General features: G+C 67.7%; 55 protein-coding genes and 1 tRNA gene (2 of these 56 cut by a window edge). 23 read left to right on the top strand and 33 right to left on the bottom strand.

All coding sequences use genetic code 11. The features are described 5' to 3' along the window. The 8 genes from VPA02S_RS23305 to VPA02S_RS23270 all read right to left on the bottom strand — a co-directional run. Window positions 1-152 carry the start of a VTT domain-containing protein gene (locus tag VPA02S_RS23305; protein WP_015866771.1) on the bottom strand. 787 nt of this gene lie to the left of the window's left edge, so only the first 152 of its 939 coding nucleotides appear in the window; the start codon lies at window positions 150-152; its stop codon lies beyond the left edge, outside the window. A 39-nt stretch (window positions 153-191) separates the two neighbouring features. Further along, complete coding sequence (locus VPA02S_RS23300) at window positions 192-1,202, bottom strand: aldo/keto reductase (protein ID WP_062365807.1); 1,011 nt, start codon at window positions 1,200-1,202, stop codon at window positions 192-194. A gap of 68 nt (window positions 1,203-1,270) precedes the next feature. After that, window positions 1,271-2,812, bottom strand: coding sequence for an alkaline phosphatase D family protein (locus VPA02S_RS23295; protein WP_062365806.1), 1,542 nt, complete (start codon window positions 2,810-2,812; stop codon window positions 1,271-1,273). Beyond that, window positions 2,809-3,579, bottom strand: coding sequence for a glycerophosphodiester phosphodiesterase family protein (locus VPA02S_RS23290; protein WP_062365805.1), 771 nt, complete (start codon window positions 3,577-3,579; stop codon window positions 2,809-2,811). The genes VPA02S_RS23295 and VPA02S_RS23290 overlap by 4 nt, the downstream gene beginning before the upstream one ends. A gap of 13 nt (window positions 3,580-3,592) precedes the next feature. Then, window positions 3,593-4,513 carry an ABC transporter permease subunit gene (locus VPA02S_RS23285; RefSeq protein WP_015866775.1) on the bottom strand — a complete coding sequence of 307 codons (921 nt, stop codon included), beginning with the start codon at window positions 4,511-4,513 and terminating at the stop codon, window positions 3,593-3,595. 24 nt (window positions 4,514-4,537) lie between these two features. Continuing rightward, window positions 4,538-5,446, bottom strand: coding sequence for an ABC transporter permease subunit (locus VPA02S_RS23280; RefSeq protein ID WP_015866776.1), 909 nt, complete (start codon window positions 5,444-5,446; stop codon window positions 4,538-4,540). 13 nt (window positions 5,447-5,459) lie between these two features. Continuing rightward, the gene (locus tag VPA02S_RS23275) at window positions 5,460-6,788 is read right to left on the bottom strand and encodes an extracellular solute-binding protein (protein ID WP_062365804.1); all 1,329 of its coding nucleotides are present in this window, start codon (window positions 6,786-6,788) and stop codon (window positions 5,460-5,462) included. A 45-nt stretch (window positions 6,789-6,833) separates the two neighbouring features. Continuing rightward, window positions 6,834-8,186, bottom strand: coding sequence for an iron-containing alcohol dehydrogenase (locus tag VPA02S_RS23270; protein WP_062365803.1), 1,353 nt, complete (start codon window positions 8,184-8,186; stop codon window positions 6,834-6,836). Window positions 8,187-8,360: 174 nt separating this feature from the next. Between VPA02S_RS23270 and VPA02S_RS23265 the strand changes: the two genes are divergently transcribed. Beyond that, window positions 8,361-9,320, top strand: a complete 960-nt coding sequence (locus VPA02S_RS23265; RefSeq protein WP_062365802.1) for a sugar-binding transcriptional regulator — start codon at window positions 8,361-8,363, stop codon at window positions 9,318-9,320. A gap of 8 nt (window positions 9,321-9,328) precedes the next feature. Here VPA02S_RS23265 and VPA02S_RS23260 read toward each other — a convergent pair whose 3' ends face one another. Further along, a complete protein-coding gene (locus VPA02S_RS23260) occupies window positions 9,329-10,585 on the bottom strand; it encodes a YVTN family beta-propeller repeat protein (RefSeq protein WP_062366031.1) in 1,257 nt (418 codons plus the stop codon). A gap of 136 nt (window positions 10,586-10,721) precedes the next feature. Here VPA02S_RS23260 and VPA02S_RS23255 point away from each other — a divergent pair, with 136 nt between their 5' ends. Beyond that, on the top strand, window positions 10,722-11,285 hold the full coding sequence (locus VPA02S_RS23255; RefSeq protein WP_062365801.1) for a sigma-70 family RNA polymerase sigma factor: 564 nt from the start codon (window positions 10,722-10,724) through the stop codon (window positions 11,283-11,285). Continuing rightward, complete coding sequence (locus VPA02S_RS23250) at window positions 11,272-11,946, top strand: anti-sigma factor family protein (RefSeq protein ID WP_062365800.1); 675 nt, start codon at window positions 11,272-11,274, stop codon at window positions 11,944-11,946. The genes VPA02S_RS23255 and VPA02S_RS23250 overlap by 14 nt, the downstream gene beginning before the upstream one ends. On the opposite strand, the gene VPA02S_RS23245 is transcribed toward VPA02S_RS23250, so the two are convergent. From VPA02S_RS23245 to VPA02S_RS23200, 10 genes are all read right to left on the bottom strand, one after another. After that, the gene (locus tag VPA02S_RS23245; RefSeq protein ID WP_081247621.1) at window positions 11,943-13,202 is read right to left on the bottom strand and encodes an MFS transporter; all 1,260 of its coding nucleotides are present in this window, start codon (window positions 13,200-13,202) and stop codon (window positions 11,943-11,945) included. The genes VPA02S_RS23250 and VPA02S_RS23245 overlap by 4 nt on opposite strands. A gap of 126 nt (window positions 13,203-13,328) precedes the next feature. Next, complete coding sequence (gene urtE, locus VPA02S_RS23240; RefSeq protein WP_015866784.1) at window positions 13,329-14,021, bottom strand: urea ABC transporter ATP-binding subunit UrtE; 693 nt, start codon at window positions 14,019-14,021, stop codon at window positions 13,329-13,331. A gap of 522 nt (window positions 14,022-14,543) precedes the next feature. Further along, window positions 14,544-15,422, bottom strand: coding sequence for an urea ABC transporter ATP-binding protein UrtD (urtD, locus tag VPA02S_RS23235; protein WP_015866785.1), 879 nt, complete (start codon window positions 15,420-15,422; stop codon window positions 14,544-14,546). Window positions 15,423-15,537: 115 nt separating this feature from the next. Then, window positions 15,538-16,758 (bottom strand): urea ABC transporter permease subunit UrtC, encoded by a 1,221-nt coding sequence (urtC, locus tag VPA02S_RS23230; RefSeq protein WP_062365798.1) that lies wholly within the window; start codon window positions 16,756-16,758, stop codon window positions 15,538-15,540. Then, entirely contained in the window at window positions 16,755-18,302 is a 1,548-nt protein-coding gene (gene urtB / locus VPA02S_RS23225) for an urea ABC transporter permease subunit UrtB (protein WP_062365797.1), read from the bottom strand. Before urtB ends, urtC begins: the two co-directional genes overlap by 4 nt. Before the next feature lie 183 nt (window positions 18,303-18,485). Further along, complete coding sequence (gene urtA / locus VPA02S_RS23220) at window positions 18,486-19,754, bottom strand: urea ABC transporter substrate-binding protein (protein WP_015866788.1); 1,269 nt, start codon at window positions 19,752-19,754, stop codon at window positions 18,486-18,488. A 118-nt stretch (window positions 19,755-19,872) separates the two neighbouring features. Next, the gene (locus VPA02S_RS23215; RefSeq protein ID WP_062365795.1) at window positions 19,873-20,565 is read right to left on the bottom strand and encodes a tetratricopeptide repeat protein; all 693 of its coding nucleotides are present in this window, start codon (window positions 20,563-20,565) and stop codon (window positions 19,873-19,875) included. A gap of 126 nt (window positions 20,566-20,691) precedes the next feature. Beyond that, window positions 20,692-21,021: a nucleotide pyrophosphohydrolase gene (locus VPA02S_RS23210; protein ID WP_015866790.1), complete on the bottom strand. Its 330-nt coding sequence runs from the start codon at window positions 21,019-21,021 to the stop codon at window positions 20,692-20,694. Window positions 21,022-21,067: 46 nt separating this feature from the next. Next, the gene (locus tag VPA02S_RS23205) at window positions 21,068-22,549 is read right to left on the bottom strand and encodes an MFS transporter (protein WP_062365793.1); all 1,482 of its coding nucleotides are present in this window, start codon (window positions 22,547-22,549) and stop codon (window positions 21,068-21,070) included. A gap of 76 nt (window positions 22,550-22,625) precedes the next feature. Continuing rightward, the gene (locus VPA02S_RS23200) at window positions 22,626-23,012 is read right to left on the bottom strand and encodes a hypothetical protein (RefSeq protein ID WP_062365792.1); all 387 of its coding nucleotides are present in this window, start codon (window positions 23,010-23,012) and stop codon (window positions 22,626-22,628) included. Window positions 23,013-23,127: 115 nt separating this feature from the next. Here VPA02S_RS23200 and VPA02S_RS23195 point away from each other — a divergent pair, with 115 nt between their 5' ends. Continuing rightward, window positions 23,128-24,054 (top strand): AraC family transcriptional regulator, encoded by a 927-nt coding sequence (locus VPA02S_RS23195; RefSeq protein ID WP_062365790.1) that lies wholly within the window; start codon window positions 23,128-23,130, stop codon window positions 24,052-24,054. On the opposite strand, the gene VPA02S_RS23190 is transcribed toward VPA02S_RS23195, so the two are convergent. Both VPA02S_RS23190 and ppk2 read right to left on the bottom strand, forming a co-directional pair. Beyond that, window positions 24,051-25,118 (bottom strand): extracellular catalytic domain type 1 short-chain-length polyhydroxyalkanoate depolymerase, encoded by a 1,068-nt coding sequence (locus VPA02S_RS23190; protein ID WP_015866794.1) that lies wholly within the window; start codon window positions 25,116-25,118, stop codon window positions 24,051-24,053. The genes VPA02S_RS23195 and VPA02S_RS23190 overlap by 4 nt on opposite strands. Before the next feature lie 48 nt (window positions 25,119-25,166). Further along, window positions 25,167-26,084, bottom strand: a complete 918-nt coding sequence (gene ppk2 / locus VPA02S_RS23185) for a polyphosphate kinase 2 (protein ID WP_026284087.1) — start codon at window positions 26,082-26,084, stop codon at window positions 25,167-25,169. Between the two features lie 152 nt (window positions 26,085-26,236). Here ppk2 and VPA02S_RS23180 point away from each other — a divergent pair, with 152 nt between their 5' ends. The 7 genes from VPA02S_RS23180 to VPA02S_RS23150 all read left to right on the top strand — a co-directional run bounded on the left by VPA02S_RS23180 (window position 26,237) and on the right by VPA02S_RS23150 (window position 32,589). Further along, complete coding sequence (locus VPA02S_RS23180; protein ID WP_015866796.1) at window positions 26,237-27,271, top strand: transporter; 1,035 nt, start codon at window positions 26,237-26,239, stop codon at window positions 27,269-27,271. A 97-nt stretch (window positions 27,272-27,368) separates the two neighbouring features. After that, the gene (locus tag VPA02S_RS23175) at window positions 27,369-28,226 is read left to right on the top strand and encodes a 3',5'-nucleoside bisphosphate phosphatase (protein ID WP_062365789.1); all 858 of its coding nucleotides are present in this window, start codon (window positions 27,369-27,371) and stop codon (window positions 28,224-28,226) included. Next, window positions 28,223-29,200 carry a DMT family transporter gene (locus VPA02S_RS23170; RefSeq protein WP_062365788.1) on the top strand — a complete coding sequence of 326 codons (978 nt, stop codon included), beginning with the start codon at window positions 28,223-28,225 and terminating at the stop codon, window positions 29,198-29,200. The genes VPA02S_RS23175 and VPA02S_RS23170 overlap by 4 nt, the downstream gene beginning before the upstream one ends. A 15-nt stretch (window positions 29,201-29,215) precedes the next feature. Continuing rightward, on the top strand, window positions 29,216-29,851 hold the full coding sequence (locus VPA02S_RS23165) for an L-threonylcarbamoyladenylate synthase (RefSeq protein WP_015866799.1): 636 nt from the start codon (window positions 29,216-29,218) through the stop codon (window positions 29,849-29,851). A gap of 43 nt (window positions 29,852-29,894) precedes the next feature. Then, window positions 29,895-30,566, top strand: a complete 672-nt coding sequence (locus VPA02S_RS23160; protein WP_015866800.1) for a site-2 protease family protein — start codon at window positions 29,895-29,897, stop codon at window positions 30,564-30,566. Between the two features lie 16 nt (window positions 30,567-30,582). Further along, window positions 30,583-31,914: a tryptophan--tRNA ligase gene (locus tag VPA02S_RS23155; protein ID WP_062365786.1), complete on the top strand. Its 1,332-nt coding sequence runs from the start codon at window positions 30,583-30,585 to the stop codon at window positions 31,912-31,914. A 72-nt stretch (window positions 31,915-31,986) separates the two neighbouring features. Beyond that, window positions 31,987-32,589 (top strand): response regulator transcription factor, encoded by a 603-nt coding sequence (locus VPA02S_RS23150; RefSeq protein ID WP_062365784.1) that lies wholly within the window; start codon window positions 31,987-31,989, stop codon window positions 32,587-32,589. A gap of 237 nt (window positions 32,590-32,826) precedes the next feature. Here VPA02S_RS23150 and shkS read toward each other — a convergent pair whose 3' ends face one another. The 3 genes from shkS to serS all read right to left on the bottom strand — a co-directional run bounded on the left by shkS (window position 32,827) and on the right by serS (window position 35,956). Next, window positions 32,827-34,242, bottom strand: coding sequence for a surface-behavior sensor histidine kinase ShkS (gene shkS, locus VPA02S_RS23145; protein WP_015866803.1), 1,416 nt, complete (start codon window positions 34,240-34,242; stop codon window positions 32,827-32,829). A 234-nt stretch (window positions 34,243-34,476) separates the two neighbouring features. Then, window positions 34,477-34,566, bottom strand: a tRNA-Ser gene (locus VPA02S_RS23140). 58 nt (window positions 34,567-34,624) lie between these two features. Then, window positions 34,625-35,956 (bottom strand): serine--tRNA ligase, encoded by a 1,332-nt coding sequence (serS, locus tag VPA02S_RS23135; protein ID WP_062365783.1) that lies wholly within the window; start codon window positions 35,954-35,956, stop codon window positions 34,625-34,627. Between the two features lie 61 nt (window positions 35,957-36,017). Between serS and VPA02S_RS23130 the strand changes: the two genes are divergently transcribed. Further along, window positions 36,018-36,419 carry a VOC family protein gene (locus tag VPA02S_RS23130; RefSeq protein ID WP_015866805.1) on the top strand — a complete coding sequence of 134 codons (402 nt, stop codon included), beginning with the start codon at window positions 36,018-36,020 and terminating at the stop codon, window positions 36,417-36,419. 112 nt (window positions 36,420-36,531) lie between these two features. Here the strand turns inward: VPA02S_RS23130 and VPA02S_RS23125 are convergent, their stop codons facing one another. Genes VPA02S_RS23125 through VPA02S_RS23115 form a run of 3 tightly spaced genes read right to left on the bottom strand, consistent with a single transcriptional unit; the run spans window position 36,532 to window position 38,937 of the window. Further along, complete coding sequence (locus VPA02S_RS23125; RefSeq protein WP_062365782.1) at window positions 36,532-37,494, bottom strand: threonine/serine dehydratase; 963 nt, start codon at window positions 37,492-37,494, stop codon at window positions 36,532-36,534. Further along, on the bottom strand, window positions 37,491-38,459 hold the full coding sequence (ispH, locus tag VPA02S_RS23120) for a 4-hydroxy-3-methylbut-2-enyl diphosphate reductase (protein WP_015866807.1): 969 nt from the start codon (window positions 38,457-38,459) through the stop codon (window positions 37,491-37,493). Before ispH ends, VPA02S_RS23125 begins: the two co-directional genes overlap by 4 nt. Before the next feature lie 34 nt (window positions 38,460-38,493). Beyond that, window positions 38,494-38,937 carry an FKBP-type peptidyl-prolyl cis-trans isomerase gene (locus VPA02S_RS23115; RefSeq protein WP_015866808.1) on the bottom strand — a complete coding sequence of 148 codons (444 nt, stop codon included), beginning with the start codon at window positions 38,935-38,937 and terminating at the stop codon, window positions 38,494-38,496. A 109-nt stretch (window positions 38,938-39,046) separates the two neighbouring features. Between VPA02S_RS23115 and radC the strand changes: the two genes are divergently transcribed. Together radC and VPA02S_RS23105 are read left to right on the top strand one after the other, a co-directional pair. Next, the gene (gene radC, locus VPA02S_RS23110) at window positions 39,047-39,724 is read left to right on the top strand and encodes a RadC family protein (protein WP_015866809.1); all 678 of its coding nucleotides are present in this window, start codon (window positions 39,047-39,049) and stop codon (window positions 39,722-39,724) included. Further along, complete coding sequence (locus VPA02S_RS23105) at window positions 39,724-40,380, top strand: Smr/MutS family protein (protein WP_062365780.1); 657 nt, start codon at window positions 39,724-39,726, stop codon at window positions 40,378-40,380. Before radC ends, VPA02S_RS23105 begins: the two co-directional genes overlap by 1 nt. 14 nt (window positions 40,381-40,394) lie before the next feature. Here VPA02S_RS23105 and VPA02S_RS23100 read toward each other — a convergent pair whose 3' ends face one another. From VPA02S_RS23100 to fabV, 3 genes are read right to left on the bottom strand one after another with little or no spacing between them, the layout of a single operon-like run. Further along, window positions 40,395-41,618: an NAD(P)/FAD-dependent oxidoreductase gene (locus VPA02S_RS23100; protein WP_062365779.1), complete on the bottom strand. Its 1,224-nt coding sequence runs from the start codon at window positions 41,616-41,618 to the stop codon at window positions 40,395-40,397. A 29-nt stretch (window positions 41,619-41,647) separates the two neighbouring features. After that, window positions 41,648-42,067, bottom strand: a complete 420-nt coding sequence (locus VPA02S_RS23095) for a group II truncated hemoglobin (protein WP_015866812.1) — start codon at window positions 42,065-42,067, stop codon at window positions 41,648-41,650. 26 nt (window positions 42,068-42,093) lie between these two features. Continuing rightward, window positions 42,094-43,281, bottom strand: a complete 1,188-nt coding sequence (gene fabV, locus VPA02S_RS23090; RefSeq protein ID WP_062365777.1) for an enoyl-ACP reductase FabV — start codon at window positions 43,279-43,281, stop codon at window positions 42,094-42,096. A gap of 191 nt (window positions 43,282-43,472) precedes the next feature. Here fabV and VPA02S_RS23085 point away from each other — a divergent pair, with 191 nt between their 5' ends. From VPA02S_RS23085 to VPA02S_RS23065, 5 genes are all read left to right on the top strand, one after another. Then, window positions 43,473-44,300, top strand: coding sequence for an ABC transporter substrate-binding protein (locus VPA02S_RS23085; RefSeq protein ID WP_015866814.1), 828 nt, complete (start codon window positions 43,473-43,475; stop codon window positions 44,298-44,300). Window positions 44,301-44,390: 90 nt separating this feature from the next. Further along, window positions 44,391-45,086 carry an amino acid ABC transporter permease gene (locus VPA02S_RS23080; RefSeq protein ID WP_062365775.1) on the top strand — a complete coding sequence of 232 codons (696 nt, stop codon included), beginning with the start codon at window positions 44,391-44,393 and terminating at the stop codon, window positions 45,084-45,086. A 13-nt stretch (window positions 45,087-45,099) separates the two neighbouring features. Continuing rightward, window positions 45,100-45,822 carry an amino acid ABC transporter permease gene (locus tag VPA02S_RS23075; RefSeq protein WP_062365773.1) on the top strand — a complete coding sequence of 241 codons (723 nt, stop codon included), beginning with the start codon at window positions 45,100-45,102 and terminating at the stop codon, window positions 45,820-45,822. Beyond that, a complete protein-coding gene (locus VPA02S_RS23070; protein ID WP_062365771.1) occupies window positions 45,819-46,562 on the top strand; it encodes an amino acid ABC transporter ATP-binding protein in 744 nt (247 codons plus the stop codon). The genes VPA02S_RS23075 and VPA02S_RS23070 overlap by 4 nt, the downstream gene beginning before the upstream one ends. Window position 46,563: 1 nt before the next feature. Beyond that, entirely contained in the window at window positions 46,564-47,583 is a 1,020-nt protein-coding gene (locus VPA02S_RS23065) for an isopenicillin N synthase family dioxygenase (protein WP_062365769.1), read from the top strand. Here VPA02S_RS23065 and VPA02S_RS23060 read toward each other — a convergent pair. The 3 genes from VPA02S_RS23060 to VPA02S_RS23050 all read right to left on the bottom strand — a co-directional run bounded on the left by VPA02S_RS23060 (window position 47,526) and on the right by VPA02S_RS23050 (window position 49,967). Beyond that, a complete protein-coding gene (locus tag VPA02S_RS23060; protein WP_062365767.1) occupies window positions 47,526-47,861 on the bottom strand; it encodes a hypothetical protein in 336 nt (111 codons plus the stop codon). The genes VPA02S_RS23065 and VPA02S_RS23060 overlap by 58 nt on opposite strands. Beyond that, window positions 47,858-48,544 carry an HAD family hydrolase gene (locus tag VPA02S_RS23055; protein WP_062365765.1) on the bottom strand — a complete coding sequence of 229 codons (687 nt, stop codon included), beginning with the start codon at window positions 48,542-48,544 and terminating at the stop codon, window positions 47,858-47,860. Before VPA02S_RS23055 ends, VPA02S_RS23060 begins: the two co-directional genes overlap by 4 nt. Before the next feature lie 82 nt (window positions 48,545-48,626). Continuing rightward, complete coding sequence (locus VPA02S_RS23050; protein ID WP_015866821.1) at window positions 48,627-49,967, bottom strand: MFS transporter; 1,341 nt, start codon at window positions 49,965-49,967, stop codon at window positions 48,627-48,629. 175 nt (window positions 49,968-50,142) lie between these two features. Between VPA02S_RS23050 and cyoA the strand changes: the two genes are divergently transcribed. The 4 genes in view from cyoA to cyoD are tightly spaced (at most 2 nt apart) and all read left to right on the top strand, a layout consistent with a single transcriptional unit that may run on beyond the window. After that, window positions 50,143-51,171 carry a ubiquinol oxidase subunit II gene (gene cyoA, locus VPA02S_RS23045; RefSeq protein WP_062365763.1) on the top strand — a complete coding sequence of 343 codons (1,029 nt, stop codon included), beginning with the start codon at window positions 50,143-50,145 and terminating at the stop codon, window positions 51,169-51,171. Window positions 51,172-51,173: 2 nt separating this feature from the next. Further along, complete coding sequence (cyoB, locus tag VPA02S_RS23040; RefSeq protein WP_062365761.1) at window positions 51,174-53,180, top strand: cytochrome o ubiquinol oxidase subunit I; 2,007 nt, start codon at window positions 51,174-51,176, stop codon at window positions 53,178-53,180. Then, complete coding sequence (gene cyoC / locus VPA02S_RS23035; protein ID WP_015866824.1) at window positions 53,173-53,838, top strand: cytochrome o ubiquinol oxidase subunit III; 666 nt, start codon at window positions 53,173-53,175, stop codon at window positions 53,836-53,838. The genes cyoB and cyoC overlap by 8 nt, the downstream gene beginning before the upstream one ends. Beyond that, window positions 53,835-54,177: the 5' portion of a cytochrome o ubiquinol oxidase subunit IV gene (cyoD, locus tag VPA02S_RS23030; protein WP_015866825.1), read on the top strand. Its footprint extends 47 nt past the window's final position; 343 of the gene's 390 nt are visible here — the first part of the coding sequence; it begins with the start codon at window positions 53,835-53,837; the stop codon falls past the right edge of the window. Before cyoC ends, cyoD begins: the two co-directional genes overlap by 4 nt.

Raw genomic sequence — 54,177 nt, 5'->3', positions numbered from 1 at the left:
CCCGCCACCGAGACATTGCCGGCCGCCAGCAGCGCACCCGACACCACCAGCACCGCGGCCGCGGGCACCGGCAGTCCGAGGCGCGCGGCAAAGCTCGCCGCGAAGACGATTGCGATCGCGTTCTGCACCAGCAGCGACATCAGCTGTGCCATGGCAGCAGCGCGAGTTGGGGGATGTTCACTCCTTGCGGCCTAACGGGGCGCGTCGCCCTTGCGGTATTCGGCCGTGAGCTCGTCGAGCTTCTGCTTGAGCGCGGGGTCCAGCCTGTAGCTGGCCGCGGCCAGCGTGGCGTCGAGCTGCTCGGGACGGCTCGCGCCAAGCAGCGGCGCGGTGATGAGCGGGTTGGCCATGACCCAGGCCACCGCCAGCGTGGCCAGCGGCACGCCGGCTTCGTCGGCCAGCTTGTGCAGCTGGGTCACGGTGTTGAAGCTGCGCTCGTTCCAGTAGCGGTCCTGGTACATGCCGCCGGCCGTGCCGAGCGTGAAGCGGGTGTTTTGCTCGGGCGCGGCGCCGGGCTTGTACTTGCCGGTGAGCAGGCCGCCGGCCAGCGGGTTGTAGGGAATCACGCCCAGGCCCTCTTCGCCCGCGAGCGGCAGCAGCTCGCGTTCGATCTCGCGGAACAGCAGGCTGTAGCGCGGCTGCACCGACACATAGCGCGTGAGCTTGTGCAGCTCGGCCTTGCCGAGTGCGCGGGCCAGCCGGTAGGCCAGGAAGTTGGAGACACCGATGTAGCGCGCGCGGCCCGACTTGACGATGACGTCGAGCGCCTCCAGGCTCTCTTCGAGCGGCGTCTCGCGGTCGTCGCTGTGCAGCTGGTAGAGGTCGACGTGGTCGGTCTGCAGCCGCTTGAGCGAGGCATCGATGGCGTCGAGCAGGTGCTTGCGCGAGGCGCCCTGGTCCCAGCTGCTGGGGCCGACCTTGCCGACGGCCTTGGTGGCCACCACGAAGCGGCGGCGGCCCGCGGCGCCCTGCTTCTGCAGCCAGCGGCCGATGATCTCTTCGGTGCGGCCCGTGGTTTCGACGGTGCCGCCGAGCGGATACACGTCGGCGGTGTCGAGAAAGTTGATGCCGCCCTCGGCGGCCTTGTCGAGAATCTGGTGCGACACGGCCTCGTCGGTCTGCAGGCCGAAGGTCATGGTGCCGAGCGCAAGGCGCGAGACGGTGAGGCCGGTGCGGCCGAGTCGGGTGGTCGGAATGCTCATGGGGGTGTCGCTCCGGGCGATGGAAGTGCGACGGCCATCATAGTCACGACAGCGCAAGGCTGCAGCGATCAGGTGCTTTCAAGATGCACGCCGGGCGCGCCGCGCTCCACCGCAAAGCGTGCCATCGGCGCGACGGCGGCGTCCTCGGCCTTTTCGTCGTCCACGGCGCGGAACTCGACCGTGCAGCCGCGCGCATCGAGCGCCATCTGCGCATAGCCGCGCTTGTCGCCGCGGCCGTAGCGCAGGTGCTCGTTCTTGGCGAGCATGTTGGCCACGCCGGCGGCGCTGGGGCCTTCGGAGGTGATGGCGCCGCCGACGAATTCGGTGGCCACCGCCGGCCCCTGCGGCTCGCGGCGCAGGTCGGCGGCCCAGAAGGCATGCACGTCGCCGCTGATGACCAGCGCGTCGCCGCCGCGCGCCTTGTTCGCGGCCAGGCCATCGAGCAGGCGCGTGCGCGAGGCAGCGTAGCCGTCCCAGCCGTCCATCCAGTAGCCGTGCTCGGGGCCGCGCTTGCGGTCGGCCTCGGCCAGCAGCGTGGGCTGGGCGATCACGGTCCAGCGGGCCGGCGGTGCGGCCAGTTCGTTCGCGAGCCAGGCCTCCTGCTTCGCGCCGAGGAAGCTGCGCTCCGGCGCCAGCCGGTCGGCGCAGTCGGCCAGCGGCGAGGCGCTGCGGCCGGCCAGGCAGGCGTGGTGCGAACGGTACTGCCGCCCATCGAGCAGGAACACGTCGAGCATGCGGCCGAAGCGGTGGCGGCCGTAGATGGTGGCCGCGGCGCCGGTCGGCCGCATGCTGGCGGGCACGGGCATGTGCTCGTACCACGCCTGGTAGGCCGCGGCGCGGATCGCAAGGAACTGCGCGGGATCGATGCTGCGCGGCGAAACATCGTCGGTGTAGTCGTTCGCCACCTCGTGGTCGTCCCAGGTCACGAGCCAGGGGAAGGCGGCGTGCGCGGCCTGCAGGTGCGGATCGGTCTTGTAGAGCGCATAGCGGTCGCGGAACTCGCCGAGCTGCGTGGGAATGCCGCCCTGGTGGTGGCGCACGTGGCGCGAGCCCCAGGAGCTTTCGTAGATGTAGTCGCCCAGGTGCACGACGAAGTCCAAAGGCTGCATCGCCATGTCGCGGTAGGCCGCGTAGTAGCCCTGCTCGTACTGCTGGCATGACGCGAAGGCAAAGCGCAGCGGTTGCGGTGCGGCATCGGTTTCGGCCGGCGCGGTGCGGGTGCGGCCCACGGGGCTTCGCGCGCCAAGGGCCGTGAAGCGGTACCAGTAGGGGCGGCCGGGCGCGAGGCCCTGCACTTCGACATGTACCGAATGCGCGAGCGCCGCGGTGGCCGTCGCCCTGCCCCTTGCCGCGATGCGTGCAAAGCCCTCGTCGTGTGCCACTTCCCACTGCACGTCGACCGGGGCCTCGCCCATGCCGCCGCCCTGCAGCGGATCGGGCGCCAGCCGGGTCCACAGCACCATGCCGTCGGGCCTGGGGGTGCCGGACGCCACGCCCAGCGTGAACGGAAACCCGCGCGCGGCCTGCTGCGCGTGGAGCCGGAGGAACGGGTGGCCGAGCGAGGCGGCGGCCATTCCGCCGAGCAGCAGGCGGCGGCGCGAGACCCTCATGTCCTTGCGCGCGCGGCCAGCGCCAGGTCGGGTCGGTCGGTGGTGATCTGGCGCAGGGGCATGGCGAGCCATTGTGCAATTTCATCGGGCTCGTTGACCACCCAGGCACCCAGCCGCTCGCTGCCGAGCGCGGCCAGGCACTGCGGCCAGGTGGCGGCCAAGAGCTTTTTCTCGACCGCGACGATGCAGCCCGGCAGCGCCGCGTAGCGCGCCAGCGCACGCGTGATGCCGCCCAGCATTTCGGCCGAGCGGTGGTCGAGCGAAGCCAGCACGCGTCCGCGCGGCCAGTGGGCGAGCACCTGCGCCAGCACCTCGGGCACGAAGCAGGTCAGGATGCTGCGCTCGGCCACGCCCGCATCGTGCAGCGCCTGCACCGTGCGCGCGATGGCGCCGGGCGGCAGCTCGCCGGCGGCGTCGGTCTTGATCTCGACGTGCAGCTCCATGCGCGTGGGCGCGAAGAGCTTGAGCACCTCGGCCAGCGAGGGCACGCATTCGCCGGCTTCATCGCCCCGCTGTTCCCCCTGCGCGCCCTGCCCCTTGCGCAGGCGCGTGGCCAGCACCTCGGCCGCATCGTGCTCGCGCACCGCGCCCGTGCCTTGGGTGGTTCGGTCGAGCAGCGGATCGTGGATGACCACGGCCTTGCCGTCGCGCGTTTCCTGCACGTCGAATTCGACCGCATCCGCGCCCAGCGCGATCAGGCGGCGGAAGCCGCTCATGCTGTTCTCGGGCCAGAGGTTCCGCGCGCCGCGGTGTCCGACGATGATCATTTCTGCAATGTCCTTATTTGCTGCTGTCCACCAGCCCCTTGACGAACGAGCGCTGCAGCGCCACCACCACAATGATGGGCGGCAGCATCGTGAGGAGCGCGGCGCTCATCGCCACGTTCCAGGCCGGCTGCGAATCGGCGCGCGGGATCAGGTGCTTGAGGCCGATCACCGCGGTGGCCATGTCCTTGTCGGTGGTGAAGAGCAGCGGCCAGAGATACTGGTTCCAGCCATACAGGAAAAGAATGATCGCCAGCGCCGCGATGTTGGAGCGCGACAGCGGCAGCAGGATGGTCCAGAAGAAATGCATCGGCGAAGCGCCGTCGATCCGCGCCGCCTCGCACAGCTCGTCGGGCACCGTGAGGAAGAACTGGCGGAACAGGAAGGTGGCCGAGGCCGAGGCGATCAGCGGCAAGATCAGGCCCGGGTAGGTGTCGACCATGTTCCACTGCAGCTGGATGTCGATGGTGTGGCCCGTGATGGCATTCCACGCCGACGAAAGGTGCAGCGCCTCCACCAGCCACTGCAGCGGCAGCGCCGCGTTCGCCACCGATTCGTAGGTGGGCGAGATGCGCACCTCGATCGGCAGCATCAGCGACACGAAGATGAGCCAGAACGCCGTCATGCGAAAGCGGAAGCGGAAGTAGGTGATGGCAAAGGCCGACAGCAGCGACACCGCGATCTTGCCCACCGTGATGCCCGCCGCCACGATGAACGAATTGAAGAACAGCCGGCCGAAGTTGGCCTGCATCCATGCGGTGCGCAGGTTCTGCACGAACTGGTCGCCGGGCAGCCAGGGCAGCGGCACCTGCTGCACCTCGGCAATGCTGAGCGAGCCTGCGACGAAGGCCAGGTAGAGCGGTACGCAGACAAAGGCCACGCCCACCAGCAGGATGGCGTGGCAGATGCCGTCGAGAACGGGAGCGCGTTCAACCATGCGATGAATCCTTTGCGCCGCGCGTCATACGTCGTAGCTCACGCGCCGCTCCACGTAGCGGAACTGCAGCAATGTCATCAGCAGCGCGAAGATCATCAGGATGACCGACTGCGCCGCCGACGAGCCGAGGTCCAGGTTGATGAAGCCGTCGACATACACCTTGAACACCAGCACGTTGGTTGCACCCGCCGGCCCGCCCTGCGTGACCGCATCGACGATGGCAAAGATCTCGAAGAAGCCGTAGACGAAGTTCATCACGGCCAGGAAGAACATCGTGGGCATCAAGAGCGGCAGCCCGATGGTGAAGAAGCGCCGAAGCGGCCCCGCGCCATCGACCGCCGCCGCCTCCATCAAGGAAGAAGGCACCGCCAGCAGGCCGGCCAGCAGAAAGATGTAGTCGTAGCACACGTGCTTCCACGAGGCCGCCAGGATGACCAGGACCATCGCGTCCGAGCCCACGCGGTTCGGGTCCCACGCGAGGCCGATCGCATGCAGCAGCTGCGCGAGCGGACCGACTGCGGGGTTGAAAAGAAAGGCCCACAGGATGCCTGCGATGACCGGTGCAATGGCATAGGGCAGCAGGATGATCGCCTTGTAGACGCCGCGGCCGCGGATCACCCGGTCGCTCGCAAAGGCCAGCACCAGCGCCACCGCGATGGTCAGCAGGTTCTGCAAAATGGTGAACACCACCGTGACCTGCACCGACTCGTGGTACGTGGCGCTTTGCAGCAGCTGCGCAAAGTTGTCGAAGCCGACGAAGTGCACCGTGTTGCCGAACGGATCGGACAGGAAGAAGGCCTGCCCGAGCGCGCGGAACGACGGAATGAAAAAGAAGAACAGCAGGATCGCGAGCTGCGGCAGCAAAAGCAGCACCGGCAGGCGCACGTCCTTGAAGTGCGCGCGCTTCAGGCCCGCTTCGATCGCTGCCGCCATGGGTACCGCCCGCTCAGTAGCGGCCCTTGTTGAGCTTCTCGTACTGCCGCAGGATCTCGTTGCCGCGCTTGACGGCATCGTCCATGGCCACCTGCGGCGTCTTCTTGCCCGCCACCACGTTCTGGAACTCGTCGCGCTGCGCCATCATGGTCTGCGTGAAGTTGCCGAAGTGAAAGCCCGTGGAGTTGGCCGTGGGCGTGCCGCGCGTGAGCTGCAGGATCGCAATCTCGCGCGTCGGATGCTCCTTGTAGTAGCCCTGCGACTTGGCCAACTCGTAGGCCTTGTTGGTCAGCGGCACGTAGCCCGTGGCCTTGACCCACCAGAACTGCGTCTCGGGCTTGGCGATGTAGTCGAGGAAGGCGGCCACGGCCTCGTACTCGGCCGGCTTCTGGCCCTTCATCACCCAGAGCGACGCGCCGCCGATGGTGCTGTTCTTCGGCTGCTTGCCCTCTTCCCACGGCAGGTAGGTGGCGCTCCAGTCGATCTTGGATTCGCGCTCGATGCCGCTGTGTGCAGCGGTCGAGGCAAAGTAGGTGGAGCACTTGCCCGAGGTGAAGAGCTGCTCGGGGCTCAGGCCCTGGCCGGCGATCTGCATCACGTCGTCGTCGATCCATTTCTTGATGCGTGCCACCTGCGAAACCACCGAGGTCTTGTTGTAGACGAACTCGGTGTCCAGCCCCTGGTAGCCGTTGGCCTTGGTGGCATAGGGCAGGTCGTTGATGGCGCTGTAGTTCTCGAGCAGGCTCCAGTGGTAGTCGCCCGCGAGCACCGAGCCGCAGGCCGAGATGCCCTTCTGCTTGATGGCGTAGAGCTGCTTCTCCAGCTCCTGCCAGGTCTGCGCGGGCCCGGCGAAGCCGGCCTTCTCGAAGTGCGCCTTGTTGTACCAGAGGATCGGCGAGGACGAATTGAAGGGCATCGTCATCAGCTTGCCCTTGTAGCTGTAGAAGCCGGCCACCGGCTTCACGAAATCGGCCCAGTCGACCTTGTAGCCGCGCTGGTCGAGCAGGTCCTGCACCGGCATGGTTGCATCGGACAGCAGCATGGTCATGAAGCCGCGCTCGTAGATCTGCACGAGCGCCGGCGCGCGCTTGGCGCGGTAGGCAGCAATGGTGCCGTTGATGACCTCGTCGTAGTTGCCCTTGTAGACAGCGGTGACGGCGTACTTGTTCTGCGAGCTGTTGAAATTCTTCACCAGTTCTTCCACGCGCTCGCCGAGCGCGCCGCCCATCGCGTGCCACCACTGCACCTGCACCGGCTGCGCAGCGGCGGGTGCGCCGCTCGCGAGCCAGAGCGTGGATGAAAGGGCCAGCATGGCCAGCGTGCTGCGTCGTTGGATCTTCATCGCGTTCTCCTGTGGGGTGTGTCGATGCCGGGGGTGTTCTTGCGTTCAGGCGGTCCAGAAACCGCCGGGCGCGAACTGCCCGGCGATTGCGCGGTCGAGCCAGCCCAGGTCGTCGAGCAGGTCGAGCAGCGTGTAGCGGCGCCGGATGAGGCGTGCGCGGCGGTGGTCGGCGGCGAACCTGGCGGCGCCGATGCCGAGTTCTTCGGGATGGCTCGCGCCGCCGACGGTGGCCAGCCGCTGCTGCATGTCGCGCGCGCCGATCAGCTGGCGCTTCAGCTGTGCGCGCAGCGCGGGCCAGGCGCGCACCAGCTGGTCGAGGCGGGCGCGGCGGCTGCCGAGTGCGGCCTTCGCATTCATCTCGCCGCGCGCAGCGGCCCTGAATTCCTCATTGCCGAAGGCGGCCTCGATCTCGCGCGACAGCGCGGCCTCGTCCTGGCCGTCATGCGCCTGCGCTGCGGCGGCCGCGATTGCGGCCGCGGGCTGCGCAATGAGCCATTCGTACATCGCCAGCATGGCCACGCAGCCGACACCCACGCAGGCGCCATGCGCCGCAGGCTCGCCACCGACCTGCAGGTTTTCCATTTCCCACAGGTGCGAGAACTGGTGGTCGCTGCCGCTCGCGGGGCGCGAGTTGCCATGCGCCTGCATGGCGAAGCCGCTGACCAGCAGGCCGGCCAGCAAGCCGGCCAGCGCCTGCGGCTCATGCACGGCCAGGCGCTGCGGCGCGCCGAGCCAGTCGCCGAGATGGTCCTGCACCAGCGCGTAGGGACGCGGATTGATGGGCTCCACGCCGAGCGCGTCGGCCAGCAGCCAGTCGGCGCCGGCCACGGACTTGCCGGCCAGGTCGCCGTAGCCCCAGGCCGTCATGCGCGCGGGCGCGGCGCGCAGCACGTCGAGGTCGGCCAGCACCGCCACCGGCGGCGGGCATGCGAGCGTGCGCTTGAAGCCGTCTTCATCGAGCAGTGCGGCGCCGGAGGCCGCGTAGCCATCCATGGAGGCGGCGGTTGCAAGGCACACATAGGGTTGGCCGGCGAGCGAGGCCGCATGCTTGGCGAGGTCGCTGACGACGCCCGAGCCCACCGCGATCGGGGTGGCCGCCTGCGCGGAAAGCTGCTGTGCGATGGCCGCCGAGCGCGCCACGCGCGGCTTCAGGCGAGGCTTCGCAGGAAAGACCAGCGGCGGCGCGCAGGACACCCCCTGCGATTCGAGCAGGGCCTGCGCCGAGGCGCCCACCGCATCCCAGGTGTTCTCGTCGGCCACCAGCATCCAGCGCCGGCCCGGCGCGCAGCGCTGCAGCACGCCGGGCAGCGAGCGCACCGCGGCGTGCTCGATGACGACTTCCTTGGTGACCGCCGCATCGCGCAGCGCGGCCTTCAGGGGGGATGACGAATCGCTCATGTCTCCTGCAATCTGGACGCCGTTTTCCGGTCGATGAACAAGTGTATAGTTTGAAAGACATTTGTTTCAACCACGTGACTACCCGTAGACCGGCGGGCCCGCGGCGCGGAATCCGCCACACCCGTGCCACCATCGCGGCCGCAGAATCGACGACGACAACCACGGAGAATTCGGATGGCTGAGGAAGATCAGGTGGCGGTGCGCGTGGCCTGGCTCTACTACATGGAGGGCCTGACGCAGGACGGCATCGCCACGAAGCTCGGCCTCACGCGGCTGCGCGTGAACCGCCTGCTGGGCGAGGCGCGCGAGAGCGGGCTGGTCAGCATCAAGATCAACTCGCGCCACGAGAGCTGCCTGCGGCTGGAAGAAGAGCTGCGCAGCGTCTGCGGCCTGCGCGAGGCAACGATCATTCCCACGCCCGAGAGCCCCGAACTCATTCCCGTGCTGCTGGGGCGCACGGCCGGCGAATACCTGTCGAAGCACATCGAGACGAACCGCGTGCGCGGCGTGGGCGTGGGCTGGGGCGCCACCTTGCGCGAGGCCATCCGCCACGTGGCACCCGGCCAATGGCCCGAGGTGCACGTCAACTCGATGATGGGCGGCCTGACGCGCGGCCTGGAGATCAACACCTTCGAGACGGCCAGCGCACTGGCCGCGCGGCTGGGCGCGCAGTGCAGCTACCTGGCGGCGCCCCTGTATGCGGGCAGCGCCAGGTCGCGCGACACCATCGTCTCGCAGGATGTCTTCAAGGAAGCCTTCGGCCAGATCGCGGCCAACGACGTCGCGCTGCTGAGCGTGGGCGACCTGAGCACGCGCTCGCTGCTGGTGCGCTACGGCCTGCCGAAGGACGTGCCGGTGGCCGAGCTGCGCCAGGCCAAGGCGGTGGGCGACATCATCGGCCAGTTCCTCGACCGCCACGGCAACCCGGTGAAGCATGCGCTGAACCAGCGCGTGGTCGCGCCCTCACTCGAGGAGCTGGCGCGCATCCCGACGGTGATCGTCGCCTCGGGCGGCGAGAACAAGGCGCCGATCATTGCGGCGGTGCTGCGGGCCAGGCTGCTGTCGGTGCTGATCTGCGACGAGCAGACGGCGCGCACGGCGCTGAAGCTCTACCAGGCGCTGCAGGAGCGCTGAGCCTTCCCTCAGGGCGCGAGCACCGTCACGCGCGCCGTCATGTAGGAATGCACCGAGCAGGCGTAGTCGTGCACGCCCGGCTTGTCGAAGGTCCGGGTGAAGGTCTTGCCGGGCAGCATGAGGTCCATGCCCGCGGTGCCGTCCTTGAAGGCCACGCCGTGCGGCGCGCCGTCGTCGTTCTTCCAGGTCACGCCCTGGCCCGCCTTGACGGTGATCTGCGCCGGCTCGAAGGCGAAGTTGCGGATCGCCACCACCTGCGCGGGACCGCCGGCGTTTGCCGCATGCGCGGTGCCTGCGGACGCGGCGCGCTGCACCGCCACCTTGCGCGGCGCATTGCCGACCGGCACGGTGTGCATCGGGCCGCCGGCAAGGTCGACCACGCTGACGTCGTTGGAGCCTTCGTTGCTCACCCACAGCTTCTTGCCGTCGGCCGACAGGTCGAGCCAGTGCGGCTGCTTGCCCACGCCGATGCTGCGGCCCGGCGCCCGCGTGGCCGGGTCGAAGAGCAAGACCTCGCCCGGCCCCTGCACGACCACCACGCCGCTCGCCATGCCGGCGAAGTGCTGGGCGATGTGGGGCGATACGCCGGTCGGTATCGGCGCCAGCCACTGGTTCGTCGCCGGGTCCAGCACCTGCACGGCGGGCACGCCCGCCAGGGTCAGGTACAGCGCCTTGCCGTCGTGGCCGAACTCCAGGTCGCGCGGCGCCTTCTCGAGCGGGATCTCCGCGACCACCGTGCGCGCCGCCAGGTCGACCACCACCAGTGCGAAGTGCCCCGGCTCCTGCGAGGCGACGTAGGCCTGCCGGCCGTCGGGCCGCACGGCGATGGTGTGCGGCTTGGGCACGGGCACGGTGGCGCTGACGGCGTGCGTCGCGGTGTCGATGAAGGCCACGCGGTCGTCGCCGTTGACGGCCACCAGCAGCCAGCGTCCGTCGGCCGTGGCGGCGAGGCCCTGCGGGCCCTTGCCGACCTCGATGGTGCGCGCCACGCCGTCGCTGGCTGCGTCGATCTCGCTCACCGCCGAGGCGCCGGAGCCGCTGACGAACACGCTGCGCCCGTCCGGCGAGATGACGATGCCGTCCGGCCCCGTGGCCACCGGCACGGTGGCGAGCACGCGCTCGGTGCCGGTGTCGATCACGCTGACCGTGCTGTCCTTGAAATTGCCGACGTAGGCCTTGGGGCCGGCTGCGAACGCGCAGAAGGCCGAAGCGCCCAGCGCCGCGACAACGACGAGGATGCGCACAAACCCGGGAATGGCGATCATGATGAAGAACTCCTGAAAGAGTAGGAAGAGAATCGGCACAGGGCATGACGCATGGCGTGCCCTGCTTATTCCCCGGTCCAAAAAAAAGATGGAATAGAACGCGCAGCTGCCACGTCATGCAGGAAGAAGAAGCCCGTTGACCGACCGCACACGCCAGTTCGAAGCCGCCGCGCTGCCGCATCTCGATGCGGCATGGAACCTTGCGCGCTGGCTGCTGCGCGACGACCAGCTGGCCGACGATGCGGTGCAGGAGGCGTACCTGCGTGCCTTCCGCTTTTTCGACGGGCTGCGCGGCGAGAGCGCACGGCCGTGGCTGCTCGGCATCGTGCGCAACGCCTGCTACGACTGGATGCGGCAGAACCGGCAACTGGCCGACCAGCTCGAGTTCGACGAGTTGCGCGACAGCGGGGCCATGCCACCCGCTTCCGCGGAATGCGCCGACCCGGCCCGGCAGTGGGAGCAGCGCGCGCAGGGCGAGCGCATCAACGCCGCCATCGACGCCCTGCCCGCGGCCTATCGCGAAGTCATCGTGCTGCGCGAGCTCGAAGAGATGCGCTATGAGGACATCGCACGCATCGCGGGTGTCCCCCTGGGCACGGTGATGTCGCGGTTGTCGCGTGCGCGGGCATTGCTGCGCGAAAGCCTGCGCGATGAACGCCCCGGCGACGGGACCGAAAGGACACAGCATGCAAATTCCTGACGACGAGCTGGGGCCGCTGATCCGGCGCCACGCCGTGCGGCACGCGCCGCCCGCGGGGCTGGCCGAGCGCATCGCGCAGTCGGTGCGGTCCGAGGCCGGAGCGGCTGCCGCGCCTGCCGCTGCAGTGCCCGGCCGGCACGGCGTGTGGCGGGGGCTCGCCTGGTTCGGTACGGGGGCGGCAACGGCCTGGGGTCTCGCGCTCGTTCTGCTGGCAACGCCGGTGCCGCCGCAGGACGCGCTCGGCGAGGCGGTCACGGCCAACCACGTGCGCTCGCTGATGGCGGCGCACCTGGCGGACGTGGCCTCGTCCGACCAGCACACGGTGAAGCCCTGGTTTGCCGGCAAGCTCGACTTCTCGCCGCCGGTGGTGGACCTGGCGTCCGACGGTTTTCCGTTGGCGGGCGGGCGGCTCGACTACCTCGACGGGCGGACGGTGGCGGCGCTGGTCTATCGCTCAGGGCCGCACGTCATCAACCTGTTTGTCTGGCCCGCGGCCGATGCGAAGGTGCAGCCGCCCGCGTTCTCCACGCGGCAGGGCTACCAGCTCGCGCACTGGGCCGAGGGCGGCATGCAGGCGTGGGCGGTGTCGGACCTGAATGCGGCCGAGCTGCGGGAGTTTGCCTCGCTGATGCGCGAGCGCACCGGGCCGCAGCGGCCCTAGCCCGCCGAACCTTCGCAGGCGATCTTGCCCGGCCGCGCCTCGGCACGCGCGCTCGCGATCGCCCAGCCGAACACCCCCATGCCCGCGAGCGCGAGCAGCGCACCCACCCACCCGGTCGAGGTCCAGCCCAGCCCGGCCGCAATGGCCACGCCGCCGAGCCAGGCGCCCAGCGCATTGGCCATGTTGAAGGCCGAGTGGTTGAGCGCCGCGGCGAGCGTCTGCGCGTCGCCGGCCACGTCCATCAGGCGGATCTGCAGCGCCGGGCCGATGGCCACGGTGGTGCCGATGAGAAACACGTTGACCGCCGCGGCGACCACGTGGTGCGCCGCGAACGAGAACATCGCGAGCACCAGCGCCGCATAGACGAGCAGGCCGCCGATCGTGCGCATCAGCGACTTGTCGGCCAGCCGCGAGCCGACGAGGTTGCCGGTGACCATGCCCAGGCCGAACAGCGCAAGCACGAACGGCACGCCGCCCAGCGGCAGGCCCGCCACTTCGATCAGCGTGGGCTTGATGTAGCTGAACACCGAGAACATGCCGCCGAAGCCGATGGCACCGATGCCGAGCGTGAACCACACCTGCTTGCGCTTGAGTGCGCCGAGCTCGCGCCAGGGACTGGCGCCTGCGGGCGCCGCAAGGTCGGGGATGTCGCGGCGCAGCAGCGCCACGGCCACCAGTGCGATGAGGCCGACGAACACGAAGGCCGCGCGCCAGCCGAACAGCTGGCCGAGCCAGGCCGCGATCGGCACGCCGACCAGCGTGGCGCCGGTGAGCCCCAGCATCACGAGGCCCACGGCGCGCGCGCGGCGCCCCGGCGGCGCGAGCGTGGCGGCCACCAGCGCGGCCACGCCGAAGTAGGTGCCGTGCGGCAGCCCGGTGGCAAAGCGCAGCAGGTTGAGCGACAGGTAGCCGGGCGCCATCGCGCTCGCGAAGTTGCCGGCGGCAAACACGGCCATGAGCGCGATCAGCAGCGCGCGGCGGCGCCAGCCGGCGGCCAGCACCGCGAGCACCGGGGCGCCGATGACCACGCCGAGCGCATAGGCGCTGATGACGTGGCCGGCCTGGGGAATGCTGACGTCGATGTCCTTGGCCACTTCAGGCAAGAGGCCCATGATCACGAACTCGCCGGTGCCGATGGCGAAGCCGCCGACGCCGAGCGCAAGCACGGCGCGCAGGAAATTCACGGGCCGTGCGGCGGGGGAAACAACGGAAATGTCGGTGTCCGCGCCGTCCAGCGCGGGTGGGGAGGCGTTCAAGGCCAGGCTCCTGGGGGGGTGCCCGGCGGCAGCGGGCAGAGGCCTGATTTTAGGGTAAACCCTGAATTTCTGCCGATACGGCGATGCTGCGGGGCTGATACCGGGATGCCGGCCCGTGGCCCGTTGTCAGATCGCGACGAGCTGGCGCACGCCCTGCGCTTCCATGTCCTTGCCGAGGCCGCGCGCAATGACCTCGCCGCGCTCCATCACGAGGTAGTCGTCGGCCAACTCCTGCGCAAAGTCGTAGTACTGCTCGCACAGCACGATGGCCATGTCGCCGCGGTCGGCCAGCATGCGGATGACGCGGCCGATGTCCTTGATGATGCTGGGCTGGATGCCTTCGGTGGGCTCGTCGAGGATCAAGAGCTTGGGCTTGGGCGCCAGCGCGCGGGCGATCGCAAGCTGCTGCTGCTGGCCGCCCGAGAGGTCGCCGCCCCTCCGGTTGATCATCTGCTTGAGCACGGGGAACAGGTCGAACAGCTCCGACGGAATGGGCGTGCTGCCGCTCTTGTAGGCCAGGCCCATGCGCAGGTTTTCCTCGACCGTGAGCCTGGCAAAGATCTCTCTGCCCTGGGGGACGAAGCCGATGCCTGCTCTTGCCCTGTCGTAAGGCGTGGCCTTGTGGATTGGCTTGCCTTCGAGTTCGATGCTGCCGCTCTTGATGGGCACCAAGCCCATGAGCGACTTGAGCAGCGTGGTCTTGCCTACGCCGTTGCGGCCCAGCAATACGGTGACCTTGCCCAGCGTGGCCTCGAAGCTCACGTCTCTGAGGATGTGGGAGCCGCCGTAGTACTGGTGGATGTTTTTGACTGTCAGCATTTTGTTGGCGCCTTCCTTTGTTCTTGTTGGAGGCGCCCGGTATGCGGCACGGCGCGGCCGGCCCCACTATGCCGGCCCTTCGGGCTCCCCTGCGGTGCTCGCGTTTCGCGGGGTCTCGCAGAACTCGCTTCGCTCAAACAGCTGCGAGCCCTGATCCGCGAAACGCTGCGCTCCTCGGCGGCACAGAGGGGCCGCCCACGCCGCGCCGCATACCGGGCGCTGGTCGTCGTGCTGAGGCCGTCGGCCCTCACCCCTGCCCTCTCCCGGAGGGAGAGGGAGGAAGGCAGGGGGTGCACCGCGGCTCTGACCGCGGCGACGGGGGCTGTGCCCTTGGGCGGCCGTTGAGGCACCGCCGAGCAGCGCAGCGACGGGCGGATCAGGGCTCGCAGCTGTTTGAGCGAAGCGAGCTCTGCGAGACCCCGCCCGTCGCGAGCAGCGCAGGGAAGCCCGAAGGGCCGGTGACGTCGGCCGCTCAAGGGCACAGCCCCCGTCGCCGAGCCCCGGACACCAACAGTGACCCATTCACCGCCCAAGATAAACCTCGATCACGCGTTCATCCGCCTGCACTTCGTCCAGCGTACCCTGCGCCAGCACGGACCCGTCGCACAGCACGGTGACGATCTCGGAAATGGTGCGGATGAAGCTCATGTCGTGCTCCACCACCATCAGCGAATGCTTGCCCTTGAGCGTGAGGAACAGCTCGGCGGTGCGCGCCGTTTCCTCGTCGGTCATGCCGGCCACGGGCTCGTCGAGCAGCAGCAGTTTCGGGTCCTGCATCAGCAGCATGCCGATCTCGAGCCACTGCTTCTGGCCATGGCTCAGGTTGCCGGCCAGGCGCGACACGCTGTCGGCCAGGTGAATGGTCTGCAGCACCTCGGCGAGCCGATCGCTCTGCGCCGAGTCGAGCCTGAACAGCATCGACGCGCGCACGCCCTTGTTGGTCTTGAGCGCGAGCTCGAGGTTCTCGAACACCGTGAGATGCTCGAACACCGTCGGCTTCTGGAACTTGCGGCCGATGCCCAGCTGCGCGATGTCGGCCTCGCGATGGCGCAGCAGGTCGATGGTGCTGCCGAAGAACACCGTGCCCTCGTCGGGCCGCGTCTTGCCGGTGATGATGTCCATCATCGTGGTCTTGCCCGCACCGTTCGGGCCGATGATGCAGCGCAGCTCGCCCGGCGCAATGTCGAGCGACAGCTTGTTGATGGCCTTGAAGCCGTCGAAGCTCACGCTCACGTCCTCCAGGTAGAGGATGCGGCCGTGCGTCACGTCCACTTCGCCCGGCGTTGCGATGCGGCCGAAGTCCGCGGAACGGCCGCCCGATTCGGTGCTGCCGCCCGCGTGGTGCATGCCCTTGGCGCGGGCGGCGCGCTCGGCGCCGGCTTCCATCAGGTCGGGTGTCATTCAGAAACCTCCGCGCTTCGCGCTGCGGTATTCGCCTTGGGAGCGGCCCGGCGGCTCATTTCAGAAACCTCCGCGCTTCGCGCTGCGGTATTCGCCTTGGGAGCGGCCCGGCGGCTCATGCACGCGCTCCCTTCACTTCGGGCACGACCAGCGGCGCGTGCAGCGCCTCCGGCTCCACGCCTTGCGCGGCAGCCATGGCGCGCTGTGCTTCCTCTCGGCCGGCGCTCGGCGCCGCCTTTTCACGCGACAGCCATTTCTTCACCAGGCCCACGATGCCGTTCGGCAGGAACAGGGTGACGGCAATGAACAAGGCACCCAGGAAGTACAGCCAGTACTCGGGGTAGGCCACCGTGAGCCAGCTCTTCGCGCCGTTGACGATGAAGGCGCCGATGATCGGCCCGATCAGCGTCGCGCGCCCGCCCACCGCGGCCCAGATCGCGATCTCGATGGAGTTGGCCGCGCTCATCTCGCCGGGGTTGATGATGCCGACCTGCGGCACGTACAGCGCACCCGCCACGCCGCACATCACGGCCGAGATGACCCAGATCGTGAGCTTGTAGGGCAGCGGGTTGTAGCCCGAGAACATCACGCGCGTTTCAGCATCACGGATGGCCTGCAGCACGCGGCCGAACTTGCTTGCGATGAGCCACTTCGCAAACAGGAAGAAGCCCAGCAGCGTGAGGCCTGTGAGCGCGAAGAGCGTCATGCGCATTTCCTGCGTGGCGATCGGAATGCCCAGGATGCGCTTGAAGTCGGTGAAGCCGTTGTTGCCGCCAAAGCCCGTCTCGTTGCGGAAGAACAGCAGCATCGCGGCAAAGGTCATGGCCTGCGTGATGATCGAGAAATACACGCCCTTGATGCGCGAGCGGAAGGCGAAGAAGCCGAACACGAAGGCAATGAGGCCCGGCACCGCGACGATCAGCACCAGCGTGGCAATGAAGCTGTCGCTGAAGGTCCAGTGCCAGGGCAGCGTCTTCCAGTCGAGGAACACCATGAAGTCCGGCAGGTCGCTCTTGTAGTTGCCGTCGCGGCCGATCTGGCGCATCAGGTACATGCCCATCATGTAGCCGCCGAGCGCGAAGAAGAGGCCGTGGCCCAGCGAAAGGATGCCGGTGTAGCCCCAGATCAGGTCCATGGCCAGCGCGCAGATCGCGTAGCACATGATCTTGCCGACCAGTGCCACCGCGTAGTCGCTCATGTGCAGCGGGCTGCCGGCCGGCACCACCATGTTGAGCACCGGTGCCACCGCGCACACCACGATCAGCGCGACGAAGAAGGCCGTCCAGCCCTTGCCGCTCAACAGCGGACCTTTGGTTGGCAACACAACCTTGCTCATGCTTCTGCGCTCCGGCCCTTCATGGCGAAGATGCCTTGAGGTCTCTTTTGAATGAAGATGATGATGAAAACAAGCACCGCGATCTTCGCGAGCACCGCGCCCGCCCAGCCTTCGATGAACTTGTTGAGAATGCCCAGGCCCATGGCCGCATACACCGTGCCCGCGAGCTGGCCCACACCGCCCATCACGACCACCATGAAGCTGTCCACGATGTAGCTTTGGCCGAGGTCCGGCCCGACGTTGCCGATCTGGCTCAGCGCGCAGCCCGCGAGGCCCGCAATGCCGGAGCCGAGCGCGAAGGCGTAGGTGTCGATGCGCGCGGTGTTCACGCCCATGCACGATGCGATCGGCCGGTTCTGCGTGACGCCGCGCACGAACAGGCCCAGCCGCGTGCGGCCGATGAGCCAGCCCATCGCAAGCAGCACCAGCACCGCAAAGACGATGATGCAGATGCGGTTCCACGGCAGCGTGACGTTGCTCAGCATGGTGAAGCCGCCGCTCATCCAGCCGGGATTTTCCACGCCCACGTTCTGCGCGCCGAACAGCGAGCGCACGAGCTGCTGCAGCATCAGGCTGATGCCCCAGGTGGCCAGCAGCGTCTCGAGCGGCCGGCCGTAGAGGAAGCGGATCACGCCGCGCTCGAGCACCGCGCCCACCAGCGCGGAACTCAGGAAGGCCACCGGAATGGCCGCCACCAGGTACCAGCCGAAAGCCGCCTCGGGCATGTAGCGCTGGAAGATGCCCTGCATCACGTAGGTGGCGTAGGCGCCGATCATCATCAGCTCGCCGTGCGCCATGTTGATGACGCCCATCAGGCCGTAGGTGATGGCCAGGCCCAGCGCGGCCAGCAGCAGCACCGAGCCCAGGCTGATGCCGCTGAACACCGCGTTGATGCGGTCGCCCCAGACCAGCGAGCCGTCGATGCTCGCGATGGAGGCGACGATGGCGGCCTTGACGTCGGCCTCGGTCTCGTCGGCCAGGCGCTGGTTGAGCAGCAGCTTGGTGTCGGGGCTGGTGTTGGCGCCGAGCTCCTTGGCCGCGGCAAGGCGCCTGGCCTTGTCGGCGCTGGTGAGCATGCTGGCGGCGCGCACCAGCTGCAGCTGCGCCTTGATGCCGGGGTTGGTCTCGGCGGCCAGCGCCTTCTCGACCATCGGCACGCGCGATTCGTCGGGCTCCTTGAAGAGCGCCTGCGCGGCTTCGGCGCGCACCGCGTCGTCCTTGCTCGTGAGCTTGAGCGCGGCCTGCGCGGCATCGAGCGCGCCGCGCATGAGGTTGTTGTTGACCACGTCCTCGGCCGTGTCGGGCACCTTCAGCTCGGCACCGGTCACGGGGTCGTAGCCTTTGTCGTCTTTCATCACGAAGACCTTGTCTTCGGTGTACTTGACCGCATCCTCGGACATCGCCTGGATGAACGCGGCGGTCTTGTCGTCGGCCGTGAGCACGGCCTTGTTGAGCGCGTTGATGCGCGCCTCGGATTCGCCCGAGGCGATGGCGCGGGCTTCGTCGGCGGTCAGCGCGTGGACGGCCGATGCCATGAACAGCATGGCGGCGAGTGCACAGTGAAGGGGTCGTCGAAGCATCGTGAAACCGGAAGTTGGGTTGGCTCCCTCCCCTTCCGGGGGAGGGTCGGGGTGGGGGCACGCGGCACTTGTCCAGGCGCAGTGCCCGTAGCAACCGCCGCCAGCCCCCACCCCTGCCCTCCCCCGGAAGGGGAGGGAGAAACACGCTTACAGCGACTTGCCGGCCGGCTGGTCCGGCTTCTTGTCATTGCCTTCGATGTACGGGCTCCACGGCTTGGCCTTGACCGGGCCCGGCGTCTTCCAGACTACGCTGAACTGGCCGTCGGCCTTGATCTCGCCGATGAACACGCTCTTGTGCAGGTGATGGTTCTTCTCGTCCATCTTCGAGACGATGCCCGAGGGGGCCGTGAAGGTCTGGCCGGCCATGGCCGCGATCACCTTGTCGGTGTCGGTGCTCTTGGCCTTCTCCACGGCCTGCTTCCACATGTGGATGCCGATCCAGGTGGCTTCCATCGGGTCGTTGGTGAGCGGCTTGTCCTTGTGGCCGGCGATGTTCTTGGCCTTGGCGTAGTCGCTCCACTGCTTGATGAACGCGGTGTTGGTCGGGTTCTTGATCGACATGAAGTAGTTCCATGCAGCCAGGTGGCCGACCAGCGGCTTGGTGTCCACGCCGCGCAGTTCTTCCTCGCCCACCGAGAAGGCCACCACCGGCACGTCCTTGGCCTTGAGGCCTGCGTTGCCGAGTTCCTTGTAGAAGGGCACATTGGAGTCGCCGTTGATGGTCGAGACCACCGCGGTCTTGCCGCCCGAGGAGAACTTCTTGATGTCGGCGACGATGGTCTGGTAGTCGCTGTGGCCGAAGGGGGTGTACTTCTCGTCGATGTCGGTGTCCTTCACGCCCTTGCTCTTGAGGTAGGCGCGCAGGATCTTGTTGGTAGTGCGGGGGTAGACATAGTCGGTGCCCAGCAGCACCCAGCGCTTGGCGCCGCCGCCTTCCTTGCTCATCAGGTAGTCGACCGCCGGAATGGCCTGCTGATTGGGCGCGGCGCCGGTGTAGAACACGTTCTTGCTGAGCTCTTCGCCCTCGTACTGCACGGGGTAGAACAGCAGGCCGTTCATTTCCTCGACCACCGGCAGCACCGACTTGCGCGACACCGAGGTCCAGCAGCCGAAGATCACCGAGACCTTGTCCTGGCCGAGCAGCTGCTTGGTCTTTTCTGCGAACAGCGGCCAGTTGGACGCCGGGTCGACCACCACGGGCTCGAGCTGCTTGCCCAGCACGCCGCCCTTCTTGTTGATGTCGTCGATGGCCATCAGCACCGTGTCTTTCAACACGGTTTCCGAAATGGCCATCGTGCCCGACAGCGAGTGCAGCACGCCGACCTTGATGGTGTCGGCGGCAAAGGCCGGCGCAGCGGAGATGCTGGCCAGGGCGACGGCGGCGGTGAGCGCCTTGAGTGTGAAACGACGTTGCATGTGGACTCCTGCTCCGGGGGTGGTTGAAACCTGGTCGCCGGTCGAGCCGGACGATGGAGGAGAGTCTGCGGATTCGCCCGTCCGCGAGAAATACGCCGGGTGGCGTACACGGAGGTACTCAGGCGGGTGGGCCGGCCGGGGAAGCGGGCTTCCCTTCGTCCGGCTTGCCGGCGCGGTTGCACATTTCCTCGAGAAAACCTCTCTCGAGCTCGTCGCCGTTGTTCCTTGCTTCCCATGCCCATGTACAGGCATTTGTGAAGTCGTTCTTCAGGTAGTACGTGAAAGCCACGTGGGAGCGCGCATTGCGCGCGGTCGCCGAGATCCGGAGCGCCTTGTTCAGCTCGGCCTGACTTTCATCGAGCCGCTTCACCATCCAGAGAAACTTGCCGTAGTCGACAAAGGCCTCGGCATCGACCTTCGGCCTCGATGTTGCCAATCGGAAGAAGCGCTCCACCTCCGATGCCGTGCCGTCGCGACCCGCCGTGATCAGCGCGAAGCCGTGATACACGTTGCCGTTCTCGGGGTCCAGCAGCCACGCCTGGTTGAAGCGCGCCATTGCCGTCGTCGTGTCTCCCTTGGCCCAGGCTGCCCAACCCCGGCCGAGCACCTGCTTCGCTCCGTCGGCGCGAGAGAGGCCACCCTTCTTCATCGACGCGATGAAGTCGGCATCGGCGCTTTTCATCTCTTCCGTCTTGGCGCGACCGCCGTACATCGGCAACTGGTTGATCGGAAGCGGATTGGCTGAAGCGGTTGCCGATGCGGTGATGAGCAGCGCCAAGGCGGTAATGGCGGTCCAAAGACATTTGGGCATTCGAAGTCTCCCTGTTCGTTCTTGATGAAAGGACAGCGCAGACTAGCGAGCGCCCTGCGCCCCCAGCCGCCAAATCAGGAAAGCACCGCCATCCGATACCCGAAGGACAGTCCGGCAACACCGGGCTCAGGGCTCGCTTCTTTTTTCGACCGGGTACTTCTGTGCGTTGACGAGCATCTTGCGCTGTGCCGCATCGATCAAGTCGACGCCCAGCTTGTCTGCCAGTTGCAGCAGGTAGAGAAAGACATCCGCCATCTCGGCGCCGACCTCGTCGCGCTTCTCGGGCGAGAGCGAGCGGCTCTGCGCTTCGGTCAGCCACTGGAAGTGCTCCAGCAGTTCGGCCGCTTCCACCGAGAGCGCCGACGCGAGGTTCTTGGGCGAATGGAACTGCTCCCAGTCGCGGGCCTTGGCGAACTCGCGCAATGCCTGATTCAGCTTGTTCAGATCGGTGTCCATGTCATTCCTGCCGTGCGGCCAGGAGTTTGGCATGGCGACCCGGCCTTCACACTTGCGCGGATGGCTTCCGGTTCGCGCGCCGATGCAGCAGGGCCACCACCAACGCAGACACCATCAGGTACACCAGCGCCACACCGAACGCGCTCGCATAGGCCGCAGCATCCGGTGCATCGCCCAGCCGCCCATAGAACAGGATTCCGATCAGCGCCACGCCCAGCGCATTGCTCGCCTGCTGCACCATCGACAACACGCCCGACGCCACGCCCGCATGCTGCGGCGGCAGGCCGGCCAGCACGGTAGACACCAGCGGCGCCATCACCATGCCGAGCCCCGCGCCCTGCACGAGCAGCAGCGGCACCATCCACGCGGCCACGTGCGTCTGCCCGGCCCACCCCGCCACGTTGACGAACTGCAATGCATGGCCCGCGGCCAGCACCAGGGCGCCGAGCGCGATCGGAGGCTTGCCGCCGAAGCGGCGTGCCAGGCGCGCGCCGGCCATCGAGGTTGCGAAGAAGCCGACCGCCAATGAGGTGAAGACGATGCCCGAGCTCAGCGGGCCGAGCGCCAGGCCTTGCTGCAGGTAGAGCGCCAGCACGAAGTAGAGCGAGGCATTGCCGACATAGAAGGCCAGCGTGGTGAAAAGCCCCATGACGAAGCGACGGTTCGCCAGCAGCACGGGCGCCACCAGTGGCGCACCGCCGTTCGCAGCCAGCCGGCGCTGCTGGAAAGCGAACGCGGCGAGCAGCGGCAGCGCGGCGGCAAGGCACAGCCAGCTCCACAGCGGCCAGCCTTGCTGGCGGCCTTCCACCAGCGGCAGCACCACGGCGACCGAACCCGCGGCCACCAGCAGCATGCCGGCAAGGTCGAGCTTGCTGTTGCTGCCACTGTTCGCAAGCGGCGGAATGAGGCGCGGTGCCAACGCCAACGCCAGCAGCCCGATCGGCACGTTGATGAGAAAGCAGCTGCGCCAGCCCAGCCCCGCCAGGTCGGCGTGGATCAACAGGCCGCCCACGAGCTGCCCCAGCGTGGCGCCCAGCCCCAGCGTGAGCCCGTAGGCCGCAAAGGCGCGCGCGCGGTCTTCGCCGGTGTAGGCCAGGCCGATCATCGCGAGCACCTGCGGCTGCAGCAGCGCACCGGCCAGGCCCTGCAGCACGCGGGCCGCCACCAGCAATTCGGCATTCGGCGCAAAGCCGCAGGCGGCCGAGGCCAGCGTGAACAGCAAGAGGCCGAGCATGAACATGCGGCGGCGGCCGAAAAGGTCGCCCAGGCGGCCGCCGGTGATGAGGCCCGCGGCGGTGGCCAGGCCGTAGCCCGCGACCACCAGTTGCAGCGTGGCGGTGCTCGCCAGCAGCTCGCGCTGCATCGAGGGCAGCGCGACATTGACGATGAAGAAGTCCAGCACCACCAGGAAGGTGCCGCTGAGCATGACCCACAGGCCAAGCGGGCCGGGTTTCGTCGCGCCCGTGCCGTGGATGCCAGGGGAGGAGGAAAGCGATGCGGCGGGAACAGCGGGATTGGACTGGGTCATGATGGCCTCGAGTGTTGGGGTGGCGGCGTATGGCGGCAATGACCTCGCAGGTCATGGCCGGCCCTTGTTCAAGCGATCAGGCGGCGGGCGTCGGCAGGATGAACTGGTAGTCGATGGCGATGCGGCCGTCCTCGGCCAGCAGCAGGAATTCCAGCCCGAGCGCAGCGACCGGGCCGCCCGCGGCAGGGACCATCTGCCAATGGAACATCAGGGTGTCGCGCAGCAGCTGGGCATCGCCGGTGGCAATGAAGCGAAAGCCGTTGTCGCGCACATTCTTTTCGTGCGAGCTGGCGACGCGTTGCTCCAGCGCCTCGTAGCCCTTGGCCTGCAGGGTGCGCACGTAATGCTCGCCCTGGGGCACCCAGAGGCTGGCGATGGCGTCGCGGCGGGCGCCGGCGTCCCTCAGGTTCCAGAGGGCGACGTAGCGGTCGGCGAGCTCTGCAGTGTTGGTATTGGCATGCATGGTGTCTGCTCCTGTGCGATGAGAGTGAAGTCGCAGTTTCTGCCGCGGCGAGTGGACAGTGAATGCCCGCAAAGCCGACAATCTTGTCCATTCGTCCACTGCCACCGGAGCCTTCATGGACCCACTCGACGATGTTTTCGCCGCCATGCGCGTGCGCAGCGCGCTGTACGCCCGGCTCGAGGCCGGCGCGCCCTGGGGCGTGAGCCTGGCTGGCGGAGAGAGCGCACGCTTCGGCCTCGTGGTGCGCGGCAGCTGCCTGCTCGAGGCGCCGGGCGTCGCACAGCCCGTGCCCCTGGCCGCGGGCGACTGCTACGTGCTCGCGCACGGCACGCCCTATGTGCTGCGCGACCACCCGAACACGCCCACGGTGAGCTGCGCCTCGGTGGTGCGCGACCGCATCGGCGGCGTGGTCGAGCTGGGCGGCACGGGCACCGCGGCCTCGGTGATCTGCGGCTGGTTCCATTTCGACCAGCGCGCCGCGCGCCCGCTGCTCGACCTGCTGCCGGTGCTGCTGCACGTGAAGATGGAAGAGGCGCGCGCCTTGGCGCTGCAGGGCACGCTGCAGCTGCTCGCGATGGAAACCGGCGAGCCCGGCCTGGGCTCGAGCCTGCTCGTGAGCCGGCTGGCCGACATCGTGTTCGTGCAGGCGGTGCGCGCGCATGTGGCGGCCCATGGCGAATCGCAGACGGGCTGGCTGGCCGCGCTGGCCGACGCGCGCATCGGCCCCGCGCTGCGCGCCATGCACAAGGACATGGCACGCGACTGGACGGTGGAGGCGCTGGCCTCGACAGCGAGCCTGTCGCGCTCGGCCTTCGCGCAGCGCTTTCGCGAGCGCGTGGGCCAGGCGCCGCTCGAATACCTCACGCAGTGGCGCATGTTCAAGGCCGGCAACATGCTGGGCCAGGGCCATGCGGCCGTGGGTGCGATCGCAGGCGCGGTGGGCTACGAATCGGAAGCTGCCTTCAGCAAGGCCTTCAAGCGCCGCATGGGCATGGCACCGGGCGCATGGCGCGCCGCGGCGCGCGAGGGCGCTGCCGCCTAGGCGCCCGCCGGAAGGCCCGCCTTGATCTTGGCCGCGTGCTTGAACTGCGCCGCCGCAAAGGCCCACACCATACGCGTGGCATCGGGCCCGGCCGGGTCGCTGAAGAGCAGCTGGGCGGCACCGCCGCTCCAGGCATGGCCGAGTCCCGCGATCTCGCACAGCACGACCAGCGTGCGGCCCTTGCGCCGGAACTCGGTCAGCCGCATGGCGTGCCGCTTGCCGCGCTGCAGCGTGCGCGCGGCCCCCGGCTTGGCGCCCACGGCCGTGGCCCACACGGCCGCGCTGTTGACGGCATTGCTCGGCGCCACCACGGCATCGGCCTCGCCATGGATCACCAGCATCGGCGGCAGGGTCGCGAACACGGCGGCCGCGCCCATGGCCTTGCCGACCGCGGTGGTCGGCATCGGCGGCGCGTGCTGCCCGCGCATCGCGCCCAGGGCCGTGGCCGAGGACTTCGCTGCGCCCGGCGCCACGCCCGAATGCATGGCCACGGCGCGAAAGCGCGCCGGATAGCGCGTGGCCAGCAGCGCCGCCATGCTGGCCCCGGCCGACAGGCCCGCCAACGCGATGCGCTCGCGGTCCACCGGATAGAGCATCGAGGCCTGGTCGATGGCCGCCATCAAGGTGGCGGCCTCGGCGTCGGCCTTGCCGGAGCGCCGCTCGTACCAGTTCCAGCAGCCTTGGGGATGGGCCAGCCTGTCCTGCTCCAGGTAGAGCACCAGGAAGCGCTGGCGCACCGCAAGCGCGTTCATTCGCGTGCTGGCCGCGAAGTCGCGCCCGGTCTGGCCGCAGCCGTGCAGCATGACCATGAGCGGCAACTTCTCGCCGGGCTGCAGTTGCAGGCCGGCCGGGCGGAACAGGTGGTAGCCGCGCGCACCGCCGGGCCCCAGCGCCATGCCGCCGAGCCAGTCGCCCTTGCCCGGCGGCGGCTTGAGCCGCTTGGCGGTTGCGCGCTGCACCTGGCCCGCCACGCGCTTGCTGTTGCCGAGCGTGATCTTCGTGAGGGCCTTCAGGTTGCGCTCATACGCGCGGGCGAACAGGGAAGCGGTGGAACGGCGGGCCATGGCGCAGTGTGACGCAAAGCGCCGGCCATCCAAACAGCGGCCGAGGCCCTAGTAGATTTCCGGCACGATCATGCTGGCCGGCACCGGCTGGCGCAGGTAGTCGGCATGGCGCTCGCGCGCGGGCAGCTCCACCGGCGGATGCGGCACCTCCTGGTAGGGCAGCTGGCCCAGCAGGTGGCTGATGCAGTTCAGCCGCGCCTTCTTCTTGTCCACCGCCTGCACCACCCACCACGGCGCTTCCGCAATGTGGGTGCGCTCCAGCATGATTTCCTTCGCCTTGGTGTATTCCTCCCAGCGGCGGCGGCTTTCCAGGTCCATGGGGCTGAGCTTCCATTGCTTGAGCGGATCGTGGATGCGGCCCAGGAAGCGCATGTGCTGCTCGTCGTCGGTGATGGAGAACCAGTACTTGATGAGCTTGATGCCCGAGCGCACCAGCATCTTCTCGAACTCCGGCACGGTGCGGAAGAACTCCTCGTACTCGTCGTCGCTGCAAAAGCCCATCACGCGTTCCACGCCGGCGCGGTTGTACCAACTGCGGTCGAACAGCACCATCTCGCCGGCAGCCGGCAGGTGCGCGGCGTAGCGCTGGAAGTACCACTGCGTGCGCTCGCGGTCGTTGGGCGCAGGCAGCGCGGCCACGCGGGCCACGCGCGGGTTCAGGCGCTGCGTGATGCGCTTGATGACGCCGCCCTTGCCCGCCGCGTCGCGGCCCTCGAAAAGAATGACCACCTTCTGCCTGCTGTGCTGCACCCAGTCCTGCAGCTTCACGAGTTCGCCCTGCAGCCGGAACAATTCCTTGAAGTAGGCCTGGCGCGCCGCCTTGTCGTCCGTGCGCGACGCGGGGTCGAGGCCGTCGATGTTGCGGTCCTCGATCTCCAGTTCGAGCTCCTCGTCGTAGCTGTCGATCAAGTCGCGGGCGATGCGTTGCATCAGCTCCTCGTGGTCCGGAAGTGCGCTCGTCAGCATCATGGGCAAAAAGAAGGTGTGGGGTGGAACGGGGCATGCTGCCCGCCGCAGATGACGGTTGCGTGACGGGCCGCATGGCGCCGACACGAAGTTGTCACATATGGCGAACACCATCCGGTGCACACCCTCCGTCCTTCCTGATCCAACGCACCTTGCCGGCACTCCATGACCTGGCCGCCAATTCATATGGCGGCGACGAAGCCGGACTGATCTGCGGCTACCTGTTCGACGCCGCGGCGCCGGAACCCGTGCGCGCGATCGACTCGGCGCAGGCTGCGGCCTGGCTGGACGCCGCTGCGCCCTCTTCGCCGGAGTCTTCCTTCCTCTGGCTGCACTTCAACCTGAGCCACGCGCAAGCGGAGCGCTGGCTGCTGCGCCATGCGCGCCTGTCCGACACCTTCTACGAAACGCTGCACGAAGGCCTGCCCTCCACGCGCATCGAGCGCGCCGACGATTCGCTGATCGCCGTGATCAATGACGTGCACTTCGAGTTCAGCTTCGAGCCCTCGGACATCTCCACGCTCTGGATCAGCGTGGGGCCGCGGCTGGTGGTCACGGCGCGCACCAAGCCGCTGCGCTCGGTCGACGCGCTGCGCACGGCGGTCAAGGCCGGCGACGCGCCGCGCTCGAGCACCGAACTGCTCGAGCACCTGCTGCGCGCGCAGGCCGACGTGCTGGTGAAGATCGTGCGCGGCGTCACTTCGCGCATCGACCGCATCGAGGACGAGCTGCTGGCCGGCCGGCTCGACCACAAGCGCGCCCGGCTCGGCGTGCTGCGCCGGCTGCTGGTGCGGCTGCAGCGCCTCTTGGCCCCCGAGCCCGCCGCCCTCTTCCGCCTGCTGCAGGGCCCGCCGGCCTGGATGGCGGAGCCCGATGCGCAGGAGCTTCGGGGTTCGACAGAGGAGTTCTCGGTGGTGCTGCGCGACATGCAGGCGCTGCAGGAGCGCATCAAGCTGCTGCAGGAAGAAATCGCCGCCAACGTGAACGAGGACAACAACCGCAGCCTGTTCGTGCTGACGGTGGTGACCGTGCTCGCGCTGCCGATCAATATCCTGGCGGGCCTGTTCGGCATGAACGTGGGCGGCATTCCGCTGGCCGAGCACAAGCACGGGTTCTGGATCGTGGTGGCGATCGTCGCGAGCTTCACCGCGGTGGCCGCGTGGGCGGCTTTTCGCAAGAAGCGCTGAGCCGCGCCGGCCGCCGCAGTAATGCTATTTATTTAATAGCAACCACAATAGCATCCATGCGCCCGCATCGATGTTCCAGACCCAATAGAATGCAAATGTGTCCTCCATTCTCAATGCCGATCTGCACTGCCATTCCGTGGTTTCCGACGGCACATTGACGCCCGAAGAATTGGCCGCGCGCGCCGCCGCCAACGGGGTCGAGCTCTGGGCGCTCACCGACCATGACGAAGTCGGCGGCCAGCACCGCGCGGCCGCCGCGGCGCGCGCCAACGGCATCCGCTATCTCACCGGCACCGAGATCTCGGTGACCTTCGCCAACGAGACCGTGCACATCGTCGGCCTGGGCTTCGACCCCGACGACGCCGCCATGACGCAGGGCCTCTACGACACGCGCGGCGGCCGTGGCAAGCGCGCGCAGGAAATGTCCGAGGGGCTGGCCAAGGTCGGCATCCACGGCGCCTACGAAGGCGCGCTCAAGTTCGTCGGCAATCCCGAGCTGATCTCGCGCACCCACTTCGCGCGCTTCCTGGTCGAGCAGGGCCACTGCCGCGACACGCCCGAGGTGTTCCGCAAGTACCTGACCGAAGGCAAGCCCGGCTACGTGCCGCACCGCTGGGCCTCGCTCAAGGATGCGGTGCACTGGATCACGGCCGCCAAGGGCATGGCCGTCATCGCGCATCCGGGGCGCTACAAGTTCACCGCCAACGAGGAATACGCGCTGTTCCTCGAATTCAAGGCGCATGGCGGGCGGGCGATCGAGGTCGTCACCGGCAGCCACACGACCGCCGAATACGTCGAGTACGCCGACAAGGCGCTCGAGTTCGATTTCGCCGCCTCGCGCGGCAGCGATTTCCACAGCCCCGACGAAAGCCATTGCGATCTCGGCAAGCTGCCACCGTTGCCCGGTGCGCTCACGCCGGTGTGGGAACTGCTCAGCCACCGCATCCAGCAGTGAGCCAGAGCCCCGGGTCCGGCAGCGACAGCGCGGCAACGGCGGCACTGGCGAACGCCCGCGCCGCGGCACGCCAGACGCGCGACCTCGAGTCCGAACGCATCCTCGCGGGCATCGGCATGGTGCTGGTGGCGGTGGCCTGCTTTGCCACGCTCGACACCGCCACCAAGACCTCCACCGCCGCCGTGCCCATTCTGATGGGCGTGTGGTTCCGCTATGCCTTCCAGGCCGTGGCCACCACCGCGGTGCTGCTGCCGCGGCACGGCACCGCCCTGCTGCGCACGCAGCATCCGCGCTACCAGCTGCTGCGCGGCGCGCTGCTGCTGGTGTCGAGCACGCTGGCCTTCCTGAGCCTGCGCTACATGCCGCTGGCCGAGTTCACGTCCATCGTGCTCATTGCGCCGCTCGTCATCACCCTGCTTGCGGCCACCACGCTCAAGGAGCAGGTCTCTGCGCTGCGCTGGGTGCTGGTGGCCGGCGGCTTCGCCGGCACGCTGGTCATCCTGCGCCCGGGCGGCGATGCGTTCAGCTGGGCCGTGCTGCTGCCCATTGGGCTGGTGCTGACCAACGCCTGGTTCCAGGTGCTCACGAGCAAGCTGGCGCAGACCGAGAATCCGCTCACGATGCATTTCTATACCGGCTGGGTGGGCGCGCTGATCGCCTCGCTGGCGCTGCCCTTCGTGTGGACCGCCCTGCCCTCGTGGCACTGGTGGGCCTTGCTGTGCCTCATGGGGTTCATGGGCACGGTGGGACACTTCATCCTCATCCTGGCCTACCAGCGCGCACCGGCATCCACGCTCACGCCCTACCTCTATGCGCAGATCGCGTTTGCCATGTTCGGTGGCTGGCTGGTCTTTTCCCACGTGCCCGACCGCTTCTCGCTCATCGGCATGTCGATGATCGCGGTGTGCGGCGCGGCCGGCGCCTGGCTCACGGTGCGCGAGCGCCGCGTGCCGATCGAGCCGGCCGAATCCTGATCAGGAGTCTTTTGTATGGCCCAGTATTTCGAAGTCCACCCCGAGAACCCGCAGCAGCGGCTGCTGAAGCAGGCCGCCGCGCTCTTGCAGCGCGGCGAGATCGTGGCCGTGCCCACCGATTCGAGCTACGCGCTGGCCTGCCACCTCGACGACAAGGACGCGGTCGACCAATTGCGCCGCATCCGCCAGGTCGACGAGAAGCACCATCTCACGCTGCTGTGCCGCGACCTGAGCGAGCTGGCCAACTACGCGCGCGTCGACAACAAGCAGTACCGGCTGCTGAAGGCCGCGACGCCCGGGCCCTACACCTTCCTGCTCGAGGCCACCAAGGAAGTGCCGCGGCGCGTGAGCCATCCGCAGCGCAAGACCATCGGCCTGCGCGTGCCCGACCACAAGGTGCTGCTCGAGCTGCTGATGCTGCACGGCGCGCCGCTTCTGGCCACCACCTTGATCGCGCCTGGCGAGACCGAGGCGCTGAACGACGCGCAGACCATCCGCGAGCGCTTCGAAAAGCAGATCGGCGCCGTCATCGACGCCGGCGCCTGCCCTTCGCAACCCACCACCGTGGTGGACCTCACGCCCATGGGCACGGGCGACGATCCGGTGGTGGTGCGGCAGGGCCGCGGCACGCTGGCGGTGCTTGGCCTCTGACAAGCGGCACCGCAGCTTTCACTCCGTCTGACACAATCGCCCAGTGGATATTTCCAACCTGATACAGACCGTACTTATTTACGCTTTGCCCGTGGTCTTTGCGATCACGGTGCACGAGGCGGCGCATGGCTATGTGGCGCGCCACTTCGGCGACAACACGGCCGAGGCCATGGGCCGCGTCACGCTCAACCCGATCAAGCACATCGACCCCATCGGGACCATCCTGATGCCGCTGATGCTGTACTTCGCAACCTCCGGAGCCTTCCTGTTCGGCTATGCCAAGCCGGTGCCGGTGAACTTCGGGCGCCTTCGCCATCCGAAGCGCGACATGATCTGGGTGGCTCTGGCAGGGCCTGCGTCCAATTTCGTGCAGGCCATCCTCTGGGCGCTGGTGCTCGTGGGGCTGGTAGCGGCCGGCATCGATGAAACCTTTTTCATCAAGATGGCGCAGGGCGGTGTGCTGGTCAACCTCGTGATGTGGGCCTTCAATCTCTTTCCGCTGCCTCCGCTCGATGGCGGCCGCGTTCTTGCAGGCCTGCTGCCCAACGGACCGGCGCAGAATTTCCTCGCGCGCATCGAGCCCTTCGGTTTCTTCATCGTGATGGGCCTGGTGCTCGCGGGCATCGTCAGCACCTTCTGGCTGCGTCCGCTGATGGACTTCGGCTACATGGCCATCAACCTGCTCATCTCTCCGCTCACGGCTTTGCTGCGTTAAGTTCTCCTCTCCTGCCATGGCTTCGTCTTCCCCCGCTCCCCTGCGCGTCCTGACCGGCATCACGCCGTCGGGCACGCCGCACCTCGGCAACTACGTCGGCTCGATCCGCCATTCGGTACGCCAGAGCGTCGCGCCGGGCGTCGAGAGCTTCTTCTTCCTGGCCGACTACCACGCGCTCATCAAGGTGCAGGAGCCGGCCCTCATCCAGCGCTCCACGCTCGAGATCGCCGCGAGCTGGCTGGCCTGCGGGCTCGACCCGGAACGCGTCACCTTCTACCGCCAGTCGGACATCGTCGAGATCACCGAGCTCACCTGGTTCCTCACCTGCGTGACCGGCAAGGGCGTGCTCAACCGCGCCCACGCCTACAAGGCGCAGCTCGACAAGAACATCGCCAAGGGCGAAGACCCAGACGCCGACGTCACAGCCGGCCTCTTCATGTACCCGGTGCTGATGGGCGCCGACATCCTGATGTTCAACGCGCACAAGGTGCCTGTGGGGCGCGACCAGGTGCAGCACATCGAGATGGCGCGCGACATGGCGCAGCGCTTCAACCACCAGTACGGCGAGCACTTCACGCTGCCCGAAGCCGAGATCGACGATGCCGTCGCCACCCTGCCCGGCCTCGACGGCCGCAAGATGAGCAAGAGCTACGGCAACACCATTGCCATGTTCGCGCCGCGCGCGCAGCTGCAAAAGCAGATCGCCAGCATCGTGACCGACTCGCGCGCGCCCGGCGAGCCCAAGGACACCGAAGGCTCGGCGCTGTTCCAGATCTACCAGGCCTTTGCCAGCGCCGAAGAAACCGAGGCGCTGCGCAAGGCGTACGCCGACGGCATCGGCTGGGGCGACGCCAAGCAGATGCTGTTCGAGCGCATCGACCTCGAGGTGACGCCGCTGCGCGCGCGCTACGAAGCGCTGATGAACGACCCGGCGGAGATCGAGCGCATCCTGCTCATCGGCGCCGAAAAGGCCCGCAAGCTCTCGCGCCCCTTCATGGCCGAGCTGCGCCACGCGGTGGGGCTGCGCAACCTTGCATCGGGCCGCGACAAGGGCGGTGCCCGCAAGGCGGCCAAGATAGCCAAGCCGAGTTTCAAGCAGTACCGCGAGCGCGACGGCCTGTTCTATTTCAAGCTGCTCGACGCCCACGGCGCCACCTTGCTGCAGAGCCGCGGATTCGCCTCGCCGCAGGAAGCCGGCCGCGCCATCGCCGCCCTGCAGCAGCAGCGCGGCGCGGCACTGGCCGCGCTCGCCGAACAGCTCGAGCCGGCCGGCCCGGAAGAATTGCGCGCCGCGAACGAGGCGCTGGAAGCACTGGCGGAGACAACAACCTCTACCAACGGAAGTTGATCCGGCAATATCCATCGGCTTACCCGCCGAGGACTGACGAGAGAAGACCGTGCGATCACTAAGGAAGAAAACATGAGCATTTATGTCATCGACGACCACCCCCTGATGCGCGACGCGATCGTGATGGTGCTGCGGCGTCTGCGGCCGGCCGAAAACATCGTCGAGCTCGAGCGCCTCGACAAGCTCGCGAGTGCGGTCCAGCAGCGCGGCGAGCCAACGCTTTTCTGCCTCGACCAGAAGCTGCCCGACACCAATGGCGTCTCGGGCGTGGTCGCTGTCAAGCAGGTCTATCCCAACGTGCCGATCGCCGTCTATTCGGCAGCACCGGCCGGGGACATGGAAGACGCCTGCATCGAAGCCGGCGCCGACACCTACATCGAGAAGTCGGCCAGCTCGGCCGAACTGGCCGCCGCGCTGCGCGGCCTGCTGATGGCGGGCTCGGAAGAGGCGGACGAGCCGGCGCTGGCCAGCAACAGCAAGCTGTCGAAGCGCCAGACGCAGCTGATCGCGATGCTCGACAAGGGCATGAGCAACCGCGACATCGCCACCGACCTCGAGATCAGCGAGCACACCGTGAAGGTGCACCTGTGGCGCCTGTTCCGCCGCCTGGGCGTGAAGAGCCGCACGCAGGCGCTGCATTACGCGCGGACCAACGGGTTGCTTTCCGGTAGCTGAGCCCACCCCCGAAGCGGCTCACTTCGTGCAGCCACCTCCCCTCAAGGGGGCAACACCAGTGGCCCGGCGAAGCCGGTTCCACGGTGGCACTAGGCTCCCCCCCAAGCTTCGCGCACTTCGTGTCGCTTCGCCAACCCCCTACCGGGGGCAACGCCGGAGGCCCGGCAAAGCCGGTTCCTCGGTGTTTCTGGAAGGGTTGAACCGCGCCTTATGCGCGGTTTTTTATTGGCCGCTGGCTCAGCCGCCGGAGGCGCTGACGCGGGCTTGGGCCACGGCTTCGTCGGCGTCGTGCAGGGCGACGCGGAACACGCTGCCGCTGCCGAGGCGGGAGCGCACGCTGACGGGATGGCCCAGCACGTGCGAGAGGCGCGCGACGATGGCCAGGCCCAGGCCGAAGCCGTCGGAGGTGCCGGCGTGGTCGGCCACCTTGTAGAACTCCAGGAACACGTCGCGCAGGTGTTCGGGCGCAATGCCGATGCCGGTGTCCCACACCTCCACGCGCAGGCCGTCGCGCGTTTGCCGCGAGGCCAGCAGCACGCCGCCGTCGGTGGTGTACTTGATCGCGTTGGCCAGCAGGTTGCCGAGCATGCGGCGCACCCGGATCGGGTCAGTCAGGAAGCTGCCCTCGGTCACGTGCACGCGGAAATCGAGCCCCCGGCTTTCCGCTACCGGGCGGTATTGCAGTTCCAGGTCATGCAGCAGTTCGGCCACGTCCACACGCTCGATGTGCAGGCGCACCTGGCCCGAATCGATGCGCGCGAGGTCGAACATCGAATCGAACAGCGCGTTCACCGCGTGCGTGGCGCGAACGATCTTGGGTGCGAGTTCCAGCACCAGTTCGGGCTCGTTGCGCAGCCAGTCGGCGTAGAGCGACAGGGCCAGCACCGGCTGGCGCATGTCGTGCGCGGCGCTCGCGAGAAAGCGGTTCTTCATGGCCACGGCCGCCACCGCGGCCTGCCGCTGCTGCGTGAGCGACTTGATCAGGATGTGGTTGTGGAACAGCAGCTCCAGGCTGTTGCGCGCCGTCTCGTGGATGTGGCGCCCCGCGCGCAGCAGCAGGAACCAGTGCAGGATCGGCAGGATCGGCATCAGGAAACCGTACTGGAAATGCGGCTCCACGAGGTTGATGCTCACGAGCCGGATCAGAACCGCCCCCAGCATCGTGATGAACAGCGTGTTGACGTAGCGCTTGAGCAGCGGTGGATGCAGCGCCAGCCCGTTGAGCGGAAAGGTGCCGACGCCGGCCACGATGAGCCAGCTCATGAACTGGTTGACCTGCGGCGTGCGCTCGAAGAACAGCAGGATCGACAGGCCCCAGACCACCGCGCTGGTGCTCCAGATGAAGCCATAGCGTTCGGTGAACTGCTGCTGCGCCGCGGCGCTCCGGCCGGCGTAGCGCACGGCATAGACCCTGGCGCCCCAGGCCCTGCAGGCCGTGGCAATGAGGCCCGCGGCAAGCCAGGTCAGCAGTTCCCACCGGGGCACATAGCTCCAGTTCAGGCCGACCATCCCCGGCATGAGCGCCGCCGAAACAATGTAGGACCCGCGCGCGGAGCGCATGAGGCTGCGGATCAGCTCGCCGCGTACCCAGGATTCAGCTTCGTCGGCCGAAGCCGGGACCGGTGTCACGCTCGCGATCGACGGATTGGCCATGTGGCGCGGAGCCTCTTGTTCATTCGGGACTACAAGGAAAAATCCCGGCATGCGGTGCATGGGGAGGTGGCGATCTTAACGGCCCGATACAGTTGCTTCGAAGCTTGGCTGGACGCCGTGAACAGCGGCCGCGAAAAATGCGAAGGCATGGGAAACGAAAGGCTCCGGTTTCGCCGGCGCGGATGGCCGGGCCGTGCAACGGGCAAAAAAATAGCCCCTTTGCGGGGCCATTCTTGGAGGAGAGGGAGGGATTCGAACCCTCGGTACTATCGCTAGTACGCCTGATTTCGAGTCAGGTACATTCGACCACTCTGCCACCTCTCCGGTGCTGTCGAGCCTGCGATTATAGCAGACCAAAACCGGGCTTTTGAAGCCCGTTCGTTCAACCGCGCAACAGTTCCAGTCCGCCGAGGTAGGGCCGCAGCGCCGCGGGCACGTTGATCGAGCCGTCCTCGTTCTGGTGGTTTTCCAGCACCGCGACCAATGTGCGGCCCACCGCCAGGCCCGAGCCGTTGAGGGTGTGGACGAGTTCGTTCTTGCCCTGCGCGTTCTTGAAACGGGCCTGCAGGCGGCGCGCCTGGAAGGCTTCGCAGTTCGACACCGAGCTGATCTCGCGGTAGGTGTTCTGCGCCGGCAGCCACACCTCGAGGTCGTAGGTCTTGGCGGCAGTGAAGCCCATGTCGCCGGTGCACAGCAGCACCACGCGGTACGGCAGCTCGAGCGCCTGCAGCACGGCCTCGGCGTGGCCGGTCATCTGCTCGAGCGCGTCGTAGCTCTTTTCGGGGTGGACGATCTGCACCATCTCGACCTTGTCGAACTGGTGCTGGCGGATCATGCCGCGCGTGTCGCGCCCGGCGCTGCCCGCTTCGGAGCGGAAGCACGGCGTGTGGGCCGTGAGCTTGATCGGCAATTGGGCCTCGGCCACCACCTCGTCGCGCACGAAGTTGGTGAGCGGCACTTCGCTGGTCGGAATGAGGTAGAGCGCCGAATGGTCGGGCGCGGGCTCGCCCTCCTGGCCGCCCTTCTTGGCAGCGAACAGGTCGCCTTCGAACTTGGGCAGCTGGCCGGTGCCGCTGAGGGTGGCGGCGTTGACGATGTAGGGCACGTAGCACTCGGCATAGCCGTGCTTCTCGGTCTGGATGTCGAGCATGAACTGCGCGAGCGCGCGGTGCAGCCGGGCGATCGGCCCCTTCATGACGGTGAAGCGCGAGCCCGCGAGCTTGGCGCCCATCTCGAAGTCGAGCCCCAGGGGCGCGCCCAGGTCGACGTGGTCCTTGGCCGCGAAGGGCAGCGGCGCGGCATTGGCGCCGGCACCGCCCTGCGGGCTCCAGCGGCGCATCTCGACATTGCCGGTTTCGTCCTCGCCGACCGGCACGCTGGCGTGCGGCAGGTTGGGCACGGCCAGCAGCAGTGCCTGCAGTTCGGGCTGGATCTGGTCGAGCCGCGCGGACTGCGATTCCTGCTCGGCCTTGAGCGCATTGACCTCGGCCATCAGCGCATCGACCGGCTCTCCCTTGGCCTTGAGCGGGCCGATCTGCTTGTTCAGCGCGTTGCGCCGGGCCTGGATTTCCTCGGTGCGGGTTTGCAGCGTCTTGCGCTCGGCCTCGAGCGCGGTGAACGCCGACACATCGAGGTAGGGCTGGTTCTTCTTGCGTTTTTCGAGGCCGGCCACAGCGGAGGCCAGGTCTTTGCGGAGCAGAGTGATGTCAAGCATGGGGGGATTTTAGGTGGGCGTAGCATCGCCCTCCCGCAACTTCAACCGAAGGGAAAGAGCGATGCAAGCCTATCTGACATTCAACGGCAACGCGGCCGAGGCGCTGGCCTTCTACGCGAAGGCGCTGGGCGGCAAGGTCGTCTTCAGCATGAGCTTCGGCGAAAGCCCGATGGGTGCCGAAACGCCGGCCGCCTACAAGGACAAGATCATGCACGCCACGCTGGAGGCCCGTGGCCACCAGCTGATGGCCTCCGACATGCCGCCCGGCATGCCCTTCGAGGGGCACAAGGGCTTTTCGCTGTCGGTTCAGGGCAGCAGCGTGGACGAGGGAAAGAAGCTCTTCGACGCGCTGGCCGAAGGCGGCGAGGTCACGATGCCGTTCGGCCCGCAGTTCTGGGCCGCGGGCTTCGGCATGCTGAAGGACAAGTTCGGTGTGCCGTGGATGGTCAATTGCGAGAAGTAAATAGAGCCCCCCGGCTTTTCACTTCGCTGCGCTGCGTGTAATTCGCCACCCCCCGAGGGGGAGGCGCGGCTCGCCTTGGGGCGGCCCGGCGGCCGCCGCCTCGCTGTCCACCTCAGGCCACGGTGGCCGGGTCGACATTCGCGCCGCAGACGATCAGGCAGACCTTCTCGCCTTCCCGCGGCAGGTAGGCGCCGGTCTGCAGCGCCGCCAGCGGCAGCGCGGCGGCCGGCTCCACGGCGAGCTTCAATTCCTTCCACAGCCACTGCTGCGCGGCGCGGATGGATTCGTCGGACAGGAGCAGCGCGTCCTGCACGTATTGCTGGGTGATGTCCCAGGAAATGGCGCCGATGCGGCGCGCGCCGAGCGAATCGGCGGCAATGCCGCCCACGTCGACGTCGACCGGCTCGCCGGCCTGGCGGGCGCGGTACAGCGTGGGCGCCTTTTCGGGCTCGAGCGCCACCACGCGGGCGCGCTTTTCGAACCAGCCGGCAAGGCCGCCGATCAGGCCGCCGCCGCCCACGCTCACGAGCACGGAATCAGGCAGGCCGCCCTCTGCCTCGATCTCCTGGCCGAGCATGCCCGCGCCGGCCACGACTTCGGGCTGGTCGTAGGCATGCGTGAGCAAGGCGCCGGTTTCCTCCTGGCGCGCGAGGCAGGCCGCCAGCGCATCGGGATAGAGCTCGCCGACCACCACCACCTCGGCGCCGAGCGCCCTCAGGCGGGCGCGCTTGGCTTCGGGCGAGACGCCCGGCAGGAACACCTGGCAGCGCACGCCCAGCGCCTTGGCGGCCGCCGCGGTGGCAATGCCCGCGTTGCCGCCCGAGGCCACGATCACGCCGCTTTCGGGAATGTCGTTGGCCAGCAGGCGGTTCATCATGCCGCGGGCCTTGAAGCTGCCGCTCACCTGCATGTGCTCGAGCTTGAGCCACACCTCGACGCCCGGCGCCGCCAGGCCGAAGGCCGCGGACGGCAGCTTCCAGAGCGGGGTCTGGCGCAGGAAACCGCCGGCGCGCTCGCGCAGCCTGCGGGAGGCGCTCTCGGTTTCAGAGCGCCAGTGGGTGTTTTCGTTGTTCAAGAGATGTGTCCAGGAGGGGGAATGTCGTCGAGCTTGAGGCCCTTGGGGAGCGGAAACTTGATGGTTTCCTCGATGCCGTCCATCTTGCGGACCGACACCGCGCCCAGCGCCCTCACGCGCTCGACCACTTCGCGCACCAGCACCTCGGGGGCGGAGGCGCCGGCCGTGAGGCCGACCCGGCCCTTGCCCTCGAACCACTCGGGCTTGAGCTCGTCGGCCGAATCGACCATGTAGCTTTCGGTGCCCAGGCGCTCGGCCAGCTCGCGCAGCCGGTTGCTGTTGGAGCTGGTGGGGCTGCCGACCACGATCACCAAGTCGACCTGCGGGCTCAGGATCTTGACCGCGTCCTGGCGGTTCTGCGTGGCATAGCAGATGTCCTGCTGTTTGGGCTCGCGCACCTTCGGAAAGCGCGTGCGCACGGCCGCCGCGATCTCGGCCGCGTCGTCCACGCTGAGCGTGGTCTGCGTGACCACGGCGAGCTTCTCGGTCTGCGCGGGCGCCACCTTTGCCACGTCTTCCACGTCTTCCACCAGGTGGATGCCGCTCGAAAGCTGGCCCATGGTGCCTTCGACCTCGGGGTGCCCCTTGTGGCCGATCATGATGAACTCGTAGCCCTCCTTGGCGAGCTTGGCGACCTCGACGTGCACCTTGGTCACCAGCGGGCAGGTGGCATCGAAGACGTCGAAGCCGCGGTCGCGCGCCTCCTGCTGCACCGCCTTGCTCACGCCATGCGCGCTGAACACCAGCGTGGCGCCGGGCGGCACGTCGGCCAGGTCCTCGATGAAGATCGCGCCCTTGGCCTTGAGCTCGTTGACCACGTAGGTGTTGTGCACGATCTCGTGGCGCACGTAGATCGGCGCGCCGAACTTGGCAATGGCGCGCTCGACGATCTCGATGGCGCGGTCAACGCCGGCGCAGAAGCCGCGCGGCTCGGCAAGGATCACTTCCTCGATGTTCGGGTTCATGCCAGGGATCCTGCGGTTCTTGCAGCCGGGCCGCTCATAGGACACCGATCAGCCGGACCTCGAAGGTCACGGGCTGCCCGGCCAGTGGATGGTTGAAGTCGAAGCGCACCGCGGTCTCGTTCGATTCGACCACCGCGCCCGCATAGCTGCCCGCGCCATCGGGCGTGGGGAACTGCACCACGTCGCCGACCGCGTACTGCTCGTCGGGGTCGCCCATCTGCGCGAGCAGCTTCCTGGCCACCCATTGCTGCATCTCGGGATTGCGCTCGCCGAAGGCCTCGCCGGCGGGCAGCTCGAAGGTGGCATGGGTGCCCTCTTCCAGGCCCATGAGCCGCTGCTCCATGGCGGGCGAGAGCTCGCCGGTGCCCAGCGACAGGGTCGCGGGCTTGTCGGCGAAGGTGTTGATGATGTCGCCCGCCGGACCGGCCAGCCGGTAATGCAGGGTCAGGAACGAGCCGGAAGTCACAACGTGGGACATGGGTGCAGCGGAGGTAGGCAAAGACAAGGTGGGTGTCCCGATAAACTGGACTGCATTTTAAGGAACGGGGGCTTCCACCCGCTCTTTCAAGGTTTCACCCAGGTTTTCGATGGCATTCAAGGATCTCCCCGCCCACGCCCGCCCGCGCGAAAAGCTCATCGCGCGGGGCGCCGCCGCGCTGGCCGACGCCGAGCTGCTGGCGTTGCTGCTGCGCACCGGCGTGGCGGGAAAAAACGTGCTCCAGCTCGCGCAGGAGCTGCTCGACCACTTCGGCGGCCTTTCGGGCCTGCTGCAGACGAGCGCCGAGGACCTGAAGGTGATCAAGGGCATGGGCGGCGACGCCAAGCGCGCCGAGCTCATCGCCGTGCTCGAACTGGCGCGCCGCGCCATGGCCGAGCGCCTGAAGGAGCGCACGGTGTTCGACTCGCCCGGCACCGTCAAGCAGTACCTGCAGCTGCACATCGGATCGCGCCCCTACGAGGTGTTCGCGGTGCTGTTTCTCGATGCGCAGCACCGGCTGATCGTGCTGGAGGAGCTGTTTCGCGGAACGCTCACCCAGACCAGCGTCTACCCGCGCGAAGTGGTCACGCGTGCGCTGCACCACCAGGCCGCGGCCGTGGTGCTGTCGCACAACCATCCGAGCGGCAGCATCGAGCCCTCGCGGGCCGACGAGTCGCTCACGCAGACGCTCAGGGCCGCGCTTTCGCTGATCGACGTGCGCGTGCTCGACCATGTGATCGTCAGCGCCGGCCAGAGCTATTCGATGGCCGAGAAAGGGCTGCTCTGATGGCCTCCCGCACGCCGCCCATCAAGAACCTGGCCGACCTGAAGCAGGTGCAGCGCGCCCTGGCCGAGACCCGCGAGCGCGAAGCAGCGGCAGCCGCCGCCAAGGCCGCGGCCGAGCGCAAGCGCTTGGCCGAGAAAGACCTGTTCGCGCGCGCCATCGGCGCCACCGAGCCGCTGCGCCGCAAGGCCGTGGTGCCGCTCGCGCCCGAGCCGCCGGCGCCCATCCCGGTGCAGCACCAGCTCGACGAGCAGCGCGTGCTGCGCGAGTCCCTGTCCGACGAGTTCGACGTGACCACCCTGCTCGACGTCGACGACGCCATGAGCTTTCGCCGCCCCGGCATCGGCACCGACGTGACCGCGCGGCTGCGCAAGGGCGACTGGAGCATCCAGGCGCAGGTCGACCTGCACGGCCTGCGCAGCGACGAGGCGCGCGAGGCGCTCGGCGGCTTCATCCGCAATGCCTACAAGCAGGGGCTGCGCTGCGTGCGCGTGGTGCACGGCAAGGGCCTGGGCTCGCCCGGCAAGCAGCCGGTGCTCAAGACCAAGACGCAGCGCTGGCTGATCCAGAAGAACGAGGTGATCGCCTTCGTGCAGGCCAAGCCGGCCGAAGGCGGGGCCGGCGCGCTCGTGGTGCTGCTGGCGCCGGCGCGGCGCTGACTGCGGGCCCGCCGCTAGGACAGGTGGTTCTTCAGCGGGATCGAGGCATCCGCCACTGCCGCCGCATCGGGGCTGCGCCCCGCCTCGAGCAGCTTGCGGCTCATCATGTGATCGACCGGCGCATTGACCGACTCGACGCACGCGAGCTGCCCGTCGACATAGTGGAACAGCGAGAACGCCTCGGGCTTGGGGCCGGCGCGGCGCACGCTGACCAGGCCCGGCGTGCCCTCGGCCGGCATCAGGCCGACCATCTGCAGGCGCATGCTGCCCTGGTCGGACCAGAACCATGGCACCGCGTCGTGCAGACGCGGCGCGCCGGTCAACGTGGCCACGGCGGTGCGCGCCTGGTCGTTCGCGTTCTGCACCGATTCGAGCCGCAGCGCGCGGCCCGCGCGGCGGTCGGGAAAGCGCGTGCAATCGCCCACGGCGAGCACGTCGGGCGCGCTGGTCTGCATGTGGCCATCGACCACGATGCCGTCGGCGCACTCGATGCCTGCGGCCTGCGCCAGCGCCGTCTCGGGCACCGCGCCGATGCCCAGCAGCAGCAGGTCCACCGGCTGCTTCACGCCGTTGACCTGAATCGACAGCAGCCGCTCGCCCTCGACCTCGAACGCGCCGGTGCGCGCGCCGAGCACGATGTCGATGCCCGCTGCGCGATGGGTGGCGAGCACGTGCGCCGACAGCTCGGGAGACACGGCGCGGCCCAGCAGCCGCGGCGCGCTCTCGATCACCTGCACGCTCTTGCCGAGCGCCTTGGCGGTGGCCGCCACTTCGAGCCCGATGAAGCCGCCGCCCAGCACCGTGACCTGCTGCGCGGCAGCCAGCCGAGAGCGCAGGCGATGCGCTTCGTCGGCGGCGCGCAGGCTGGCCACGTTCTCGAGGCCGGGCTGCAGGTCGGGCATCTGCCGCGCGCGCGTGCCGGTGGCCAGCACCAGCCGCTCCCACGGCAGGATCGCGCCCGAGCGCAAGGTGACGGTGTGCGCCTCGCGGTCGATGGCCACCGCCGCGTCGCCCAGGTGCAGCGTGATGCCCGCTTCGCGGTACCAGTCGGCGGCCTTGTGCGGCTGCGTGGTTTCCTCGGCGCTCTTGAGAAAGGCCTTCGACAGCGGCGGCCGGTGGTACGGCTCGCAAGCCTCCTCGCAGACCAGGTGCACGCGCGCGCCCTGCCCGGCTTCAGCCAGCCCCGCGCAAAGCTGGGCCGCGGCGTGGCCGCCGCCGATGATGACGATGGAATTCATGGAAGAGGATCTTTCGTTGCCTGTTTTATTTATTCGCCGCGATTGCGCATCCAGTCGGCCGTCTGGAAAAACGAATCGCGCAGGCGTGCGCGCAACCCCTCGGGCACGCCGGTCTCGCCCATGGCCTGGTCCATGCAGGCCAGCCACTGGTCGCGCTCCTTGATGCCGATGCTGTGGCCGCCGATGCTTTGCGGCAGATGCCGCGCGCGCAGCATCGGATGGCCGAAGCGGTCGGTGTAGTGCTGCGGGCCGCCGAGCCAGCCGCACAGGAACCAGAAGAGGCGCTGGCGCGCGTTGTCGAGGCTGGTGCCGTGCACCGCGCGCAGCTGCGCATAGGCCGGTTCGAGCTCCATCAGGTCGTAGAAGCGGTCGACCAGCGCCTGCACCCGGGGTTCGCCCCCGATCCATTCGAAGGGGGTATCGGCGGGAGGCTTTTCGTGAATCTGCATGGCGGGAGTATCCCTCTGTGCGCCTGTCAGGCCTGGACGAGGTTCGGAATTCCCACGTCGGGATTCACGTCGGCCTCGTAGTCCACGCCTTCGATGCCGAAGCCGAAAAGGCGCAGGAACTCCGCCTTGTAGCCGGCGAGATCGGTGAGTTCGTGGACGTTCTGGCTCGTGACCTGCGGCCAGAGCCCCGTCACGCGCGCCTGCACTTGCGGGGACAGTTCCTTGTAGTCTGCGCGCAGCCGGCCCTCCTCGTCGAGGTGCGGCGCGCTGCCGCAGAGGCTGTCGGCAAAAAGCCCGTACACCTGCTCGATGCAGCCCTCGTGCGTGCCCTCGGCCTTCATCACCTTGAACAGCAGCGACAGGTACAGCGGCATCACCGGAATCGCCGAGCTCGCCTGCGTGACCACCGCCTTCAGCACCGAGACCCGCGCATCGCCGCCCTTGGCAGCCAGCCCGGCGCGGATGCCGAGCACCTTCTGGTCGAGGTCCTTCTTGGCGGCGCCGATGGAGCCGTTCCAGTAGATGTCGTGGGTGATGCGCTCGCCCAGGTAGGTGAAGGCGGTGGTCTTCGCGCCATCGGCCAGCACGCCGGCGGCCTGCAGCGCATCGATCCACATCTGCCAGTCTTCGCCGCCCATCACGGCCACGGTGTCGTCGATCTCCTTCTGCGTGGCGGGCTCGAGCACGGTGTCCTTGACGGCTTCGTTGTCGGTGTCGAGGCCGCGCAGGCTCACGGCCTTGCCGATGGGCTTGAGCGTCGAATTGAAGACCTCGCCGGTCTTCGGATGGGTGCGCCGCGGCGCGGCCAGGCTGTAGACGACGAGGTCGACCTGGCCCAGGTCCTCGCGAATGGCGTCGATGGTTTTCTGCTTCACGTCGTCCGAAAAACCGTCGCCGTTGATGCTCTTGGCGTAGAGGCCCTCTTGCGCGGCGGCGCGGTGGAAGGCGGCCGTGTTGTACCAGCCGGGCTTGCTCTCGCTGCCGGGCCGCTCGAAGAAGACGCCCAGCGTGCCGGCGCCGCAGCCGAAGGCCGCGGTGATGCGCGCGGCCAGGCCGTAGCCGGTCGATGCGCCGATGACCAGCACCCGCTTCGGCCCGTCCGCAATCGGCCCCTTCGCCTTGACATAGCCGATCTGCTGCCTGACGTTGGCCTCGCAGCCCGCAGGATGGGTCGTGACGCAGATGAAGCCACGCACGCGCGGTTTGATGATCATGAAGAGCTCGCTCGCTGAAGATGGATGCCGCGGGGGCCGGGGGCGCGGGTTTTTGCGCCGCGAATTTAACCCAGGCCGTGCCAGGGCCGATCCGGCAAGGCCATATGCATATGTCGATTGAGGATTTAATAATCGTGGGTTTTGTTGATAGGGTCCAGCCCTTCGTCTTTTCATCCGGAGTGAGAACAACCATGCGCCACACCCTGCTTGCCGCGGCCCTCGCCGCCTCCACCCTGCTGACGGGCATCGCCGCCCATGCCGACCAGCTCGCCGACATCAAGAAGAAGGGCGAACTCGTGGTCGGCGTGCTCGGCACCGACGAGCCCGCGACCTTCATCGACCCGAAGACGCGGCAGATCGTCGGCTACGAGGTCGACCTGGTGAACGCCATTGCCAAGAAGATCGGCGTGAAGCCGGTGCTCAAGCAGATTGCCGTGGCCGCGCGCATTCCCGAACTGCAGCAGGGCCACGTCGACCTGGTGGCGGCCGGCCTCACGCACAACAAGGAGCGCGAGGCGCAGATCGACTTCTCGCTGACCACCTTCGTCACCGGCCAGAAGGCCATCGTGAAGAAGGACAGCGGCATCACCGAGGTGCCGCAGCTCGCCGGCAAGAAGGTGCTGACCATCCGCGGCGGCACGCAGGAGCCCAACATCCGCAAGGCCGTGCCCACCGCCGAGGTCGTGACCTTCGACACCAGCCAGCAGGCCTTCCAGGCGCTGCAGCAGGGCAAGGGCGTGGGCTACGTGGACGACGAGGCCGCGCTGCTGCGCAGCTACGCCAAGCTCGGCCCGCAGAAGGCCCAGTACGTGGTGCTCAAGCAGAACCTGAGCACCGAGGCACTGGCCATCGGCATCAAGAAGGGCGAGAGCGCACTCAAGGCCGTGGTGGACGACACGCTGCGCGAGCTCGAGAAGTCGGGCGAAGCGCAGAAGATCTTCGTCAAGTGGTATGGGCCGAATACCGCCTCGGGCTTCCAGACGCGCGACTTCAAGCTCGAGAGCGACAAGATCGACTGACATGGTATTTCTCCTTCCCCTTCCGGGGGAAGGCCGGGATGGGGGCTTGCGGCCTCTGAACAGTCCTCGGCAGTGATACTGTCGCCCCCCATGCCCCTGTTCGACTATTCGCTGCTGCTGACCGGCAAGTACCACGACATGCTGGTCGCGGGCCTGTGGCTGTCGCTGCAGCTGCTCGCGGCCTCGCTCGTGCTGGCGCTGCCGATCGCGCTGGTGGTGGCGCTCTTGCGCCTTTCGCCGCTCGCGCCGCTGCGCTGGCTCGGCTTTGCATACGTGGAGACCATCCGCAACATCCCGCTGCTCGCGCACATGCTCTTCTGGTACTTCGGCGCGCCCGAGCTGCTGCCCGAGGGCATCAAGCAGTGGCTCTATGCGGGCCACATCGAGGCCTACAGCGCCATCATCGCGCTGTCGCTCTACACGGCCGCCTTCATGGCGGAGGACATCCGCAGCGGCATCCGCGCGATTCCCACGGTGCAGTTCGAGGCCGGCCGCGCGCTGGGCTTCAGCTTCCTGGGCGCCATGCGCCGCGTGGTGCTGCCGCAGGCGCTGCGCGTGACGGTGCCGCCGCTGATCTCGCAGACGCTGAGCCTGTGGAAGAACACCTCGATCGCCACCGTGATCGGCGTGGCCGAGCTGATGTACCAGGCCGGGCAGGTCGAGAGCGCGAGCTTCCGCAGCTTCGAGTCGTTCGCGTTCGCGAGCGCGGCGTACCTGACGGTGTCGCTCGCCATCACGGGGCTGGCGACCTGGTACCACCACCGGTTCCCGGTGCGGACCATCTAGGGCTGTCGACGAGATGTTAGAGATCATCCACGACTACTGGGTCTACTTCCTGATCGGGCAGTACCCGAACGGGCCGCTCGGCGGACTGGTGCTCACGCTGCTGCTCGCCTCCTGCGGCCTGGTGCTCGCGCTGCCATTGGGCATCGTGCTCGGCCTGGCGCGCGTGAGCCCGTGGCGCTGGCTGCGCTGGCCGGTGACGGGCTTCGTCTTCGTGGTGCGCGGCCTTCCCTTGCTGATGGTGATCTTCTGGGCCTATTTCTTCCTGCCGAGCGTCACGGGCGTGAAGACCGACCAGTTCACCACCATGCTGATCGCGCTGGTGGTGTTCGATGCGGCCTACCTGGCCGAGATCGTGCGCGCCGGCATCCAGGGCCTGCCGCGCGGCCAGATGGAAACCGCCCGCGCGCTGGGCCTGGACTACGGCCGCGCGATGCGCCTGGTGGTGCTGCCGCAGGCGCTGCGCAGCATGCTGCCCTCGCTGGTGAACCAGTTCGTCTCGACCATCAGGGAGACCTCGCTCGGCTACATCATCGGGCTGGCCGAGGTGTCGTTCATCGCGACGCAGATCAACACGCAGGTGTTCACCAAGCCCGCGCAGATCTACCTGATCCTGGGCCTGACCTATTTCATCCTGTGCTTCGGCCTCTCACGCTTCGCCTACTGGCTCGAAGGCCGGCTCGCGCGGCGCGGCATGTCCACCGCCAGCGCCGTCTCGGCTCCCAAGGTATCCGCATGATCGAACTCCAGAACGTCAACAAGTGGTACGGCAGCTACCACGCCCTGGTCGACATCGACGAGACCATCCGCAAGGGCGAAGTGGTGGTCGTCTGCGGGCCTTCGGGCTCGGGCAAGTCGACGCTGATCCGCACCTTCAACCGGCTGGAGCCGATCCAGTCGGGCCGCATCCTCATCGACGGCAAGGACATCCATGCGGCGGGCACCGACGTGAATGCGTTCCGCTCGCGCATCGGCTTCGTGTTCCAGCAGTTCAACCTGTTTCCGCATCTCACGGTGCTGCAGAACTGCACGATGGCGCCAATGCAGCTGCGCGGCCTCTCGCGCAAGGAGGCCGACGAGCGCGCCATGGCGCTGCTGCAGCGCGTGGGCCTGGCCGGCAAGGCCAACGCATGGCCGAGCGAGCTCTCGGGCGGCCAGCAGCAGCGCGTGGCGATCGCGCGCGCCCTGGCCATGCAGCCGCCGCTGATGCTGTTCGACGAACCCACCAGCGCGCTCGACCCCGAGATGGTGGGCGAGGTGCTGCTCGTGATGCGCGACCTCACGCGGGACGGCATGACCATGGTCTGCGTGACGCACGAGATGGGCTTTGCGCGCGAGGTGGCCGACCGCGTGCTCTTCATGGACGAAGGCAAGGTGCTCGAACGCGCGACGCCCGACGACTTCTTCAACCGGCCGCAGCATCCGCGCGCGCAGCAGTTTCTTTCGGACATCCGCTCGCCCTTCGCGCGCGGCGCATGAGATGCTCTCCACGCCCATGACCGACCCGCAGACGCTTCCCGTGATCGACGTCGCCCCGCTCGTGGCCGGCGCCCCTGGCCGCGAAGGCGTGGCCGCGCAGATCGGTGCCGCCTGCCGCGCGCACGGCTTCTTCTATGCCACGGGCCACGGCGTCGACGCGGCGCTGGTGCGGCGCCTCGAAGAGCTGAGCCACCGCTTCTTCGAGCTGCCCGAAGAAACCAAGATGCAGTGGCGCATGGCGCTGGGTGGGCGCGCCTGGCGCGGCTACTTTCCGCTCGGCGGCGAGCTGACCTCGGGCCGGCCCGACTGGAAGGAAGGCCTCTACCTCGGCACCGAGCTGCCCACCTCGCATCCGCTGGTGCAGGCGAAGACGCCGGTGCACGGGCCGAATCTGTTCCCCGATGTGCCGGGTTTGCGCGAAACCATCCTCGCCTACATGGCGGCCGTCACGCAGCTGGGCCACCGGCTGATGGAGGGCATCGCGCTGAGCCTCGGCCTGCCGGCCGCGTATTTCGCCGAGCGTTACACCGCTGACCCGCTGATCCTGTTCCGCCTGTTCAACTATCCCTCCCAGCCCGTGCCCGAGGGCCTGGACGTGCAATGGGGCGTGGGCGAGCACACCGACTACGGCCTGCTCACCATCCTGCACCAGGACGACGTGGGCGGCCTCGCGGTGCACACGCCCGGCGGCTGGATCGATGCGCCGCCGGTTCCGGGCGCCTTCGTCTGCAACATCGGCGACATGCTCGACCGCATGACCGGCGGGCTCTACAAGTCGACGCCGCACCGCGTGAAGCGCAACACCTCGGGCCGGGACCGGCTCTCGTTTCCGCTGTTCTTCGATCCGAACTTCGAGGCGCGCGTGCAGCGCATCGAAGGGCTCGCGGGTGCCGAGGCGCGCGACGACAGCGCCGGGCGCTGGGACCGCGCCAACGTGCACGCCTTCAGCGGCCGCTACGGCGACTACCTGCTCGCCAAGGTGTCGAAGGTGTTTCCGCAGCTGCGCGACGAGGTGCTCTGAGGCGCTTTTGACGGAGGGCCGGCGGGAACGCCGATGAATTCGTCCTCCCAGTGGCCGACATCCGCATCGGGATCGGAGATGGGCGCGAGCTTGTCGCTGCGGCAGTAGAAGGTCCAGCCCTCGAACAGCACGTCGTAATAGGTGCCGGGCAGGTAGCGCTCGCTGGGCGCCTCGTAGGGCGCCGAGACCACCTCCACGATGCGCCCCACCGCGCGCTCGGTCATCGGCGACGCGAGGCAGCTGTCGAGCACGTGGCAGAGGGTCCCGATCTTGATCATGTGCGCATCACCTGGCAGGGAAACCATCGCGGTACGTGTGCCACGGCCTCATGCAGGGAGTCGAGCACATGGAACGCCCGCTCGATGATCGCAGCGGGCGGGTGCTTGAGGTCCGGCACGATCACGACCCGAAGGCCCGCCGCCAGCGCGGCCTTGGCGCCGTTCTCGCTGTCCTCGAAGGCCACGCATTCCGCGGGATCGACGCCCAGGCGCTCGGCCGCGAGCAGGTAGAGCGCCGGATCGGGCTTGGCGCGCGCCACCTCGTCGCCGCCCGCGAAGGCCTCGAAGTGATGGAGCACGTCGAGGCTGCCGAGGCAGGCCGCGATCTGGCCGCGCCCGGACGAGGAGGCGACCGCGCAGCGTATGCCGCGTCCGCGCAGGGCCGTGAGCAGCTCGGCCGCACCGGGCTTGATGGGAAAAAGCGGCCGGGCGTCGCCGTCGGCGCGTTCCAGCTGCAGCGCGGCGGTCACTTGCGCGGCCGCATGCTGGTAGGCGGCCGCGCCGCCGAGCAGCGCCGCAAGGATCTGCTTCGACTCGGCCATGGCCAGCCCCACGCATTGCAGGTACTGGGCGTGCGAAAGCTCGATGTCGAGCGTGCGGGCCGCTTCGATCCAGGCGGCCATGATGGGCCGCTCCGAATCGATGAGCAGCCCGTCCATGTCGAAGATGGCGGCGGTGAACATGGGGTGATCCTAAGCCCGTGCGGCGGAAAGCAAAAAGGGGCCGACGGCCCCTTTTTTGAATGAACGGCCGCGATCCGCCTCTTCAGTCGCGCACCAGCGCCCGGTTGAGTCCCAGCGCCGCCAGCGTACCGACCGCGCCGGACAGCAGGTACACGCTCACATAGGCCAGCCCGAAATTCGCCGACAGCCCCAGCGCCACCAGCGGCGCGAAGGCGGCACCGATGAGCCAGGCCAGGTCGGCCGTGAGGGCCGCGCCGGTGTAGCGGTACTTGGGTTCGAAGTTCGAGGTCACGGCGCCGGCCGCCTGGCCGTACGACAGGCCCAGCAGCACGAAGCCCAGCAGGATGAAGATGTCCTGCCCCAGGCGTCCGCCGTCGAGCAGCGTGGGCGCAAAGCCGCTGAACACCGCGATCATCGCGGCCAGGCCGCCCAGCGTGAAACGCCGTCCCACGCGGTCGGCAACCACGCCCGAGGCCACGATGCCGCCGGCGCAGAACACCGCGCCGATCATCTGCACCACCAGGAACTCGGTGATCGACTGGTCGGAGTACAGCGTGATCCACGACAGCGGGAACACCGTGATCAGGTGGAACAGCGCATAGCTGGCCAGCGCCGCGAACGCGCCGATCAGCAGGTTGGCGCCCTGCGAGCGGGCCAGCTCGACCACGCTGGTGGGCTGCAGCTCGCGCTCCTCGAGCAGGCGGGAATACTCTTCGGTGGCCACCAGCCGCAGGCGCGCGAACAGCGCCACCACGTTGATCGCGAAGGCCACGTAGAAGGTGTAGCGCCAGCCCCAGTCGAGAAAGTCCTTGAGCGGCAGGTTGGCGTAGAGGTAGGCGAACAGCGCGCTGGCCACGAAAAAGCCGAGCGGCGCACCCAGCTGGCCCAGCATGGCGTACCAGCCGCGGCGGTTTTCGGGCGCATTGAGCGCCAGCAGCGACGGCAGGCCGTCCCACGAGCCGCCGAGCGCCAGGCCCTGGGCGAAGCGGAACACCGACAGCAGCACGATCGACGTGAAGCCGAGGCTCGCGTAGCCCGGCAAAAAGGCGATGCCCGCGGTGGAGGTGCCCAGCACGAACAGCGCAATGGTCAGCTTGGCTTCCCGCCCGAAGCGCCGCTGGATGGCCATCGAAATGACGGTTCCGAACGGCCGTGCGAGGAATGCGAACGAAAAAACCACGAAGGCGTAGAGGGTTCCCTCCAGACGCGCCTCGAACGGAAAGAACACCGCCGGGAACACCAGCACCGAGGCAATGCCGTAGACGAAGAAATCGAAATATTCCGACGCGCGGCCGATGATCACGCCCACGGCGATTTCGCCGGGTGCGATGTGTGAATGTTCGTCGCCCTGCCGGGCGGCGTTTTCGGACGTGTTCGGCACAGGCTGTGCGCCTTGCGGACTGATGCTGGACGTCGTCGTCATTGCGTTTTTTAATTCGGGTGTCACCGGCAGTGACAGAGGTAGACCATTGAACAGGTTCCAAGCGTCTCACCGAATGAGGATTCCCGCCATAGGACAAAACGTCCAATAGGCGGCGAAGGCCTTTGGTCGTAGATTGTGGAGTCTTTGCGCAGCCCACGCACTTCTTTCTTTCGGCATGCCCACCCTCAAATCTCTCCGCCGATGGCCCCTGTTGCTTCCGCTTGCCTTGCTGGCAGGTTGCAACACGGTGCTCATGAACCCTTCCGGGGACATCGCCAACCAGCAGGGACGCCTCATCGTCGTCTCCACCGTGCTGATGCTGATCATCATCATTCCGGTGATCGCGCTGACGCTCTTCTTTGCCTGGCGCTATCGCCAGTCGAACAAGGAGGCCGACTACAGCCCCGACTGGGACCACTCCACCCAGCTCGAGCTCGCGATCTGGGCTGCGCCACTGCTGATCATCATCGCGCTGGGTGCCATCACCTGGATCAGCACCCACACGCTCGACCCGTACCGGCCGCTGAGCCGGCTCGACGCCGAGCGCCCGGTTCCCGCCGAGGCCAAGCCGCTGGTGGTCGAAGTGGTGGCGCTCGACTGGAAGTGGCTCTTCATCTACCCCGAGCAGGGCTTTGCCACGGTGAATGAAATGGCCGCGCCGCTCGACCGGCCGATCACCTTCAAGATCACGGCCTCCTCGGTGATGAACTCCTTCTTCATCCCCGCCCTGGCCGGCCAGATCTACGCCATGCCGGGCATGGAAACCAAGCTGCACGCCGTCATCAACAAGCCGGGCGAGTTCGAGGGCTTCTCGGCCAACTACAGCGGCGCCGGCTTCTCGGGCATGCGCTTCAAGTTCCACGGCCTGAGCAACACCGACTTCGACCAGTGGGTGCAGAAGGTCAAGTCCGGCAAGGACGGCGAACTCACGCGCGAGCAGTACAAGAAGCTCGAAGCGCCGAGCGAGCGCGAGCCGGTGCGGCACTACGCCGCGGTGGCGCCCGACCTGTACGACGCCATCCTCAACCTGTGCGTCGACCGCAACAAGATGTGCATGAAGGAAATGATGGCCATCGACGCGGACGGCGGACTGGGCAAGCCCGGCGCGTTCAACATTGCCACCAGGAAGGCCTGGCAGGCTGACACCCTCACCAATTCGCCCACGCGCAAGTACGTGACGGCGATGTGCACCACCGAAGAATGACGATGTTCGAGAACCTTGACCTGACGAAGCTCATCTTCGGCCGCCTCACGTGGGAGGCGATTCCCTACCACGAGCCGATCCTGCTCGTCACCTTCATCGCGGTCGTCCTCGGCGGCCTCGCACTGCTGGGCGCCATCACCTACTACAAGGTGTGGGGCGTGCTGTGGCGCGACTGGATCACCAGCATCGACCACAAGAAGATCGGCATCATGTACATCATTCTTGGCCTGGTGATGCTGCTGCGCGGCTTCTCCGACGCCATCATGATGCGGGCCCAGCAGGCCGTCGCCTTCGGCGACAACGCCGGCTTCCTGCCGCCGCACCACTACGACCAGATCTTCACCGCCCACGGCGTGATCATGATCTTCTTCGTGGCGATGCCGCTGGTCACGGGCCTCATGAACTTCGTGGTGCCGCTGCAGATCGGCGCGCGCGACGTGGCCTTCCCGTTCCTGAACAACTTCAGCTTCTGGATGACCACCTTCGGCGCCGGCCTCGTGATGGCGTCGCTCTTCGTGGGCGAATTCGCCAAGACCGGCTGGCTCGCCTACCCGCCGCTGTCGGGCCTTCTCTTCAGCCCCGACGTGGGGGTGGACTACTACATCTGGTCATTGCAGATCGCGGGGGTCGGCACGCTGCTCTCGGGCGTCAACCTGCTGGCCACCATCGTGAAGATGCGCGCGCCCGGCATGACGATGATGAAGATGCCGGTCTTCACCTGGACCGCCCTGTGCACCAACGTGCTGATCGTGGCCGCCTTCCCGGTGCTCACGGCCGTGCTCGCGCTGCTGTCGCTGGACCGCTACGTCGGCACCAACTTCTTCACGAACGACCTCGGCGGCAACGCCATGATGTACGTGAACCTGATCTGGATCTGGGGCCACCCCGAGGTCTACATCCTGATCCTGCCGGCCTTCGGCATCTTCTCGGAAGTGGTGTCCACCTTCTCGGGCAAGCGCCTCTTCGGCTACGCCTCGATGGTCTACGCCACGGTGGTGATCACGATCCTGTCGTACCTCGTGTGGCTGCACCACTTCTTCACCATGGGCTCGGGCGCCAGCGTGAATTCGTTCTTCGGCATCACGACCATGATCATCTCGATCCCCACGGGCGCGAAGATCTTCAACTGGCTCTTCACCATGTACCGCGGCCGCATCCGCTTCGAGCTGCCCATGATGTGGACCATCGGCTTCATGATCACCTTCGTGATCGGCGGCATGACGGGCGTGCTGCTCGCGGTGCCCCCGGCCGACTTCGTGCTGCACAACAGCCTCTTCCTGATCGCCCACTTCCACAACGTGATCATCGGCGGCGTGCTGTTCGGCATGCTGGCGGGCATCACCTACTGGTTCCCCAAGGCCTTCGGCTACAAGCTCGATCCGTTCTGGGGCAAGTGCTCGTTCTGGTTCTGGCTGGTGGGCTTCTGGTTCGCGTTCATGCCGCTGTACATCCTGGGCCTGATGGGCGTCACGCGCCGCATGAGCCACTTCCAGGACATGTCGCTGCAGATCTGGTTCCAGGTGGCGGCCTTCGGCGCCGTGCTGATCGCGCTGGGCATCGCCTCGTTCATCATCCAGCTGGTGGTGAGCTACATCCGCCGCGATTCGCTGCGCGACACCACGGGCGACCCGTGGAACGGCCGCACGCTCGAATGGTCGACCTCGTCGCCGCCGCCGGCCTACAACTTCGCGTTCACGCCGCGCATCCACGACAACGACGCCTGGACCGACATGAAGCGCCGCGGCTACAACCGCCCGGTCGACGGCTTCACGCCCATCCACATGCCCAAGAACACGGCTGCCGGCTTCATCATCGCGGCCCTGGCCGGCACCTGCGGCTTCGCGCTGATCTGGCAGATGTGGCTGGTGGCGGGCGTGGCCTTCTTCGCCATGCTGGCGGCCGTGATCATCCACACCTTCAACTACAAGCGCGACTACCACATCCCCGCGGAAGAGGTCGTTCGCACCGAGGACGAACGCACCCGCCTCCTGGCAGCAGCCCATGTCTGATACCACCGCCCTCCACTCCCCCGCGGCCGGCCACGCCCACAGCGACGCCACGGGCAAGCCGCCCGTCTTCGAGCTGTTCCACGTCGGCAACGACCACCACCCGGAAAACGGCACGCTGCTCGGCTTCTGGCTCTACCTGATGAGCGACTGCCTGGTCTTCGCCTGCCTGTTCGCGGTGTACGGCGTGCTGGGCCGAAGCTACGCGGCCGGCCCTTCGGGCGCCGACCTGTTCGACCTGCCGCTGGTGGCGGTCAACACCTCGCTGCTGCTGCTGTCGTCGATCACCTATGGCTTCGCAGTGCTCGAGATGCAGAGAAAGCGCATGGGCGGCACGCTCGCCTGGCTGGCCATCACGGGCCTTTTGGGCGCGGGCTTCATCGGCCTGGAGCTCTATGAATTCGCGCACCTGATCCACGAGGGCGCGGGCCCGCAGCGCAGCGCGTTCCTGTCGTCGTTCTTCGCGCTGGTGGGCACCCACGGGCTGCACGTGACCTTCGGCATCGTGTGGCTCATCGTGCTGATGATCCAGCTGCCCAAGCACGGCTTCACCGCCGCCAACCGCCGCCGCCTGATGTGCCTGTCGATGTTCTGGCACTTCCTGGACGTGGTGTGGATCGGCGTCTTCACCTTTGTCTACCTGATGGGATCGATGGCATGAGCACCGCCCACACCGAAACCGCAGCGCACGACGACCATCACGACGATGGCCCCGTCAGCCACAGCACCTTCAAGGGCTACATGACCGGCTTCGTGCTGGCCGTGGTCCTGACCGCGATTCCGTTCTGGCTCGTCATGGGCAACGTGCTCGGCAAGCCGAGCACCACCTCGCTCGTGATCCTGGGCTTTGCCGCGGTGCAGATCGTGGTCCACATGATCTACTTCCTGCACATGGACGCCAAGTCCGAGAGCGGCTGGAACATGCTGGCGCTGATCTTCACGATCGTGCTCGTCGTCATCACGCTGGCCGGATCGCTCTGGGTCATGTACCACATGAACG

It is taken from the genome of Variovorax paradoxus NBRC 15149 (assembly GCF_001591365.1).
Taxonomy (GTDB): Bacteria; Pseudomonadota; Gammaproteobacteria; order Burkholderiales; family Burkholderiaceae_C; genus Variovorax; species Variovorax paradoxus.
This window is presented reverse-complemented; position numbering and strand designations above follow the sequence as displayed.

What these genes read in the sequence shown, in the direction of transcription:
- VPA02S_RS23250 (WP_062365800.1), top strand. Translation starts at nt 11,272, where the DNA reads ATGCAAATTCCTGACGACGAGCTGGGGCCGCTGATCCGGCGCCACGCC.
- urtB (WP_062365797.1), bottom strand. Translation starts at nt 18,302, where the DNA reads ATGCTGTTCATGGCATCGGCCGTCCACGCGCTGACCGCCGACGAAGCC.
- VPA02S_RS23150 (WP_062365784.1), top strand. Translation starts at nt 31,987, where the DNA reads ATGAGCATTTATGTCATCGACGACCACCCCCTGATGCGCGACGCGATC.
- VPA02S_RS23290 (WP_062365805.1), bottom strand. Translation starts at nt 3,579, where the DNA reads ATGATCATCGTCGGACACCGCGGCGCGCGGAACCTCTGGCCCGAGAAC.
- VPA02S_RS23105 (WP_062365780.1), top strand. Translation starts at nt 39,724, where the DNA reads ATGGCCTCCCGCACGCCGCCCATCAAGAACCTGGCCGACCTGAAGCAG.
- urtD (WP_015866785.1), bottom strand. Translation starts at nt 15,422, where the DNA reads ATGACACCCGACCTGATGGAAGCCGGCGCCGAGCGCGCCGCCCGCGCC.
- VPA02S_RS23205 (WP_062365793.1), bottom strand. Translation starts at nt 22,549, where the DNA reads ATGACCCAGTCCAATCCCGCTGTTCCCGCCGCATCGCTTTCCTCCTCC.
- VPA02S_RS23070 (WP_062365771.1), top strand. Translation starts at nt 45,819, where the DNA reads ATGATCGAACTCCAGAACGTCAACAAGTGGTACGGCAGCTACCACGCC.
- VPA02S_RS23115 (WP_015866808.1), bottom strand. Translation starts at nt 38,937, where the DNA reads ATGTCCCACGTTGTGACTTCCGGCTCGTTCCTGACCCTGCATTACCGG.
- VPA02S_RS23085 (WP_015866814.1), top strand. Translation starts at nt 43,473, where the DNA reads ATGCGCCACACCCTGCTTGCCGCGGCCCTCGCCGCCTCCACCCTGCTG.
- VPA02S_RS23050 (WP_015866821.1), bottom strand. Translation starts at nt 49,967, where the DNA reads ATGACGACGACGTCCAGCATCAGTCCGCAAGGCGCACAGCCTGTGCCG.
- VPA02S_RS23190 (WP_015866794.1), bottom strand. Translation starts at nt 25,118, where the DNA reads ATGGCCCGCCGTTCCACCGCTTCCCTGTTCGCCCGCGCGTATGAGCGC.
- VPA02S_RS23100 (WP_062365779.1), bottom strand. Translation starts at nt 41,618, where the DNA reads ATGAATTCCATCGTCATCATCGGCGGCGGCCACGCCGCGGCCCAGCTT.
- urtC (WP_062365798.1), bottom strand. Translation starts at nt 16,758, where the DNA reads ATGAGCAAGGTTGTGTTGCCAACCAAAGGTCCGCTGTTGAGCGGCAAG.
- urtA (WP_015866788.1), bottom strand. Translation starts at nt 19,754, where the DNA reads ATGCAACGTCGTTTCACACTCAAGGCGCTCACCGCCGCCGTCGCCCTG.
- VPA02S_RS23195 (WP_062365790.1), top strand. Translation starts at nt 23,128, where the DNA reads ATGGACCCACTCGACGATGTTTTCGCCGCCATGCGCGTGCGCAGCGCG.
- VPA02S_RS23210 (WP_015866790.1), bottom strand. Translation starts at nt 21,021, where the DNA reads ATGGACACCGATCTGAACAAGCTGAATCAGGCATTGCGCGAGTTCGCC.
- VPA02S_RS23270 (WP_062365803.1), bottom strand. Translation starts at nt 8,186, where the DNA reads ATGAGCGATTCGTCATCCCCCCTGAAGGCCGCGCTGCGCGATGCGGCG.
- VPA02S_RS23285 (WP_015866775.1), bottom strand. Translation starts at nt 4,513, where the DNA reads ATGGTTGAACGCGCTCCCGTTCTCGACGGCATCTGCCACGCCATCCTG.
- ispH (WP_015866807.1), bottom strand. Translation starts at nt 38,459, where the DNA reads ATGAACCCGAACATCGAGGAAGTGATCCTTGCCGAGCCGCGCGGCTTC.
- VPA02S_RS23095 (WP_015866812.1), bottom strand. Translation starts at nt 42,067, where the DNA reads ATGCAGATTCACGAAAAGCCTCCCGCCGATACCCCCTTCGAATGGATC.
- VPA02S_RS23200 (WP_062365792.1), bottom strand. Translation starts at nt 23,012, where the DNA reads ATGCATGCCAATACCAACACTGCAGAGCTCGCCGACCGCTACGTCGCC.
- radC (WP_015866809.1), top strand. Translation starts at nt 39,047, where the DNA reads ATGGCATTCAAGGATCTCCCCGCCCACGCCCGCCCGCGCGAAAAGCTC.
- VPA02S_RS23060 (WP_062365767.1), bottom strand. Translation starts at nt 47,861, where the DNA reads ATGATCAAGATCGGGACCCTCTGCCACGTGCTCGACAGCTGCCTCGCG.
- cyoA (WP_062365763.1), top strand. Translation starts at nt 50,143, where the DNA reads ATGCCCACCCTCAAATCTCTCCGCCGATGGCCCCTGTTGCTTCCGCTT.
- shkS (WP_015866803.1), bottom strand. Translation starts at nt 34,242, where the DNA reads ATGGCCAATCCGTCGATCGCGAGCGTGACACCGGTCCCGGCTTCGGCC.
- VPA02S_RS23080 (WP_062365775.1), top strand. Translation starts at nt 44,391, where the DNA reads ATGCCCCTGTTCGACTATTCGCTGCTGCTGACCGGCAAGTACCACGAC.
- VPA02S_RS23215 (WP_062365795.1), bottom strand. Translation starts at nt 20,565, where the DNA reads ATGCCCAAATGTCTTTGGACCGCCATTACCGCCTTGGCGCTGCTCATC.
- VPA02S_RS23065 (WP_062365769.1), top strand. Translation starts at nt 46,564, where the DNA reads ATGCTCTCCACGCCCATGACCGACCCGCAGACGCTTCCCGTGATCGAC.
- VPA02S_RS23130 (WP_015866805.1), top strand. Translation starts at nt 36,018, where the DNA reads ATGCAAGCCTATCTGACATTCAACGGCAACGCGGCCGAGGCGCTGGCC.
- VPA02S_RS23075 (WP_062365773.1), top strand. Translation starts at nt 45,100, where the DNA reads ATGTTAGAGATCATCCACGACTACTGGGTCTACTTCCTGATCGGGCAG.
- VPA02S_RS23165 (WP_015866799.1), top strand. Translation starts at nt 29,216, where the DNA reads ATGGCCCAGTATTTCGAAGTCCACCCCGAGAACCCGCAGCAGCGGCTG.
- ppk2 (WP_026284087.1), bottom strand. Translation starts at nt 26,084, where the DNA reads ATGCTGACGAGCGCACTTCCGGACCACGAGGAGCTGATGCAACGCATC.
- serS (WP_062365783.1), bottom strand. Translation starts at nt 35,956, where the DNA reads ATGCTTGACATCACTCTGCTCCGCAAAGACCTGGCCTCCGCTGTGGCC.
- VPA02S_RS23275 (WP_062365804.1), bottom strand. Translation starts at nt 6,788, where the DNA reads ATGAAGATCCAACGACGCAGCACGCTGGCCATGCTGGCCCTTTCATCC.
- cyoC (WP_015866824.1), top strand. Translation starts at nt 53,173, where the DNA reads ATGTCTGATACCACCGCCCTCCACTCCCCCGCGGCCGGCCACGCCCAC.
- VPA02S_RS23260 (WP_062366031.1), bottom strand. Translation starts at nt 10,585, where the DNA reads ATGATCGCCATTCCCGGGTTTGTGCGCATCCTCGTCGTTGTCGCGGCG.
- cyoB (WP_062365761.1), top strand. Translation starts at nt 51,174, where the DNA reads ATGTTCGAGAACCTTGACCTGACGAAGCTCATCTTCGGCCGCCTCACG.
- VPA02S_RS23055 (WP_062365765.1), bottom strand. Translation starts at nt 48,544, where the DNA reads ATGTTCACCGCCGCCATCTTCGACATGGACGGGCTGCTCATCGATTCG.
- VPA02S_RS23300 (WP_062365807.1), bottom strand. Translation starts at nt 1,202, where the DNA reads ATGAGCATTCCGACCACCCGACTCGGCCGCACCGGCCTCACCGTCTCG.
- fabV (WP_062365777.1), bottom strand. Translation starts at nt 43,281, where the DNA reads ATGATCATCAAACCGCGCGTGCGTGGCTTCATCTGCGTCACGACCCAT.
- VPA02S_RS23265 (WP_062365802.1), top strand. Translation starts at nt 8,361, where the DNA reads ATGGCTGAGGAAGATCAGGTGGCGGTGCGCGTGGCCTGGCTCTACTAC.
- VPA02S_RS23280 (WP_015866776.1), bottom strand. Translation starts at nt 5,446, where the DNA reads ATGGCGGCAGCGATCGAAGCGGGCCTGAAGCGCGCGCACTTCAAGGAC.
- VPA02S_RS23155 (WP_062365786.1), top strand. Translation starts at nt 30,583, where the DNA reads ATGGCTTCGTCTTCCCCCGCTCCCCTGCGCGTCCTGACCGGCATCACG.
- urtE (WP_015866784.1), bottom strand. Translation starts at nt 14,021, where the DNA reads ATGCTGACAGTCAAAAACATCCACCAGTACTACGGCGGCTCCCACATC.
- VPA02S_RS23295 (WP_062365806.1), bottom strand. Translation starts at nt 2,812, where the DNA reads ATGAGGGTCTCGCGCCGCCGCCTGCTGCTCGGCGGAATGGCCGCCGCC.